Annotated in this window: 61 protein-coding genes (1 of these 61 cut by a window edge); 29 read left to right on the top strand and 32 right to left on the bottom strand. The window is 64.5% G+C overall.

All coding sequences use genetic code 11. The features are described from left to right. Positions 1 to 581, top strand: the end of a protein-coding gene (locus tag BEK68_RS05295; RefSeq protein WP_004631441.1) for a putative bifunctional diguanylate cyclase/phosphodiesterase. Its footprint begins 1156 nt before the window's first position; only the last 581 of its 1737 coding nucleotides appear in the window; its start codon lies beyond the left edge, outside the window; its stop codon occupies positions 579 to 581. 5 nt (positions 582 to 586) lie between these two features. Here the strand turns inward: BEK68_RS05295 and BEK68_RS05290 are convergent, their stop codons facing one another. Next, entirely contained in the window at positions 587 to 1222 is a 636-nt protein-coding gene (locus BEK68_RS05290) for a LuxR C-terminal-related transcriptional regulator (protein WP_004631442.1), read from the bottom strand. 406 nt (positions 1223 to 1628) lie between these two features. Between BEK68_RS05290 and BEK68_RS05285 the strand changes: the two genes are divergently transcribed. The 4 genes from BEK68_RS05285 (at position 1629) to BEK68_RS05270 (ending at position 5610) form a co-directional block, all read left to right on the top strand. Further along, on the top strand, positions 1629 to 2450 hold the full coding sequence (locus tag BEK68_RS05285) for a flagellin (protein ID WP_004631443.1): 822 nt from the start codon (positions 1629 to 1631) through the stop codon (positions 2448 to 2450). A gap of 198 nt (positions 2451 to 2648) precedes the next feature. Continuing rightward, a complete protein-coding gene (gene fliD / locus BEK68_RS05280) occupies positions 2649 to 4697 on the top strand; it encodes a flagellar filament capping protein FliD (RefSeq protein WP_024542097.1) in 2049 nt (682 codons plus the stop codon). Positions 4698 to 4757: 60 nt separating this feature from the next. Beyond that, positions 4758 to 5195 carry a flagellar export chaperone FliS gene (gene fliS / locus BEK68_RS05275; RefSeq protein WP_004631445.1) on the top strand — a complete coding sequence of 146 codons (438 nt, stop codon included), beginning with the start codon at positions 4758 to 4760 and terminating at the stop codon, positions 5193 to 5195. A gap of 58 nt (positions 5196 to 5253) precedes the next feature. After that, entirely contained in the window at positions 5254 to 5610 is a 357-nt protein-coding gene (locus BEK68_RS05270; protein WP_009239993.1) for a flagellar protein FliT, read from the top strand. Here the strand turns inward: BEK68_RS05270 and BEK68_RS05265 are convergent. From BEK68_RS05265 to fliE (BEK68_RS05190), 16 genes are all read right to left on the bottom strand, one after another. Next, on the bottom strand, positions 5604 to 6686 hold the full coding sequence (locus BEK68_RS05265; protein WP_024542096.1) for a glycosyltransferase family 2 protein: 1083 nt from the start codon (positions 6684 to 6686) through the stop codon (positions 5604 to 5606). The genes BEK68_RS05270 and BEK68_RS05265 overlap by 7 nt on opposite strands. Next, a complete protein-coding gene (locus BEK68_RS05260; RefSeq protein ID WP_024542095.1) occupies positions 6683 to 7126 on the bottom strand; it encodes a MarR family winged helix-turn-helix transcriptional regulator in 444 nt (147 codons plus the stop codon). Before BEK68_RS05260 ends, BEK68_RS05265 begins: the two co-directional genes overlap by 4 nt. Before the next feature lie 76 nt (positions 7127 to 7202). After that, positions 7203 to 7625: an organic hydroperoxide resistance protein gene (locus BEK68_RS05255; protein WP_004631449.1), complete on the bottom strand. Its 423-nt coding sequence runs from the start codon at positions 7623 to 7625 to the stop codon at positions 7203 to 7205. Positions 7626 to 7780: 155 nt separating this feature from the next. Beyond that, positions 7781 to 8110, bottom strand: a complete 330-nt coding sequence (gene fliE, locus BEK68_RS05250) for a flagellar hook-basal body complex protein FliE (RefSeq protein ID WP_024542094.1) — start codon at positions 8108 to 8110, stop codon at positions 7781 to 7783. Between the two features lie 18 nt (positions 8111 to 8128). Next, the gene (locus BEK68_RS05245; protein ID WP_004631451.1) at positions 8129 to 9361 is read right to left on the bottom strand and encodes a glycosyltransferase family 2 protein; all 1233 of its coding nucleotides are present in this window, start codon (positions 9359 to 9361) and stop codon (positions 8129 to 8131) included. A 42-nt stretch (positions 9362 to 9403) separates the two neighbouring features. Next, a complete protein-coding gene (locus BEK68_RS05240; protein ID WP_004631452.1) occupies positions 9404 to 10150 on the bottom strand; it encodes a cephalosporin hydroxylase family protein in 747 nt (248 codons plus the stop codon). Further along, positions 10143 to 10859: a WbqC family protein gene (locus BEK68_RS05235; RefSeq protein ID WP_024542093.1), complete on the bottom strand. Its 717-nt coding sequence runs from the start codon at positions 10857 to 10859 to the stop codon at positions 10143 to 10145. The genes BEK68_RS05240 and BEK68_RS05235 overlap by 8 nt, the downstream gene beginning before the upstream one ends. Continuing rightward, positions 10856 to 11371: a GNAT family N-acetyltransferase gene (locus BEK68_RS05230; RefSeq protein ID WP_024542092.1), complete on the bottom strand. Its 516-nt coding sequence runs from the start codon at positions 11369 to 11371 to the stop codon at positions 10856 to 10858. Before BEK68_RS05230 ends, BEK68_RS05235 begins: the two co-directional genes overlap by 4 nt. Then, positions 11368 to 12549, bottom strand: coding sequence for a class I SAM-dependent methyltransferase (locus BEK68_RS05225; RefSeq protein WP_024542091.1), 1182 nt, complete (start codon positions 12547 to 12549; stop codon positions 11368 to 11370). The genes BEK68_RS05230 and BEK68_RS05225 overlap by 4 nt, the downstream gene beginning before the upstream one ends. A 2-nt stretch (positions 12550 to 12551) precedes the next feature. Beyond that, entirely contained in the window at positions 12552 to 13394 is an 843-nt protein-coding gene (locus BEK68_RS05220) for a phytanoyl-CoA dioxygenase family protein (RefSeq protein ID WP_024542090.1), read from the bottom strand. Further along, a complete protein-coding gene (locus BEK68_RS05215) occupies positions 13379 to 14518 on the bottom strand; it encodes a DegT/DnrJ/EryC1/StrS family aminotransferase (RefSeq protein WP_004631457.1) in 1140 nt (379 codons plus the stop codon). Before BEK68_RS05215 ends, BEK68_RS05220 begins: the two co-directional genes overlap by 16 nt. Continuing rightward, complete coding sequence (gene rfbC, locus BEK68_RS05210; protein WP_024542089.1) at positions 14515 to 15108, bottom strand: dTDP-4-dehydrorhamnose 3,5-epimerase; 594 nt, start codon at positions 15106 to 15108, stop codon at positions 14515 to 14517. The genes BEK68_RS05215 and rfbC overlap by 4 nt, the downstream gene beginning before the upstream one ends. After that, complete coding sequence (gene rfbG / locus BEK68_RS05205; protein WP_024542088.1) at positions 15105 to 16211, bottom strand: CDP-glucose 4,6-dehydratase; 1107 nt, start codon at positions 16209 to 16211, stop codon at positions 15105 to 15107. Before rfbG ends, rfbC begins: the two co-directional genes overlap by 4 nt. Further along, positions 16196 to 16969 (bottom strand): glucose-1-phosphate cytidylyltransferase, encoded by a 774-nt coding sequence (rfbF, locus tag BEK68_RS05200; RefSeq protein WP_004631460.1) that lies wholly within the window; start codon positions 16967 to 16969, stop codon positions 16196 to 16198. The genes rfbG and rfbF overlap by 16 nt, the downstream gene beginning before the upstream one ends. 10 nt (positions 16970 to 16979) lie before the next feature. Next, positions 16980 to 18098 (bottom strand): glycosyltransferase family 2 protein, encoded by a 1119-nt coding sequence (locus BEK68_RS05195; protein ID WP_004631461.1) that lies wholly within the window; start codon positions 18096 to 18098, stop codon positions 16980 to 16982. Positions 18099 to 18133: 35 nt separating this feature from the next. Then, entirely contained in the window at positions 18134 to 18475 is a 342-nt protein-coding gene (gene fliE / locus BEK68_RS05190; protein WP_004631462.1) for a flagellar hook-basal body complex protein FliE, read from the bottom strand. 283 nt (positions 18476 to 18758) lie between these two features. Here fliE (BEK68_RS05190) and fliF point away from each other — a divergent pair, with 283 nt between their 5' ends. The 6 genes from fliF to BEK68_RS05160 all read left to right on the top strand — a co-directional run bounded on the left by fliF (position 18759) and on the right by BEK68_RS05160 (position 25998). Next, positions 18759 to 20591 carry a flagellar basal-body MS-ring/collar protein FliF gene (gene fliF, locus BEK68_RS05185; protein WP_024542087.1) on the top strand — a complete coding sequence of 611 codons (1833 nt, stop codon included), beginning with the start codon at positions 18759 to 18761 and terminating at the stop codon, positions 20589 to 20591. Continuing rightward, entirely contained in the window at positions 20588 to 21580 is a 993-nt protein-coding gene (fliG, locus tag BEK68_RS05180; RefSeq protein WP_004631464.1) for a flagellar motor switch protein FliG, read from the top strand. Before fliF ends, fliG begins: the two co-directional genes overlap by 4 nt. A gap of 35 nt (positions 21581 to 21615) precedes the next feature. Then, positions 21616 to 22362 carry a flagellar assembly protein FliH gene (fliH, locus tag BEK68_RS05175; protein ID WP_004631465.1) on the top strand — a complete coding sequence of 249 codons (747 nt, stop codon included), beginning with the start codon at positions 21616 to 21618 and terminating at the stop codon, positions 22360 to 22362. Then, positions 22352 to 23812 (top strand): flagellar protein export ATPase FliI, encoded by a 1461-nt coding sequence (gene fliI, locus BEK68_RS05170; RefSeq protein ID WP_004631466.1) that lies wholly within the window; start codon positions 22352 to 22354, stop codon positions 23810 to 23812. Before fliH ends, fliI begins: the two co-directional genes overlap by 11 nt. A gap of 108 nt (positions 23813 to 23920) precedes the next feature. Then, a complete protein-coding gene (gene fliJ / locus BEK68_RS05165) occupies positions 23921 to 24385 on the top strand; it encodes a flagellar export protein FliJ (RefSeq protein ID WP_004631467.1) in 465 nt (154 codons plus the stop codon). 38 nt (positions 24386 to 24423) lie between these two features. Next, positions 24424 to 25998, top strand: a complete 1575-nt coding sequence (locus tag BEK68_RS05160) for a flagellar hook-length control protein FliK (protein WP_024542086.1) — start codon at positions 24424 to 24426, stop codon at positions 25996 to 25998. A 374-nt stretch (positions 25999 to 26372) separates the two neighbouring features. Here BEK68_RS05160 and BEK68_RS05155 read toward each other — a convergent pair whose 3' ends face one another. Further along, a complete protein-coding gene (locus BEK68_RS05155; RefSeq protein WP_004631469.1) occupies positions 26373 to 27350 on the bottom strand; it encodes a DedA family protein/thiosulfate sulfurtransferase GlpE in 978 nt (325 codons plus the stop codon). A gap of 156 nt (positions 27351 to 27506) precedes the next feature. Here BEK68_RS05155 and BEK68_RS05150 point away from each other — a divergent pair, with 156 nt between their 5' ends. Next, the gene (locus BEK68_RS05150) at positions 27507 to 28055 is read left to right on the top strand and encodes a GNAT family N-acetyltransferase (RefSeq protein WP_024542085.1); all 549 of its coding nucleotides are present in this window, start codon (positions 27507 to 27509) and stop codon (positions 28053 to 28055) included. A gap of 97 nt (positions 28056 to 28152) precedes the next feature. On the opposite strand, the gene BEK68_RS25685 is transcribed toward BEK68_RS05150, so the two are convergent. Then, positions 28153 to 28320, bottom strand: coding sequence for a DUF6726 family protein (locus tag BEK68_RS25685; RefSeq protein ID WP_009277085.1), 168 nt, complete (start codon positions 28318 to 28320; stop codon positions 28153 to 28155). Between the two features lie 418 nt (positions 28321 to 28738). On the opposite strand from BEK68_RS25685, the gene BEK68_RS05145 reads away from it, so the two are divergent. The 5 genes from BEK68_RS05145 (at position 28739) to BEK68_RS05125 (ending at position 33247) form a co-directional block, all read left to right on the top strand. Further along, complete coding sequence (locus BEK68_RS05145) at positions 28739 to 29044, top strand: hypothetical protein (RefSeq protein ID WP_065851572.1); 306 nt, start codon at positions 28739 to 28741, stop codon at positions 29042 to 29044. 128 nt (positions 29045 to 29172) lie between these two features. Next, a complete protein-coding gene (locus BEK68_RS05140) occupies positions 29173 to 29475 on the top strand; it encodes a hypothetical protein (protein ID WP_024542082.1) in 303 nt (100 codons plus the stop codon). 84 nt (positions 29476 to 29559) lie between these two features. Continuing rightward, a complete protein-coding gene (locus BEK68_RS05135; protein WP_170816369.1) occupies positions 29560 to 30231 on the top strand; it encodes a DUF1345 domain-containing protein in 672 nt (223 codons plus the stop codon). After that, positions 30228 to 31265, top strand: a complete 1038-nt coding sequence (locus tag BEK68_RS05130; RefSeq protein ID WP_024542080.1) for an AI-2E family transporter — start codon at positions 30228 to 30230, stop codon at positions 31263 to 31265. The genes BEK68_RS05135 and BEK68_RS05130 overlap by 4 nt, the downstream gene beginning before the upstream one ends. 740 nt (positions 31266 to 32005) lie before the next feature. Then, positions 32006 to 33247: an MFS transporter gene (locus BEK68_RS05125; RefSeq protein WP_024542079.1), complete on the top strand. Its 1242-nt coding sequence runs from the start codon at positions 32006 to 32008 to the stop codon at positions 33245 to 33247. Positions 33248 to 33328: 81 nt separating this feature from the next. Here the strand turns inward: BEK68_RS05125 and BEK68_RS05120 are convergent, their stop codons facing one another. Next, positions 33329 to 34384, bottom strand: a complete 1056-nt coding sequence (locus BEK68_RS05120; RefSeq protein ID WP_024542078.1) for a hypothetical protein — start codon at positions 34382 to 34384, stop codon at positions 33329 to 33331. Positions 34385 to 34567: 183 nt separating this feature from the next. Continuing rightward, on the bottom strand, positions 34568 to 35194 hold the full coding sequence (locus BEK68_RS05115; RefSeq protein WP_024542077.1) for a LysE family translocator: 627 nt from the start codon (positions 35192 to 35194) through the stop codon (positions 34568 to 34570). Positions 35195 to 35295: 101 nt separating this feature from the next. On the opposite strand from BEK68_RS05115, the gene BEK68_RS05110 reads away from it, so the two are divergent. Further along, entirely contained in the window at positions 35296 to 36162 is an 867-nt protein-coding gene (locus BEK68_RS05110; RefSeq protein ID WP_004631480.1) for a LysR family transcriptional regulator, read from the top strand. A 12-nt stretch (positions 36163 to 36174) separates the two neighbouring features. Here BEK68_RS05110 and BEK68_RS05105 read toward each other — a convergent pair whose 3' ends face one another. The 3 genes from BEK68_RS05105 to BEK68_RS05095 form a co-directional block, all read right to left on the bottom strand. After that, complete coding sequence (locus tag BEK68_RS05105; protein WP_004631481.1) at positions 36175 to 36447, bottom strand: hypothetical protein; 273 nt, start codon at positions 36445 to 36447, stop codon at positions 36175 to 36177. Positions 36448 to 36571: 124 nt separating this feature from the next. Then, positions 36572 to 37336: an SDR family oxidoreductase gene (locus BEK68_RS05100; RefSeq protein ID WP_004631482.1), complete on the bottom strand. Its 765-nt coding sequence runs from the start codon at positions 37334 to 37336 to the stop codon at positions 36572 to 36574. A gap of 49 nt (positions 37337 to 37385) precedes the next feature. Continuing rightward, positions 37386 to 38060, bottom strand: a complete 675-nt coding sequence (locus BEK68_RS05095) for a histidine phosphatase family protein (RefSeq protein ID WP_004631483.1) — start codon at positions 38058 to 38060, stop codon at positions 37386 to 37388. 231 nt (positions 38061 to 38291) lie between these two features. Here BEK68_RS05095 and BEK68_RS05090 point away from each other — a divergent pair, with 231 nt between their 5' ends. Then, positions 38292 to 39515, top strand: coding sequence for a M20/M25/M40 family metallo-hydrolase (locus BEK68_RS05090; RefSeq protein WP_024542076.1), 1224 nt, complete (start codon positions 38292 to 38294; stop codon positions 39513 to 39515). An 82-nt stretch (positions 39516 to 39597) separates the two neighbouring features. Here the strand turns inward: BEK68_RS05090 and copD are convergent, their stop codons facing one another. Then, complete coding sequence (gene copD / locus BEK68_RS05085; RefSeq protein WP_024542075.1) at positions 39598 to 40527, bottom strand: copper homeostasis membrane protein CopD; 930 nt, start codon at positions 40525 to 40527, stop codon at positions 39598 to 39600. A 4-nt stretch (positions 40528 to 40531) separates the two neighbouring features. Next, positions 40532 to 40903, bottom strand: coding sequence for a copper homeostasis periplasmic binding protein CopC (gene copC / locus BEK68_RS05080; RefSeq protein ID WP_024542074.1), 372 nt, complete (start codon positions 40901 to 40903; stop codon positions 40532 to 40534). 192 nt (positions 40904 to 41095) lie between these two features. On the opposite strand from copC, the gene BEK68_RS05075 reads away from it, so the two are divergent. After that, positions 41096 to 42217 (top strand): beta-ketoacyl-ACP synthase III, encoded by a 1122-nt coding sequence (locus tag BEK68_RS05075; protein ID WP_004631488.1) that lies wholly within the window; start codon positions 41096 to 41098, stop codon positions 42215 to 42217. 28 nt (positions 42218 to 42245) lie between these two features. On the opposite strand, the gene BEK68_RS05070 is transcribed toward BEK68_RS05075, so the two are convergent. Then, positions 42246 to 42809, bottom strand: coding sequence for an alpha/beta hydrolase family protein (locus tag BEK68_RS05070; protein WP_024542073.1), 564 nt, complete (start codon positions 42807 to 42809; stop codon positions 42246 to 42248). A 130-nt stretch (positions 42810 to 42939) separates the two neighbouring features. Next, positions 42940 to 43794, bottom strand: a complete 855-nt coding sequence (locus tag BEK68_RS05065; protein ID WP_024542072.1) for a LysR family transcriptional regulator — start codon at positions 43792 to 43794, stop codon at positions 42940 to 42942. Between the two features lie 103 nt (positions 43795 to 43897). Here BEK68_RS05065 and BEK68_RS05060 point away from each other — a divergent pair, with 103 nt between their 5' ends. Then, on the top strand, positions 43898 to 44281 hold the full coding sequence (locus BEK68_RS05060) for a tautomerase family protein (protein WP_024542071.1): 384 nt from the start codon (positions 43898 to 43900) through the stop codon (positions 44279 to 44281). Beyond that, the gene (locus BEK68_RS26355) at positions 44278 to 44403 is read left to right on the top strand and encodes a hypothetical protein (RefSeq protein WP_004631492.1); all 126 of its coding nucleotides are present in this window, start codon (positions 44278 to 44280) and stop codon (positions 44401 to 44403) included. The genes BEK68_RS05060 and BEK68_RS26355 overlap by 4 nt, the downstream gene beginning before the upstream one ends. Here BEK68_RS26355 and BEK68_RS05055 read toward each other — a convergent pair. Next, the gene (locus BEK68_RS05055; RefSeq protein WP_004631493.1) at positions 44393 to 45352 is read right to left on the bottom strand and encodes an SRPBCC family protein; all 960 of its coding nucleotides are present in this window, start codon (positions 45350 to 45352) and stop codon (positions 44393 to 44395) included. The two genes, BEK68_RS26355 and BEK68_RS05055, sit on opposite strands and share 11 nt — an antisense overlap. Next, positions 45339 to 45692: an ArsR/SmtB family transcription factor gene (locus BEK68_RS05050; protein ID WP_024542070.1), complete on the bottom strand. Its 354-nt coding sequence runs from the start codon at positions 45690 to 45692 to the stop codon at positions 45339 to 45341. The genes BEK68_RS05055 and BEK68_RS05050 overlap by 14 nt, the downstream gene beginning before the upstream one ends. Positions 45693 to 45809: 117 nt before the next feature. On the opposite strand from BEK68_RS05050, the gene BEK68_RS05045 reads away from it, so the two are divergent. Genes BEK68_RS05045 through BEK68_RS05035 form a run of 3 tightly spaced genes read left to right on the top strand, consistent with a single transcriptional unit; the run spans position 45810 to position 47904 of the window. Then, the gene (locus BEK68_RS05045) at positions 45810 to 46697 is read left to right on the top strand and encodes an alpha/beta hydrolase family protein (RefSeq protein WP_024542069.1); all 888 of its coding nucleotides are present in this window, start codon (positions 45810 to 45812) and stop codon (positions 46695 to 46697) included. Next, on the top strand, positions 46694 to 47128 hold the full coding sequence (locus tag BEK68_RS05040) for a MarR family winged helix-turn-helix transcriptional regulator (protein ID WP_004631496.1): 435 nt from the start codon (positions 46694 to 46696) through the stop codon (positions 47126 to 47128). The genes BEK68_RS05045 and BEK68_RS05040 overlap by 4 nt, the downstream gene beginning before the upstream one ends. Then, on the top strand, positions 47125 to 47904 hold the full coding sequence (locus BEK68_RS05035; protein ID WP_024542068.1) for an enoyl-CoA hydratase: 780 nt from the start codon (positions 47125 to 47127) through the stop codon (positions 47902 to 47904). The genes BEK68_RS05040 and BEK68_RS05035 overlap by 4 nt, the downstream gene beginning before the upstream one ends. A 108-nt stretch (positions 47905 to 48012) precedes the next feature. On the opposite strand, the gene BEK68_RS05030 is transcribed toward BEK68_RS05035, so the two are convergent. Both BEK68_RS05030 and BEK68_RS05025 read right to left on the bottom strand, forming a co-directional pair. Beyond that, positions 48013 to 48468, bottom strand: a complete 456-nt coding sequence (locus BEK68_RS05030; protein ID WP_024542067.1) for a DUF3005 domain-containing protein — start codon at positions 48466 to 48468, stop codon at positions 48013 to 48015. Positions 48469 to 48541: 73 nt separating this feature from the next. Continuing rightward, positions 48542 to 49960 carry a PLP-dependent aminotransferase family protein gene (locus BEK68_RS05025; RefSeq protein ID WP_024542066.1) on the bottom strand — a complete coding sequence of 473 codons (1419 nt, stop codon included), beginning with the start codon at positions 49958 to 49960 and terminating at the stop codon, positions 48542 to 48544. A 245-nt stretch (positions 49961 to 50205) separates the two neighbouring features. Here BEK68_RS05025 and BEK68_RS05020 point away from each other — a divergent pair, with 245 nt between their 5' ends. The 4 genes from BEK68_RS05020 (at position 50206) to BEK68_RS05005 (ending at position 54661) form a co-directional block, all read left to right on the top strand. Further along, positions 50206 to 50724, top strand: coding sequence for a rhodanese-like domain-containing protein (locus tag BEK68_RS05020; protein WP_024542065.1), 519 nt, complete (start codon positions 50206 to 50208; stop codon positions 50722 to 50724). Positions 50725 to 50772: 48 nt separating this feature from the next. Continuing rightward, positions 50773 to 51786, top strand: a complete 1014-nt coding sequence (epsC, locus tag BEK68_RS05015; protein WP_024542064.1) for a serine O-acetyltransferase EpsC — start codon at positions 50773 to 50775, stop codon at positions 51784 to 51786. Between the two features lie 90 nt (positions 51787 to 51876). Then, complete coding sequence (locus BEK68_RS05010; RefSeq protein WP_024542063.1) at positions 51877 to 52815, top strand: family 2A encapsulin nanocompartment shell protein; 939 nt, start codon at positions 51877 to 51879, stop codon at positions 52813 to 52815. Beyond that, positions 52790 to 54661 carry a family 2A encapsulin nanocompartment cargo protein cysteine desulfurase gene (locus BEK68_RS05005; protein WP_027692992.1) on the top strand — a complete coding sequence of 624 codons (1872 nt, stop codon included), beginning with the start codon at positions 52790 to 52792 and terminating at the stop codon, positions 54659 to 54661. The genes BEK68_RS05010 and BEK68_RS05005 overlap by 26 nt, the downstream gene beginning before the upstream one ends. The last annotated feature ends 57 nt before the right edge of the window (positions 54662 to 54718 follow it).

Genomic DNA, 54718 nt, shown 5'->3' with positions numbered 1-54718 from the left:
CCGCCTGCGACCAGCTTGCACGCTGGCGCCGCATCGGGCTGCCGGACTTGCGCATGTCGATCAACCTCTCGGGCCAGGCATTCAGCTCCGGGCAGTTGAGCGGGATGGTGCGTGGCGCGCTGTCGACCAGTGGCTTGCCCGGCAACGCGGTGGAACTGGAGATGACCGAAGGCATTCTGATTCGCGACGATCCGTCATTGCATGCCCTGCTGACCGAGCTGCGCGCCATGGGCGTATCGCTGGCGCTGGACGATTTCGGTACCGGATACTCATCGCTGTCGTATCTGCACCGCTTCCCGATCGATACGTTGAAGATCGACCGTTCGTTCGTGCAAGACCTGCCGCACGTGGTCGAGCGCGCGGCCATCACGCGGGCCATCATCATGATGGCGCAAGCCATGGGCATGAAGACCGTGGCCGAAGGCGTGGAAACCATCGGCCAGCTTGAATTCCTGCGCGAAGTCGGCTGCGACGAGTTTCAGGGCTATTTGCTCACGCGGCCGTTGGAACCGGCTGCGGTACAGGATCTCGTGCGCGAGAACGCCCGCCGTTACGGCGAGCGTGTCCCGCGGTTCTCATAGCGCGCTCAGATCTGCAAGCTGTTGCTGACCACGTACATGGTGAGCTCGGCATTGTTGCGCAGCTTCATCTTCGAGAGCACGCGCCCCCGATACACGCTGACCGTCTTGACGCTGATCTGCAGCGCCTCGGCAATCTCGCCCAGCGTGCGGCCGGAGCCGAGCATGCGCAGCGTCTGGAATTCACGGTCGGAGAGGATGTCGTGGCGGGGCTTGTCCCAGTCGACATTCAGGTTGTCGGCCAGGACTTCCACGAGGTCCGAAGGCAGGTATTTCTTGCCTTTCGAGATGGCGTTGATGGCTGCCAGCAGTTGCGGCTGGCTGGCGTCCATCGGCAGGTAGCCGGCGGCGCCCGCCTTGAGCGCCCGTACGGCAAGCAGCGCTTCCGGGTGGCGGCCCAGCGCCAGCACGGCCAAACGCGCATGCTGCTGGCGCACGGTCTTGATGGTCTGGAATTCGTCTCCGGTGGCCGATTCCACCGAGAACAGCATGACGTCCCACTCGCGCTGTGCGAGCAGGTCGTTATTGGCATCGCGCAGGTCCGGCACGGCCTCGATCTGCCGGGCCAGGCGCGAATCCTTGAGGATCTGGCGCAGGCCGACACGGGCAATATCGTGCGGTTCGACGATCAGGACATTGAGCATGGTGGGTGTTGCGGGTCAAACGCGGGCTCGCATCGAGCTCTTCTTTCCGCCGGCAGGCCTTGGGCCGTCTGGCGGGCTTGCAACTCCCCATCTGTGCTGTATGTGGCGCTCTATATAGAAAGATGCAGGCGCCTATGAACTGGTCGAACGAGTATAGCCGAGGGCCCGAAGGCCAAGAAGCAGGCGCACCGCCTCTTTTGGAGGGGTGCCGAAAGTCAGGCGCCCGCAAGCCCAAACCGCCGCCGACGCACAAATTTGTCAAGGCGACCCTAAACTTTCCTCCGAGGCCACCGATAACCTGAGTACAACGCAGACCTGATCCCCTTCAAGTTGCAGGTCACGTTGCCCGGCCTAGCCGGAATCAGCAAACACGGGCAACAAACCATCGGGAAACTTAGGAGCCGTCATGTCCCTCAGCCTTAATACCAATATCTCGTCCCTGCAAACGCAGCAAGCACTGTCGGCATCGAAGGATGCGCTGCAGACCTCGCTGGAACGTCTGTCGACCGGCCTGCGCGTGAACAGCGCGAAGGATGACGCCGCCGCCTACGCTGTGGCCTCCAGCCTGACCACCACGCTGAACTCGCAGACGCAAGGTATCCAGAACTCCAACCAGGCGATGTCGTATCTGCAAACGGCCGACTCGTACCTGGGCCAGGTTGAAAACAACCTGCAACGTATGCGCCAACTGGCCGTGGAAGCCAACAACGGCGGTCTGTCGACCACCGACCAGGCCAACCTGGACAAGGAATACCAAAAGCTGGCCACCGCCAACAAGAACATCGAGACCAACGCGAACTACAACGGCAACAAGCTGTTCGACGGTTCGGTTACGGCCACGACGTTCCAGTACGGCCAGAATGCCGCGACCGATGTGACCTCGGTCTCCAACGCCAACCTGTCGACCTTCGGTACGCTGAGCGGCACGAGCGTGACCTCGACTGCCAACGCGACCGCCGCACAGGCGGCCATCGACACCGATCTGACCAACCTGAAGGCGGCTCGCGCCAACCTGGGTGCTCAGCAAAGTGGTCTGAACTCGACGATCAACACGCTGACGTCGAACAACACCGCGCTGTCGGCTGCCAAGTCGTCCTTGATCGATACGGACTATGCGTCGGAAACCTCGAACATGACCCGTCAGAACATCCTGCAGCAAGCGGGTACGGCGATGCTGGCGCAAGCCAACTCGGCACCGAACAGCATCCTGAGCCTGCTGAAGGGCTAATCAGTAAGCTGGATGCCACCCAGCCGTCTTGCGGCTGGGCCAAGGGCCGGCGCTCCTCGGGGGCGTCGGCCTTTTTCCTTTTGTCGGATACCCCTCTTCTGCGTGGGTGGCGCCTGCATAACCTGCCCTAAAGAAGCTGCGGCCCGTGCCGTTGTGTAGAGAGACTTCCGCTGGCGCAGATGCTTATCGGACCCGATCATGGCGACTACCACTACCTCCTCCTCGACCAGCAACTACGTACCGCCGATCTCCATTCCCGGTATCGGGACGAGCATCGACGTCAATTCGCTGGTGACCAGCCTCATGAAGGTGGAGAGCCAGCCGCTGACACAGTTGCAGACACAGCAAAGCTCGTACCAGACGCAGTTGTCGGCTGTGGGGTCGCTCAAGAGTGCGCTGTCGACCTTCCAGACCGCGCTGTCGAGCCTGACCAGCGCGTCGAACTACAGCGCCATGAAGGCCAGCGGCTACGACACCTCGATGCTGAGCGCGTCGGTGACGGGCTCGGCGCCTGCAGGTTCCTACGCGGTCAATGTCACGCAGCTTGCGCAATCGCAGGTGCTGGCGGCGCAGGGGCAAGCTTCCACCACCACCGCCATCGGCAGCGGCGCATCGACCACGATTTCGTTCTCGTTCGGCACGGTGTCGGGTGGCTCGCTTTCCGGCGGCAAGTACACCGGTTCGACGTTCACGCAAAACGGCAACCTGGCGGGGGGCTCGATCACGATCAACTCGTCCAACAACACGCTGGCGGGCATTCGCGATGCCATCAACTCGGCCAACCTGGGTGTCTCGGCCAGCATCGTGAACGACGGCAGCGGCAGCCCGTACCGTCTGGTGCTGACGTCCACTGCGGGCGGCTCAAGCTCGGAGATGAAGATCTCGGTGTCGGGCGACTCGACGCTGCAATCGCTGCTCTCGCAGGATCCGGCCGGCACGCAGAACATGACCGAGGTGACCACGGGCCAGAATGCCCTGGCCACCATCAACGGCATTGCCGTGCAAAGCCCGACCAACACGTTGTCAAACGTGGTGGATGGCACGTCGTTCACGCTGTCCAAGACGGGCAGCACCAACGTGACGGTGGCCAACGACCCGACCGCCACCACCACCGCCGTCACCAACTTCGTGAACGGCTACAACGCGCTGCGTACGCAACTGAACGGGCTCACCAACATCGACACCGCCAACAAGGCCAACAACGGCCCGCTGGCTGGCGACGTGAGTACCAAGACGCTCATCAACCAGATTACCGACGTGCTGGGCCAGGCGGTCGGCAACGGCAACTACCAGTCGCTCGGCAGCGTGGGCGTGACGATGAACTCCGACGGCACGCTGTCGGTCGACAACACGAAGCTGTCGGCGGCCATTGCAAAGTCGCCCAGCCAGGTTACCGGTTTGTTTGCCGGTACCGGCACGGCCACCGATTCGCTGGTCAGCGTGCCGACGTTCTCGGATTCCACACAGGCCGGCAGCTACGCCGTCAACGTGACGCAGTTGGCCACGCAGGGCACGCTCACGGGTTCGGCCGCCGCAAACACAACCATTACGGCGGGCGTGAACGACACGCTCGCGTTCAGCATCAGCGGCATGTCAGTCAACGTGACGTTGGCGGCCGGCAGCTACACCGCGACGACCCTGGCCGCGCAGATTCAAAGCCAGATCAACGCATCGGCCACGCTACAGAACGCCAAGGTCAACGCATCGGTGTCGGCCAATGCCAGCGGCGTGCTGAGCATTACCGATAGCCAGTTTGGTTCGGTGTCGGTGGTGTCGGTATCAGGCGCGGGGGCTTCGTCGCTCTTTGGGGCGAGCCCGACGGCCGCCAATGGTGTGGATGTGCAGGGCACCATCAACGGTGCGGCAGCGACCGGCTCGGGCCAGAACCTGTATGGGATTGCCGGTTCCGCCACCGACGGCTTGACCGTGCAAGTGGCCGGCGGCCCGCTGGGCGCCCGTGGCACGGTCACGGTGCAGCGCGGTTACGCCGCGCAGCTCAACACGGTGATGACCAACCTGCTGTCGTCCAGCGGCATGGTGCAGAACGAGACCGACTCGATCAACAGTTCGCTGACCTCGCTTGCCAGCCAGATCACCGCCATGCAGACGCGCCTGGATAACAAGCAGGCGCTGTACTACACGCAGTTCAACGCGCTGTCGGCCGCGGTGGCAAGCATGACGAACACCAGCAACTACCTGACGACGCAGCTCGCGGCCATTACCAAGCAAACTTCGAGCAGCAACTAAGCCGGGCTCAGGTTTAGAGCACAACCCATAACAAAACAGACACCAGCGAGGACCTTTTCCATGTACGCAGCACGCCGTGCCATCGGTGCCTATGCGCAAGTCGGCATCGAGACGTCCGTGGTAGACGCCAATCCGCATCGCCTGATCGCCATGTTGTTTGAAGGCGCGCGGGCCGCCATCAACCTGGCCAGTGCCGCCATGCAGCGCGGCGACGTGCTGGCCAAGGTGCGGGCGATCGACAAAGCCATCTCGATCATCGGCCAGGGGCTGCAGGCCAGCCTGGATCACCAGCGCGGCGGCGAGATTGCCGTGCAACTGAACAATCTGTACGACTACATGCTGCGCCGCCTGCTGTTGGCGAACGCCAACAACGATCTGACGATCCTCGCCGAGGTGGATGCTTTGCTGGTCCCGCTGCAGGATGCGTGGCTCGCCATCGGCCAGGCCGGCCAACCGGCTGCCGCTGCGGCAAACAGCCACCTGAGCGTTGTGAGCTGATGGCCCGCTGTTTGTAGTAAAGCGACCTTTGACTGAATTCGGCCCAACTGGAGCCAATATGCACCGCAACATCCCGATCAAGGACAGCGAAAGTCTGTTCGCCTGCTACGAAGCCATCGCAAGTCTGACCGCTGAAATGGTCAGCGCGGCCGAAGTGGGTAACTGGGAAGTCGTCAGTACGCTGGAACGCGAAAGCGCCGCCTATGTGGATGCGCTGCGCCGTTCCGAGCCGCATCCGCAGCTCTCGCGTGCCGATGTGGAGCGCAAGCGCACGCTGCTCGTGCGCATTCTGGAAGATGATGCACGCGTGCGCGCCATGGTGTACCCGCGCCTGGACCGCCTGCAGAAGCGCATCGACACGGCACGCCGTGCCACCAACGCCAGCAACGCTTACGGCAGCATGGCGCGTTATTGAGACGACGCGTCCTGCAGTTGTTTTGACAGCGTCAGGTAGTGCTCGGACTTGCGTGCGAGCGCGTGGCTCTGCATCTGGTACACGATCGCCAGTTGCTGGGCAGCGAGGAAGCTGCCCCGGCCGATGACGCTGCCGTCCATCTCTGGCTGATCGCCGATCTCAAGGCAGCGGTTGAAGACCTGTTCTGCCAGCGGTAGCCACCGGGCGCCTGCCTCATCAGGCTGCTTGGCAGCCGCATCCAGCAACACCAATCCCAGCGCAAAGCACAGATCAGGAAAGTCCGGCCACGTCTGGATGCCGACATCGCCTTGCGCCAGCGCTTCTTCAACGCGATCGGCCTTGCCCAGGCTATACACATATCGCAGCGCCAGGTTGCGGCGGTACGGCGCATCAGGAGGTGCCAGGCTGAAGGCGCGTGCGTAGTAGGTCACGGCCTTTGCGTAGTCTTCGTGATGCAGCTCGGTTTCCTTGCCGAGCTGATACAGCACGTACGGGTCGTCTGGCCGATGGGCGAGTTCATCGAGCAGCAGTTGCGTGTTGCGCTCGCCTTTCTTCTGCATCTTGGCGGCGGTGTAGCCATCGTGGCGGACTACGATCGGCACGCGCGCCGCAGGCAATGAAGACACCGGCTGCTCGTGAATGCGCCCCGTGTAGTGCACGCCACGCGGCAGCAGGCGGGGAATCCACGCAATCAGCTGGCTGGCGGATTCGGCCGCGTCGGTATCGTTCTTGACGCACACCACGCCAACGGACGGTGCTGCACCGCTGAGCGTGCGCAGATGCTCACCGCCGCTTTCCAGCCATTCGTCAGCGTCGAGGATGAGGTTCCAGTCGGCATTGGCTGCCTGCAGCGCGGTGTTGCGCGCGGCCGAGAAGTCGTTCGTCCAGGCCATGTGGCTGACAAGGGCGCCGCACGACTGGGCAATGGCCACGGTGTCGTCGATGGAGCCTGTGTCGAGCACCACCATGCGATCGACAAACGGTTTGGCACTGAGCAGGCAACGCGCAATGCTGGCGGCTTCATTGCGGGCGATGATAACTAGCGCCAGATCGGCGCAAGCGGAGGGTGCGCTCATTCGCGGTCGTCCGCTGTGGCCAGTGCGTCGAGCAGCTTGCGCAGCACGTCGCGCGTGGCGCCAATTTCGTCCAATTCCAGCGGAATCTTGCAGGCGAGGGCTTCGGGCACCTTGGCAGCGCGCTCGCGCAGTGCGCGGCCGGCATTGGTCAACTCGATGACGACGCGGCGCTGGTCATCGGGATCGCGCGTACGAGTGACGAGGCCCTGTTCTTCGAGTCGCTTGAGCAGCGGCGTAAGCGTGCCCGTATCGAGGTACAGCGTGCGACCGAGGTCGCCAACTGCGCATGGCGCCTGCTGCCAGCACGCCAGCATCACGAGGTACTGGGGATAGGTCAGGCCCAGTTCATCGAGCAGCGGGCGGTAGAGGCGCGTCAGCAAGTGGCCGGCGGCATACAAAGGAAAGCAAAGCTGCTGATCGAGCGCCAGCACGTCGTTCACGGAAAACTCCCGGGGGGAACGGCCTGGCGCTCGAGCGGCGAGTGCCGCATCGGCCCAACAGGGCTGAGCAAGAGGCTCAGCGCGTGACCGTGTTCAATTGGACGTCAATATTGCCACGGACGGCATGCGAATAGGGACATACGCCATGTGCCGCAGCCACAAGCGCTTCAGCGGTCGCCTGATCGACGCCGCCCAGGGTGGCCGCGAGCGACACCGTCAATGCAAAGCCGCCATCTTCGCGCGGGCCAATGCCCACCGTGGCCGTGACCGACGTCGACGCCAGCTTGATCTGCTTGCCACGTGCTACATGCAGCACAGCGTTTTCAAAGCAGGCGGCATAACCGGCGGCAAACAGTTGCTCGGGGTTCGTAGCTGCACCGCCTGCGCCGCCGAGTTCGCGCGGTAGCGAAAGGGGCAGATCCAGCGTGCCATCGGTGCTGCGAACATGGCCGGCACGGCCGCCTTCAGCAGTGACCTGGGTCTGGTAGAGCGTCTTCATGGTCGGGTCCTCTTGCGTGGGAAACCCGGTCGGCGACATGTCGGCCGGGAGATCGATCAAAAATCGATGACACAATTATATTGAGCGCAATATAAATGACAAGAGCGACCACAAGCCCTTCTTCATAGTGTGGAAAAGGGCCGGGCAGGGTGATCTCAGATCGACATGCTCATGATGCTTTGGTACGCCGAGACCAGCTTGTTGCGCACCTGTACGGCAGTCTGCATGTCGATGTTGGCCTTCTGCAGCGAGAGCATGACGTCGTGCAGGTCGACGTCGTTATTGCCCATTTCAAAGCTGCGCGAAACGGCTTCGGCCTTCTGCTGCGAGGCGTCGACGCGGTCCAGCGATGACTTGAGCACCGAGCCGAAGTCGACACTCGGTTTGCCGGTGTCGCCGCTGGCGGTACTGCCACCAACGGCGCTTGACGGTGCCAGCACGCTGTTCATCAGCGAGACCACGGAATGGGCGTTGGAAAGATCCATGTGGGCGTGACCAGTGACTCAGGGAAATTTGGCGAGTGTTTCGAGTTCCGACACGAAGCGGACTTCGCGGCCGGCCGGCACCGCAATGTCCATCGGAATCGGCGTGACGACGATGGTGTGATGCGGAATGGCGGCATCGTCGTCGAGCACCAGAAACTCGGTGTCGGCAAAGCCGTGCGCGTGGTGCAAGACCTGAAGCGGTGCGCGGCGCAGGGTGGCGTACCTGGGCGGCTCGGGCTTGAACGGGTCGAGCTTGGTCACGTATTCGAACGCGGCGTTGACGCGGTACAGGTCATAGGGCGCGGCCAGGTCGCCTACCTCGCCGAGCGCCTTGATGCGGTTGGCGATGTAGTAGTTGTCGATCCAGCTGCCGCCTTCATGCGTGCGCAGGCGCAGCGCCACCTTCATACGCGCGAGCACGAACTGGTTGATGGCATTCAGCCATTCCTGCCGCTCGTTCGGGGCCAACGTGTGTGAGAACTTGCTCAACACGTATTCCAGGCCGCCGCGATACCGGTCCCATGCGTATTTCACTTCCTCACTGCCTGCCTGGGCGCGGGTCTCGTCGTCAAAGTAGCGCGTAACCGAGCGATAAAACGGTGTCTTGCTGAAGTAGAGCGCGTACGACCCGAGCATTTCTGCGGCATGCGCGAATGCCCAGAACACATGTTCGGGCGCGGCGAAGTACAGCCGGTCGAGCACTTCGCGGCGCGCCAGGTAGATTTCCGGAAAGATGTGGTGTGACAGGATCAGCGCCAGCAGCTTGGCGTAATCGTGCTGCTCGATCAGGTAATTGTCGTCCTGGCGGTAGAAGGGCGTGATGTCCTGCCGGGTTGGCAAGTCGTGGATGAACCAGGGCGCGAAGATGACGCCCACGCCCGCATTGCGCTCGAAGATCTCGAGGTTCTTGTTGATCTCGTCGAGGATGGGCAGGTCGTCGTCGGCGTGGTAGAGCACGTATTTGCCCTGCGCGCTGCGGTAGAGCTGGTTCAGGTTTTCGGCCGAACCCAGGTTGGACGGGCGCCGGAAATACCGGATGTTCAGCCGGCCTTGATGGCGGGCCACGACCTGTTCGGTCGTGTCGCTCGAGCAGTTGTCGCCGATCAGGATCTCGTAGCTGAATCGTAGTCCATCAATCTGCGCGGCCAGTTCCCCGAGCAGGTTGTCCAGGTAGCGCGCCCGGTTGTAGGTCGGGATGCAGATGCTCAGCGTGACTGCATCGGTTTGGGGCGTCGTCTTCGCGGGTTCCATTTCAGCGGCCAATTTTTCGGATCAAGCGGTCGGTTCAAGCGCTCAGGCAACGCGCTTCAGGTAGCCGTCCGGTGCGACGGTAATGAGGAGTTTGTGGTGAATATCGGCGTCGATCACGAATTCCGGGTGGTCACGCAGGTAGGCGTGCACAGCGGTCTTCGGGTTATTCCCGACGCCCCACGGACGATCGTTGAACATCGCTTGCGGCATGTCTTCGACAGCGGTGTCGAACACCACGCAGTAGCTGCCCACGCTGGTCAGCGGCGCGTAGGCTTCCAGTTCGGCAAGCACGTGGTCGTGGGTGTGGTTGGAGTCCAGCGCCACCAGCACGCGCTGCTTGCCCGCGGCGATGCGCTTGACCTGCTCGATGATGTCCGGGTCGATGCTGGAGCCCTGCAGCATCTGGACGCGCCGCGCCATCGGGTGCGCCTCGATCGCTTCGCGGTTGTGCTGGCGGATGTCGATGTCGATGCCTAGGACCTTGCCTTCACCATGACCGCTCTGGGCCAGCAGCTCGAGCATCGAGGCATAGAAGATCAGCGAGCCGCCGCGCGCAATGCCGGTCTCGATAATCAGGTCCGGCTTGACCTCCCAGATCAGTTGCTGCATGGCCAGCACGTCTTGCGGGCACTGGATGATGGGCAAGCCCATCCAGGTGAAGTTGTAGTGGTACTTGTGCGCGGTCACTTCGCGCAGCCAGATGCGTGACAGCGATTGCAGGTCTTTGTCCTGCGCCAGGGATTGGATGTTCTGCTGGACTTCGCCTTGGAACTGTTCGATGTCATTCATGGGTGAATTGGCGCCAGTTGAGGGTTTGTGGGTTCAGGTACTGCTTGCTCGCCGGGCCGTGATTGGCAATGAGGTCCAGGCTGCTGACAAAGGGGGTGAACGCGCCGTGCAGTTGCCGGTAAGGCAGCATGGCGTAGTTCATGTATTCGACGGTGATGCCGTGCTGCTCGAATTCAGCATGCGCCAGATAGTTCTTGGCGCCATGCCCGGTGATGTATTTGCTGCCGTGCAGTTGCCGCACGATGGCCAGTACGCGCTCGCTGTTGCGCCCGGGCACGGCCAGTTCCACGGAGTCGCGCAGCTTCGCACTGAGCGGGATGTCCAGATAGCTGCAGACCGCCTGCATCGACGCCAACGCCAGCGCGCCCATGTTGGCGTAGTCGGCCTCGTACACCGTGCGCACGAGTGCCAGCATGTCCTGCGCATAGGGCGCTTCTTCGTAGGCCTGCTCTAGTTTGCGCAAGTGCTGGCCGCGCCAGTCGGTGCTGGCGCAGGGGCGGACCTGATCGATGCGCTCACCCAGGTGGAACTTCTCCAGCGGAACGGTCAGCCAGCGTGATCCGGTGCGGTCCTTGATCTGCACCCGGTTTGTGAAGCTGCCTTTGGAGAACTGCACGTCCGCATAGTTGACGAAGACGTCCGCCAGCACGATCTGCTCAAGCATGCCGACCCAGGGGAACAACATGGGTTGTGAAATGACGATGTTCATGGGCTCAGCATGCGTTCCATCAGCACGACGTCATGCCAGCGCTGATCCTGCAGATAGTGCTCGGCCAACTGGCCGATCTGGCGGAAGCCGAGCTTCTGATACAGCTGGATCGCGCGTTCATTGTCAGCCAGCACTTCCAGCGTGATCTTGCGCAGGTTCAGCGTCTGGCGAGCGTACGAGAACAGCGCCTCGCAGGCGGCTCGCCCGTGTCCTTGTCCCTGATCGGCCGGTGCCAGGCAGATGCCCAGCGCAGCGTGCCGGTTGACCAGGTCGATCTTCGTCAACTGGAGGTAGCCCAGAACGCGGTCGCCGGCCTGCTCGGCAATGATGAAGAGCACCGCGTCGCTTTGCGTTGACCTGCCGACCAGCCAGTCGCGCACACTCGCCGCGGAGTTGGGCCTGGGGCGCGTCATCAACTGCAGTTGCGTGTGTACATCGTTACGCAGTGGCAGCAGATGCGGGATGTCGTCTTCGCGCCATGCGCGCAGGCATACATTGCCGGTAGCGATCATGGCTCGAACTGGAAGTAGCGGAAACGGTTGGGGAACGCGGCTTCCACGGTGTGTTTGACCTCATCGGCAATGACCGGATTGACCGCCAGATACACCAATTCGACTTCCGCCGGAATCTCGGTCAGCGCAATCACCGGCTTGCCCGCTAGGGATGAGCCTTGCAGATACGGGTTCTGGTCCACAAAGGCCCGCAGCGCGTGCGGGTGCCGCAGATTGCTGGCGGTGTAGGTGCCATAGAAGCCCGCGCCGTAGATCACCGCAGGCGCGCCCTGGTGGCGCGTTTCAAAATCGCCCAGGTGGTTGGCCGCTTGCTGCCAGAAGCGCGCAAGGCGGTTGGCGGCGCCCACGGTGTCCGCCAGTTGCCGCGGATCAAGGGCAGGCGCAGCATGGTCCGGCGCCGTGCGTACAGCGGTGACGACGAATGCGCCGCGATGGCTGCGTTCGTCAAGTTCGAGCAGCTCGAAACCGTGGCTGGCGAGCAGTACCTGCAGGGACGTGCGCGTGAAATGGTTCACGTGATCCGCCACCAGAAAATCAGCCGTATTGGTGAACGTGTTGGGCACGATGGCATACAGCCGGCCGCCCTCGCGCAGCAACCCGTGGATGGCACGCAGCGTGGTGCTCAGGTCTGGAATGTGCTCAAGCGAGAAGAACGAACTGACGACATCGAATGAACGTTGCCATGCCGGCGGGATGGTGTACGTGGCCCATTGCCCGGCGCTGAGGAATTTCTCCCAGAAGCCGACGTAGCGGTCGCTGATGTCGAACAGGTGGACCTTCACGTCCGGGCGCTGCTGTTTGAGCAGTCGCATGGTCGCGCTTTTTGCGCAGCCGAAGTCGACCACGCGGGCGCCCTCGTGTAGCCCCCCCAGCAGTTGCAGCTTTTTCTGGAAGAGCGCGACCTGGTGATCGGCACGGAAGATCTTCTGGCCATTCTCGACCGCGTAGATCTGGTCTTCTTCCTCGCTGTTTACGAGGATGTCGTATTCGGTGTCGTAGAAGCTGCCGTTGTCACACAGCTCGACGGTCTGGATGTGGCCGCACGCGGCGCAGCAGAACACCTCGAGCGTGCCATCCATGGCGCGGCGCAGTGATGACAGCGCGCTTTGCGGGGCACGGTAGATCGGCTCTGGCAGCGGTTGCTGGCAAACATTGCACGGCAGTGCACCTGTCGTCATGGTCAGGCTTCCACAGAAAGTTCGGGATGGACGGTTCGGAAGTCGACGCCGTTGGCGTATGAACCTTTCCAGCCGTGCGAGCGCCCGGTCGGCTCGCAGAAATTGAAGTAGCGGAACTGCATCGACCAACGCGAGCGGCCGCTGGTGTTTTGGCCCGATGCGTGCAGCACCAGAAAATCAACCAGCACCAGATCACCGGGTTGGGTCAGCGGCTGCACGTGTGGATAGCGCGCGAGATAGGTGGCTTCATCCTTGAGCATGAGCGCGTAAGCGCCTTGCTTGCCGGCGTTGTCCGGGTCTGCGCTCACGACCGGCAGCGGCCCTTCCCGATGCGAACCGGGGCAGAACTCCACGGGCCCGATCTCGGGCGTGATCTCCACGAGCGGGCTCCAGAACACCACGCCGTCCAGGCTGCGCAACTGCGCCGGATATTCCTGATGCCAGTTGGCGCGAAATTTCTCTTCACGCGGGTTGTCGATGCGGATGCCATAACCGGCGCCGGCAATACCGGGCAGCGCGCCGGGGCGCAGCTCGGACACCACCTGCTCATGGCGCGGATCGCCCAGGAGCCGGACAAACGCCGGGATCTGCTTGACTGCGTCATACACCTCGGCGCCATATTTGCGATTGGCTTTGATCAGCGCCTGGTAGCCGTCGTCGAAGCGTTCCGGTGCAAACGGCGTACGCTCGATGTCGAGCCGGTACTTGTCGATGACCAGACCGATAATGTTGTAGATCGCACGTTGGATCGGCACCACCTGGTCCGGCGCATAAAAGTCACGCAGGATCAGCAGGCCGTCGCGCTGGAAGGTCTCGATCTGATCGGGGGTCAGGATGCCAGGCACGTCTGCTTCTCCTGATGTTCTTGCACGAGATCGAGCACCACTTGCGACACGGTGTCGATGTCTGCGCTCGACATGTCGTGATATGACGGCAGGTTGATGGCGCGCTCGGCAATTGCGTAGCTGTTGGGCGTGTTGCCTGGTGCGTCACCAAAGAGGCCCATCTGGCTCAGGGGATAGAAGAACACGCGTGCATCGATGCCGCGGCGCGAGAACGCGGCCAGCAATCCATCGCGCGTGATGCCCAGTGCCTCGTCAAACACGACGGTGGGCATCCAGTAGCTGTTGAGCGTGCCAGGTGACTCCGGGTTGAGCGCAAGGGCACCAACGTCACCCAGATGCTTCTGGTATGCCGCGAAGATCTCGCGCTTGCGTGCAACCAGCGCGTCGATGCGCTCAAGCTGCGCGCAGCCGATGGCGGCCTGCACGTTGGAAATGCGGTATTTGAAGCCGATGAAATCGGACCAGAACTGCTTGCCGCCCGGCACGCGGCCATGGTTGTTGAGCGTCATCACGCGGTCGTACAGCGCGCGGTCGTTGGTGACAAACATGCCGCCTTCGCCCGTCGTCATGGTCTTGGTGCCATGGAACGAGAACGTGCCGAAGATGCCTTGCGCCCCGGTTGCGTGGCCGTGCCAGCGCGAGCCAACAGCCTCGGCTGCGTCTTCGATGACGGGAATGCCGTGGCGCTTGCCGATGTCCAGCAGGCGGTCCATCTCGCATAGGTTGCCGTAGAGGTGCGTTGCGATGATCGCCTTCGTGCGCGGGGTGATGGCCGCTTCCACGAGCGCCGGGTCCAGGCACCACGTGTCCGGCAGAATGTCGACAAACACGGGCGTAGCGCCCACGTAGGTGATGGGCGACGCCGTGGCGATCCAGTTCGTGTCGGCCAGGATCACCTCATCGCCGGCGCCGATGCCGAGCGCGGCCAGCCCCATGTGCATGGCACCGGTGCAGCTCGACGTGGCAATGGCGTACTGCGTGCCGACAAATTCGGCAAACTGCTTTTCGAAGCGGTTGATGTAGGCGTAGCACTGGTCGCCCCAGCCGTTGCGTGCGGCGTCAGTGGCGTATTCGACTTCCAGCTCGGTGATCGACGGCTTGGAGTACAGAATCTTTTGGGTCATGGCTGTTCCTGCAGTTCAGGATTCAGGGCTCGCAACGTGATGCCTGCAAACGCGTCGGTCAGCGGCGGATGGTTGCGGTCCCGGTCGGAGCATTCGGAAATGGCGAGCGGCCAAGCGATGCCGATGCGGCCGTCGGTCGGGTTGAGGCCGTCTTCAGCGGCTTGCGCGTATGGCTTGGAGGTGAGATACAGCAGCTCGCAATCGTCTTCCAGCGCCTGGAAGCCGTGGGCAAACCCGCGCGGCACCAGCAGGCTGTTGTGGCGTTCGGCGGACAACTCCAACGCATGCCATTGCAGGAACGTCGGCGAGCCCGCACGCAGGTCAACGGCCACGTCGAACACACGGCCGCGCACGCAACTCACCAGCTTGATCTCGGCATGCGGCGGGTACTGAAAGTGCAGCCCGCGCACGGTGCCGCGCTTGGCGGAATAGGAGTGATTGATTTGCGCGATGGGGCTGTCAAAGCCGGCGGCGGCAAGTTCGTCTGCGCAGAAGAAGCGCGTGAAGTAGCCGCGATGGTCACCGATGACCTTGCGGCTGATCTCGACCAAGCCGGCTAGGGGTGTCGGTTGGATGGTGAAGCGGTTCATGCGGCGCTCCTGAAAGCGGCAGCAGACGCGGCGGCGGTGAAACGGTCGATCTGCTGGTCACAGAGAGAGCGCGCGCTCGCTGTTTTCTCATGCAGATGCCGATACCACGTGGCGGTCTGTTCCAGCGCGGTTTCAAACGGCCACGCTGTCTGCCAACCTAGATGCTGGCGCGCGCGGCTCGCGTCGAGATGCAACATGCCCGCTTCATGGCGGCCGGCGGCCGCATTGGCGTCCAGTTGCCAGATCAGCGTGGGCCAATGTTGCTGCAAGCCTTGCAAGACCTGTTCGACCGTGCGCGTGGCAGCGCTGTCCGGGCCGAAGTTCCAGGCGGTTGCGCACGAGGCGTCACCGGCCAGCAGCCGTTGCGCGAGCACCAGATACCCATGCAGGCAATCCAGAACGTGCTGCCACGGCCGCGTGGCGTGCGGTGAACGGATGACCAGCGGGGTACCGGCACGCATCGCGCGCTCGGCATCGGGAATGAGCCGATCTTCGGACCAGTCTCCGCCGCCGATCACGTTGCCGGCGCGGCCGGTAGCCAGCAGCGGGCCGTTGGCGAAGAAGGCGCGCCGGTAGCTTGCGGCCACCAGTTCGGCGCAGGCCTTGGATGCGCTGTACGGATCATGGCCGCCGAGCGCATCCGTCTCGCGGTAGCCCCACGCCCATTCGCGGTTGTCGTAGCACTTGTCGGTGGTGGCGACCACGATCGCCGACAGGCCGGCGCACGCGCGCGCGGCTTCCAGCACGTTCACGGTGCCCATCACGTTGGTGGCGTAAGTGCCGACCGGGTCCTGGTACGACGCACGCACCAGCGGTTGCGCCGCGAGGTGAAACACCACGTCAGGCCGCGCCGCCGTCATCGCGGCACGCAGGCCATCCGCGTCACGGATATCGCCCAGCGTGTGGCCAGCCATGGCGGATTCCACCTCGGCCAGCGTAAAGAGATTCGGGTTCGTTTGGGGCGCCAGGCTGTAGCCGTACACATCGGCGCCAAGCTGGCGCAGCCACAGCGCCAGCCAGCTTCCCTTGAAGCCCGTGTGCCCGGTCAAGAAGACGCGCTTGCCGGCCCAGGCAGCGGGGTGGAGCGTCACCACTTTTTCCACGGTGCACTCCCCGATTGCCACATGGCTTCGAGACTGTTCTTGTCGCGCAGCGTGTCCATCGGCTGCCAGAAGCCCTGGTGCTCGAACGTGTTCAACTCGCCCATCTCGGCCAGGCGATTCATCGGCTCGCCTTCCCAGTGGGTGTCTTCACCCGCGATGTATTCGATGACGGCCGGGTTCAGCACAAAGAAGCCGCCGTTGATCCAGGTGCCGCCGTCGCCGGGTGGTTTCTCCGTGAAACCGGTCACACGGTTGCCATCGCGCTGGAGCATGCCGTAGCGGCCCGGCGGCTGCACGGCCGTCACCGTGGCCATCTTGCCGTGGGCGCGGTGGAAGGCGATCTTGCGGGTGATATCGACGTCGGACACACCGTCGCCGTAGGTAAAGCAGAAGGGCTCGTTCGGATCGAGATACGCGGCAACACGCTTCAGGCGCCCGCCGGTCATGGACTGCTCGCCGGTATCCACCAGCGTGATGCGCCATGGCTCGGCATGGCGCTCATGCACCGTCACTTCGTTCTTCGACATATCGAACGTCACGTCCGACATGTGCAGGAAGTAGTTGGCGAAGTACTCCTTGATGACGTAGCCCTTGTAACCGAGGCAGATGATGAAATCGTTGATGCCGTGCGCGGCATAGATCTTCATGATGTGCCACAGGATGGGGCGGCCACCAATTTCGATCATCGGCTTGGGCCGCAGGTGCGATTCCTCACTGATGCGCGTGCCGAGGCCCCCGGCCAGGATGACTGTCTTCATGATTGCGTACTCATGCGGCGACGGCGGCGCTGCGCTCCTGCATCTGCCGCGCAATGTCGGAATATTGGTTCGACTTGATGGCCAGCGTGTCGGCCAGGGCCCGGTAGGTCAGCGCCAGGTACTTTGCGGCGGCAAAGCTGCCGCGCCCGAATACGGCGGCGTCCAGTTTGGGCTGCTCGCCAATTTCCAGGCACTTCAGGAAGGCGTTTTCTGCCATCGGCAGCCATTGCTTTTCGGCTTGTGCAGGGTCTTGCGCGGCGGCTTCGAACATCAGGTGTCCGAGCATGTAGAAGTAGTCTGGCGAGCCGGACCACTCCTCCATCCATTCACCCGCCAGCGTGATGGCCGCGTCGAGTTGCTTCGATTTGGAAAGACACGCCAGCAGGCAGATGCACAGGTCATGCCGATATGGCGCCACCTTGGGTGCCATTGCGAGCGCGCGCTGATAGTGCGCAGCGGCCTCGGCCGGGTCTTTCTGGTTGATCTCGAAGTCTTTGCCGAGCTGGTAAAGCACATACGGGTCATCCGGATGCGCTGCCAGCTCGAGTTGCAATAGCGTGTGGTTGCGCCCACGCTTGCGGTCCAGCTTGGCGTTCATGTAGCCGTCGTGACCAATCACGAGTGGCAGACGCACACGCTGCAGGTTGGCCGCGGTTGCCACCGGCTGCTCGTGGATACGGCCCTTGTAGCGCACGCCGCGAGGCAACAGGCGGGCGATCCAGCTGTTGGAATGCTCTACGTGGCCGGAAATGTCGTATTCACTGCGGATGCACACCACACCCAGCAACGGGCCGAACGTGCAGGCGTTGCGCAGCTCTTCCGTGCCGGCTTCGATCCATTCGTCGGCGTCCAGCACGAGGTTCCAGTCTGCATTGGCGGCGGCCAGCGCGGCATTGCGGGCGGCGGAAAAATCATCCACCCACGTGAAATGGTGCACCTGCGCGCCGCACGCCTTGGCGATCGCCACGGTGTCGTCAGTCGAGCCGGTGTCCAGCACGATCATGCGATCGACGTGCGGCTTGGCGCTCATCAGGCAGCGCTCGATGCAGGCGGCTTCGTCGCGGGCAATGACGACCAGCGCCAGACTGCCCTTGGCCGGCTTGGCGTGATGTTTGGCGTGCTTGGACATGCGGCGAAGAAAAAGAGGCGTAGAAAAAAGTGATTTCAGATCGACATACTCATGATGCTCTGGTATGCCGAGACGAACTTGTTGCGCACCTGCACGGCGGTCTGCATGTCGATGTTGGCTTTCTGGAGCGAGAGCATCACGTCGTGCAGATCCACGTCGTTGTTGCCCATTTCGAAGCTGCGCGAGATGGATTCGGCCTTCTGCTGCGACGCATCGACCCTGTCCAGCGACGACTTGAGCACCGCGCCAAAGTCGACGCTGACCTTGGCGCCGTCGCCCGAGGTCGAGCCGCCCGAGCCAATGCCACCCACCGTGCTGGACGGCGACAGCACGCTGTTCATCAGCGAGACCACTGAATGGGCGTTCGTAATATCCATGTGAAGGAAACTCCTCTTTTGCTCTGTCCTGCTTGCGGCGCCGCTGCTTGGCTGCCTGGGCCGGGTTTCCAGGGCGCTTTCCGCCCCGGCCGGTTGGTCGCTATGGCGCCACGGTGATGCAAAGGTAGCCGCCCGCCCGCCGTTCCCAAGCGCCCAAAAGAACGGGAAAAGGCCCTCTTCTTGCCGATTTGCTTGCGCACCCACTGCCGATAATGGCAACCACGGAGCCATGCCCGGACATTGGGTGAGCGCTCAAGCAACGTAGTCAGTCAGGAGATTTTGGATGCCAACGACAGCCGATTCGGTTGCTGTCGCCGACACGCTCGGTACGGTGGATATGCCGACGGTGGGCCAGGGCGCGATGACGCGCCAGAAAGCGGGAGGAGCAGGTGCGCTGGGCGCCCTGGGCCCGCTCGGCCGTCTGTCGCCGCGTCTGCTGATGATGATCGGCGGTGCCGCGCTGGTGGCCGTCATTGCCGCCGCGATGCTGTGGAGCCGGGCTCCGGACTACCGTGTCCTGTACAGCAATGTGTCCGACAGCGACGGCGGGGCGATCATCGCTGCGCTGCAGCAGATGAACGTGCCGTACCGCTTCGCCGAAGGCGGCACCGCCATCATGGTGCCCGAGACGAGCGTGCATGAAGCCCGTCTGAAGCTCGCTTCGCAAGGGCTGCCCAAGGGCGGCCAGGCCGGCTTCGAGCTGATGGAGAACCAGAAATTCGGCACCAGCCAGTTTGCCGAGCAAGTCAATTACCAGCGCGCCCTGGAAGGCGAGCTCGCCCGCACCATCCAGGCCATGCAAGAGGTGCAGTCCGCCCGCGTGCATCTGGCAATGACCAAGCCGTCGGTGTTCGTGCGCGAGCAGGCCAAGCCCAGCGCGTCGGTGCTGCTCAAGCTGTATCCGGGCCGCATGCTCGACCGCTCGCAGGTGCAGGCCATTGGCCACCTGGTGTCGAGCAGCGTGCCGAACCTGCCGCTGGCCAATGTGACGGTGGTCGACCAATCCGGCCGCCTGCTGTCGTCGTCGTTCCAGGACAACGCCTCGGGCCTCGACCCGACGCAACTGAGCTACGTGCGCGACGTCGAGCAGGGCTATATCAAGCGCATCGAAGCCATCCTCGGCCCCGTGGTGGGCGAAGACAACGTGCGTGCGCAGGTGACGGCCGACGTCGATCTGGACAACACCGAGCAGATGGCCGAGAGCTACCGTCCGAACCAGGACCCGGCCAACGCCGCCGTGCGCAGCACGCACACCGCTGAAGCCACGCAGAACAAGGCCGACGCCCAGGGTGGCGTGCCGGGCGCGCTGTCCAACCAGCCGCCGACCGCGCCGCGCATGCTGCCGACCGCACCGGCTCCGGCCTCGGCGTCGCAACCGGCTGCGACCGGCCCGAATGGCCAACCGCAACAGGCGGCGGCTGCCAACACGAGCGGCACCGCGGCCAACGGCAATTCGTCGAGCACCCGCGACACCACCACCAACTACGAAGTCGACAAGACCGTGCGCCGTACCCGCGCCGCAGTGGGTACCGTGCGCCGCCTGTCGGTGGCCGTGGTGGTCAACTACCGTGGCGACGGCAAGACCTGGAAGCCGCTGTCGGAAGCCGAGATGGTCAAGCTCAACGCGCTGGTCAAGGACGCCGTGGGCTTTGACGCCAAGCGCGGCGACTCCGTGAACGTGGTCAACAGCCAGTTCTCGGGCACGCTGCCGATGTCCAAGGACGACCTGCCGCTGTGGAAGCAGCCGGACATGATCCAGTACGCCATTCAGGCCGCCAAGTACCTGGCGCTGGCAATCGGCTTCCTGATCCTGGTGTTTGCGGTGATCCGTCCGGCGATCCGCTCGATGGGCAAGAAGGACGCGCCGGCCACGCCCACCTTCGTCGGCCGTGAAGGCGAAGATCCGAACGCCCCGATCATCACCGGTGCTGCGGCTTCGGCCGGGCCGGAGCTGGAAGGTCCGGCGGCGGGCGCCGATTCCGAAGAGCTGCCGGACGCGCTGCCGCAACTCAAGAACAACGACTTCGAGAAGAAGCTCGAGACCATGCGCCGCGTGGCGCAGAGCAACCCGCGCGCCGTCGCGGCCGTCATCAAACAATGGGTGAGTAACGAATGAGCGCCGAAGGACTCCAACGCAGCGCCATCCTCATGATGTCGCTGGGCGAAAGCGAAGCAGCTGAAGTGCTCAAGCACCTGGGCCCGCGCGAAGTGCAGAAGCTGGGCGCGACCATGGCCGCGCTGAAGAACGTCTCGCGCGAGCGTGTGCTCGACGCCTTTGACGCCTTCTTTGTCGAAGCCGAAGACCTGCCGCTGGACGTGGATTCGAACGAGTACATCCGCACCGTCTTCCGCAAGGCATTGGGCGACGACCGCGCCGCCAACATCATCGACCGCATCCTATCGGGCGGTGACACAAGCGGCATCGAAGGCCTGAAGTGGATGGATGCATCGTCGGTGGCGGAACTGATCCGCAACGAGCACCCGCAGATCATCGCCACGATCCTGGTGCACCTTGACCGCGACCAGGCTTCGGAAATCCTGACCTATTTCACCGAGCGCCTGCGCAACGACACCATCCTGCGTATCGCCACGCTCGACGGCATTCAGCCCAGCGCCCTGCGCGAGCTGAACGACGTGCTGACCAAGCTGCTGCAAGGCAACGACCACCGCAAGAAGAACGCGATGGGCGGCGTGCTCACGGCAGCGGAAATTCTCAACCTGGTGCCGAGCGCCGTGGAGAGCGCGGTCATCGAAGGCGTGCGTTCGCGCGATCCGGAACTGGCCGACGCCATCGTCGAGAAGATGTTCGTGTTCGACAACCTGATCGATCTGGACGGCCGTGCGCTGCAGACGCTGCTGCGAGAGATCAGTCAGGACGTTCTGGTGGTGGCGCTCAAGGGCGCCAAGCAGGAGTTCCGCGACAAGGTATTCGCCAACATGTCGCAGCGTGCCGGCACGATGCTCAAGGAAGAGCTGGAAGTGCTCGGCCCGGTCAAGGTGTCGGAAGTCGAAGCGCAGCAGAAGGAAATCCTGGTCGTTGCGCGCCGCCTGGCTGACGAGGGCGAGATCACCATCGGCCGCAAGGCGGAGGACGCCTATGTCTGACCGTGCTGGCCGCCTTGTTTTGACGGGGCGCTGAGATGCCGCGTCCGCCGATCATCCCGCGCGACACACTGCTCGAATACCAGGCGTGGGAGCCGACCGACTTCCGGCGGCAGGCCGCAGAGGCTGCTGCTGCAGCCGCGCCGCCGCCTCCGCCGCCTCCGCCGGCTGAGCCCGAAGAGCCGCCGATTTCCGAAGAGGAATGGCAGGCCGCGCTGGACGCCGAGCTTGCCACCGCCCGTGACGAAGGTCGCCGCGATGGTTTTGCGCAAGGTTTTCAGGATGGCTTTGAACAAGGCCGCCGCCAGGGCGAGGAAGATTCCAAGCACATCGCCACGCTCATGCAGTCCGTGCGCGAGGCGATCGACCAGTTGAACGGCAGCGTTGCCGAAGAGCTGGTTGATCTGGCGCTGCAACTGACGCAGCAGTTTCTGCACGGTGCGCTGCATGCGCAGCCCGAGCGTATCCTGCCGCTGATTCGCGAAGTGCTGGGCGACGCGCCCACCGCACCGGCACCTGCCATGCTGCGCGTCCATGCCGATGACGCAGAGCTGATTCGCCAGACGCTGGGCACGGAGCTGGCCGCTGCCGGTTGGACGCTCATCGTCGATGCCGCCATCGAGCGCGGCGGCTGCCGCGTGCAGACCCGCTTTGGCGAAACCGATGCCACGCTGCAAACCCGCTGGGCCGAACTGACCCGTGCGTTGGGCCGCGATACCGCATGGCTTGCCAGCGAGCGCGTGGAAGCCGAACGCGTGGCAGGAGGCGCACTCCATGTCGCCTGAGACCGTGCGGCTCGCCGCGGGGGTTGGCCACAACGCTGCCGCCAACAACCCCAACGTGCGCATGTGGCAAACCCACCTGCAGCAGACCGCGCAGCGTGCGCGTCTGGCGCGCCCGGTGGTGACGTGCGGCAAGCTCACGCGTGTGGCCGGCCTGGTCATGGAAGCCGTTGGTCTGAAGCTGCCGGTGGGCAGCGCCTGCCGCGTGGAACTGCCGCATGGGCGCCACGTGCTGGCCGAAGTGGTCGGCTTTGCCGAAGAGCGCGCCTTCCTGATGCCGCAAACGGATCTGGTGGGCGTGGTGCCCGGTGCGCGCGTGTTCCCGCTGGAGCCGCCACGCCTGCCGGTGTCGAGCGAAGACGGCGCCGACCCGACGATTTCGCACAGCAAATTCTTGCCCGTGGGTCCGCGCCTGCTGGGCCGCGTGGTCGATGCCAACGGCGAGCCGCTCGACGGCAAGGGGCCGCTGGGCGCGCACGAAGACCTCGCCTGGGGCACGTTGAACCCGGCACCGCTGAACCCGCTCAAGCGCAAGCCGATCGAGCATGTGCTCGACGTGGGCGTGCGCGCCATCAATGGTCTGCTGACCGTTGGCCAGGGCCAGCGTCTGGGCCTGTTCGCCGGCTCCGGCGTGGGCAAGAGCGTGTTGCTGGGCATGATGGCCCGCTACACGCAAGCCGACGTGGTGGTGGTGGGCCTGATCGGCGAGCGCGGCCGCGAAGTGAAGGAATTCATCGACGAGATTCTTGGCGACGAAGGCCTGGCGCGCTCGGCCGTGGTGGCCGCGCCGGCTGATACCTCGCCGCTGATGCGCCTGCAGGGCGCTGCTTACGCCCACACGATTGCCGAATACTTCCGCGATCGCGGTTGCAACGTGCTGCTGATCGTCGATTCGCTCACGCGTTATGCGATGGCGCAGCGCGAGATCGCCCTGGCCATCGGCGAGCCGCCGGCCACCAAGGGCTATCCGCCCTCGGCGTTTGCCAAGCTGCCGGCGCTGGTTGAGCGTGCCGGCAACGGCATGGTCGATGCCAACGGCCGCGGCGGCTCCATCACCGCGTTCTACACCGTGCTGGCTGAAGGCGACGACCAGCAGGACCCGATTGCCGATGCGGCCCGCGCCATTCTGGACGGCCACTTCGTGCTCTCGCGCAAGCTGGCGGAGCAGGGCCACTACCCGGCCATCGATATCGAACAGTCGATCAGCCGCGTGATGTCGGCCATCGTGCCGCGCGAGCAGCTCGACACCGCCCGCCGCTTCAAGCAGCTCTACGCCCGATACCAGCGCAACCGCGACCTGATTGCCGTGGGCGCCTACGCGCGTGGCAGCGACCCGGTGACCGACCAGGCCATCGCGCGCTACCCCGACATGGAAGCGTTCCTGCAGCAGGGCATGTTCGAAAACGAAAGCCGCGAACACACGCTGGAGAAGATGCACGGAGTGCTGGCGTGATGTGCCCGCTTGACACTGTGAAGCCGCAAGCGTTGCGCAAGCCGGAGGCTAAAGCCGCCGGGTTTGCGTCCGATGGGTTGATGTAACGGGAAGCTGGAGGGTCTACCGATGACCACCATGAACAAGCCGTTCCGCCTCGAAACCGTGCTGGAACTGGCTCAGAAGGACACAGAAAAAGCCACGCAGGAAGTCGGCCGCCTGATGAACACGCGCGAGGCCGCCACGCAAAAGCTCGCACTGCTGTCCGACTACCGCAACAACTACCACCAGCAAATGCTGAGCACGGCCGAAGGCGGCATGGATGTCACGCGCCTGCGCAACTACGCGGCCTTTATCGACCGACTGGGCAATGCCGTGCACCAGCAGAAGGGCACCATCAACGCGTTGGAGCAGCAGCTCGCGATGAGCCGTGCCAACTGGCTGGAAAAACAGCGTCGCGAGCAGTCGTTCGACATCCTGCGCCAGCGCCACATTGAAGAGCAGCGCCTGGACGAAGAACGCCGAGCCCAGCGCGACAACGACGAACACGCCGCCAAGGTGATCCGCATGCGTGCGGCCCAGGGCGGCAATTGAAGACCAACGCGAACACGCAGTCGCAAGATGGAGTCAACGTGGGCTTGAGTGCCACCCCCAACCCCGCTGCCAACGATCTGGGCGCCATGCTGTCGGCCGGCAATGCTGCCGCAGCCGACAAGGCGCAGGCCCCGTCGTCAGGTACCGATACCTTCGGCAACCTGTTGTCGGACCGCATGGCCCAGGACGCTGCACGCCGTCGCGCCGATGCACAATCCGCCGCCGACGATGCCAGCCGCCGCGCCGATATCGCCCGCAAGGACGTCGCACGCACCGACGCCGCGCGCAACGACCAAGACGCCCAACCGGCAGACGGCAACACTCGGGAGCAGGCCGTCACAACGCCTGCTGGCAGCACCGCCGATACGGCCAGCGCTAAGCCGGCCCAGCCTGCCAGCGCCAAGGATCTCGATACCGCCGCGAAACAGGCCGCGGTCGATCCGGCTGCACAACTGGCCGCCCAGATCGAGGCTGCACGCCAGGCCGCGCAGCAGGCCGCAGCCGCGCAACTGCCGGTTGCCTTGCACGCCGCCCGATCGAATACCAACACCGATACCGATGCGACGTCGTCGGCTGCGGGCAGACCGTCCGCCAATGACCCCGCCGCACTGGCCGCCGCAAGTGCAGCTGCCAACGGGGCGCAGGGTGCCGCTGACCCGGCCACGACGGCACACGCAGGCCTGGCCGGACTGCCTGCTGCGAAGGACACGAAGGCAAACGCCGCAAACACGCCGACGTCGCCCGCCACTGCGTTGCCCGACAGCGGCACGCTGGCGCAGGCCATGGCTCGCACACGCGCCGTTGCTGACAACACGCCGGCTGCCGTGCGCCAGCTCGGCAGCGCGTCGTCCGGGCAGGGTGCCAATGCCGATCGCGGCCTGCCGCGCCGCGATCTGAGCGCACACAACGCCCCCGCGCAACCGGCCGCCGCCGCCGTAACCGATGCCACCAGCCACGCCAGCAATGGTGGCAACACCGGCAACACCGATAACTCTGGCACGCAATCCAACGCGCAGGGCAACGGCATGCAGTTCCAGGGCGTGCTGTCGCGCGCCACTGGCGACGCGGGCATGGCCGCGCCTACCTTTGCGGTGGGCGGTGCCAACGCAGGCGCAGCGGCTGGGGCATCGATCACGCCGCAACAAGTCCACACGCTGCCCACCTTTGGCGATGCCGCGTGGCCGCAGAGCATGGCCAGCCAGCTCGCCTTCATGCAAGTACATCGCCAATCGTCGGCCGAACTGCAGTTGAATCCGGCCGAACTGGGCGGCATGCACGTCAAGCTGGAAGTGGACAACGGCGCCGTCAACGCGAGCTTTGTCTGCCAGCACCAGGCCGTGGCCGAACTCGTGCAGGACGCCATGCCGCGCCTGCGCGACGCCATGCAGCAAGGCGGGATGCAGCTTGCGCAAACGTCAGTCAGCACGGGCGACTTCAGCCAGCAGCAGAACGCATCGCAGGGCTCGTCGGCGCAAAACCAAGGTAGCGGTTCGGGCAACGGGGGGAGTGGCAGTCGTTATGGCAGCAGCGGCTCGCAAGACCGCCCCGATACGGTGACGGCGGCACCGCGCCGTGTTTCCAGCCACGAAGGTGCGATCGATACATTTGCCTGACGATTGGGGCGGCGCCTAAAGTTCGACGCGACGCTGCCGTTAGTACGCAGGAGTACCACGCAAAAATGGCCAGCCGCAAGGCCACAAAAGAAGGACGGGAAATCACAACGCGAGCTCGCCGCGCATACGTTTGATGCGGCAGCGTTGCAAATGAATAACAAGGGGGTCAAGTCCGACTGGCGAAGAAGGGATCAAACGGGGATCATTTCGCCACATCCGTCCTTGGGCGGATGCACACGGACCGATGCGGGGTGTCCGAGCCGGGGGGCTGGCGCACCGCATGTTTGCCGTACTTACGGGAGAGCGCACCGCGAGGTGCGCTTTTTGTTTTTGTGCGCCAGCTTCGTGGTTGCGGCGCACCTGCGTGCGGAGTCTCAGGCGCCCGCTTCCGCCGTTGCGAGTGTGGCGGGCGTGACCGATATCACGTGCTCCACGCCATAGCCGCGCTCCACCCATGCATCGATACCGCCATGCAACGGACGCACGCGCTTGAAGCCGCGTCCCATCAGCGTGCGCGCCAGCATGACGGCAGACGCCTCGTTGGGACAGGCGCAGTAGATGATGATCTCTCGGTCGGGGCCGTCGATCTCGATCGCGCGTTTGCTGCTGGACATGTCATACAACATGGCTCCCGGAATGCGTTGCGGCTGCAGCATGCGCGAGCTGTCGGCGCGCACATCGATGATGACGGGTGCCGCGCCCGATTCGATCAGCGCGTGCAGCTCATCGGGCGAGATGCGCGCCATCTCCAGCATCTTGCGAAAGCGCCAGCGCTGCAGCCAGCGCGCCGCCACATACACCGCCGCCAGCAACGCGACCAGCAGCACGGCACGCGTGCCCAGCATGTCGAGCCGGCGCAGCGCCTGGTCGATGCTGTCATGCGCCACGCGGCCCAGCAGCAGCCAAAGCGTGGCCCACACCGCCGAGCCCACCAGGTTGTACAGCGCAAACGTGCTGAACGGCGTGCGCATGGTGCCCAGCAACGCCGACGACACGGTCGACAAGCCCGGAATGAACTTCGCGATCAGCAGCATCGGCGCGCCCCAGCGCTCGAACTGCGTGCGCGTGCGCCGCACGCAGGAATCGGGCGACAACGACACGCGACACAGCAGTGCCATGACGTGCCTGCCGTAGCGCTTGCCTGCGAAGTACCACAGGCCGTCGCCCAGCAGCGCGCCGGACACCGCAGCGGGCGCAAGCTCCATGAAGTAGAGCGGCCCCTGGAATGTGAGCGCGCCGGCCACCAGCAGCGTCGGCACGGCCGGCAGCGGTGCACCAGCTTGCGTCAGCAGCACATTGAGGAACACGGCAAACGCGCCGTATTCGGCGATCAGGGGAAACAGGTCATGCATGGCAGGAAGGGCGCGGCGGGGGCAAATGCGTCTGCCAAATTACCGCATTCCGGCGCCGCCCGATAGCCATGTCACCGGAATGCACTCGGCGATACGCGGTTCGTGTTGAATTGGCGTGACAATGAACGCTTCACATCGCTTCCCATTCCCACAGCCATGTCTTCCGCAATGCCCATCGACGCTTCCGCTCCCGTGCATGAAACCGGCGCCGTTACCATTCGTGCGGTGACCGAGGCGGATCTGCCGACCATCGTCGGCATCTATGCACATCATGTGCGTACCGGCACCGCCAGCTTTGAGATCGATGCCCCCGATCTGGCCGAGATGACGCGCCGCTTTCACGCATTGCAGGATGCCGGCATGCCCTACGTGGTGGCCGAAGCAGGCGGTGCGCTGCTCGGTTATGCGTATGCCGGCCCGCATCGTGCGCGGCCTGCGTATCGCCATACGGTGGAAGACTCCATTTATCTTGACGGCGCCGCGCAGGGGCGGGGCGTTGGGACGTTGCTGCTGGAGGCGCTCATCCGCGAATGCCAGGCGCGCGATTTCAAGCAGATGGTGGCGGTAGTAGGGGGCGGTCGCGAGAACCCGGGGTCAGCCAAGCTGCACGCCCGTTGTGGGTTTCGCGAGGTGGGCGTGCTGGAGGCGGTGGGCTACAAAGTTGGGCGCTGGCTGGATTGTCTGCTGATGCAGCGGGCCCTGTGAGGCAGCGGCACTGGTTAAGGTTCAGTGAAGAACGGTAGACACTTTCCTGAGTGGCTCAAACTTCTAAGCTCAATTCACAGCGCTTTGATTACTACGCTCAATCGATGATGTCGGCGCAGGCGTCGGTGGGCGCGGCCGCCACATGCCCCACCAGCGGCACCATCTTCAGGCCCGCCGATGCCACGCGGCACGGCGCGGCCACCACGCCGCACCCGGAAAGGAGTGCAGCAACGAGCAGGGACACAGCGAGGAGAAGGCGTTTCATCGTGGGAGCGATTGAAAGCGAATGCCGGGCAGTGTGACACAGAGTCATTCGCCAACCTGTGCGCGTGTGTATCGGGAAATGACAATCTGTGCGCGTCACAACCATGATGCGATGCGTCAGAACCCAACAATAAAACCCGTTCGAAAGCCGTACAACGCTGACTTTGGGTGAAAAAGTCACATTCTGCGTTTGCGCAAATTAACCCGCAAGCCTTTGTTGCAGGCCGCAAAACCACTGGTGATGCGGGTTTTCCCGTAATTTCACATATCGCAACAATAAATTGTCTGTCGCGACATTTATTGTCTGAACAGGCTCGCCTACGATGACTCCATCGAATGCGGCGCCGCAGCGAAAAAGAAGATCCTGGAAATGTCCGGATCACCTGCCCGACGCGCTGCGCCCATCTGGAGAAGACATCATGAAAGCCCAACGTACCCTGATTGCTGCCCTGATCGCCTTGGCAAGTGTGCCGGCCCTGGCCGCAGCCAAGTTTGACGTGTACACGCAAGGTGCTGCGCAAGTCAGCCAACGCTTCGATGTGTACTCGGAGGGCGCCAAGGCTGGCGACAGGTTCGATCCGTACACGCAAGGCGCCAAGGCTGGCAGCAAGTTTGATCCGTACACCGAAGGCGCTCTTGCCCGTGCCGGCAAGTTCGACACCTATACCGAAGGCGCCAAGGCTGGCAGCAAGTTTGATCCGTACACCGAAGGCGCCGTCGCCTGAGCCTGGTTCCTGCCCCAAAAACGCCCGCACATTGCGGGCGTTTTTGTTTGCGTCACCGGGCAAGCGCGATGATTGCGAACCGAGTCGCCGTTGCCGCGTCTCACTCTCATCGCAACCTGGAAGCCATGATGATTCGTTCTCGTCGTCCGACCCGCTCCCTCCTGTGCCTTACGCTGGCCGCGGCCGGCATGCTCGCCGGTTGCGCGACCGTCACCCCGGGCCCGTTCCTGATCACCGTGCGTGATGCCGATGACACGGTGCTGGAGCAGTTCCAGTTCCAGGCCGGATCGCAGGGGGCGCTTGAGACCGCCATGATCGGCATGTGCCGCGTGTATCCGGAAGCCACCGTCATCGCAGAACAGCTCTCAACGCACGAACGCCTGCAGGAGCGCTGCAGGCGCTCGTTCGCTTCAATGCTCTCAGCGTCCTGATGCGCTGAAGCGGCTACCATGTCGCCTCATCGGCTGGCGTTGCCGGCCTTGTGTGAACACCCCGAGTACGCACCCGAGGCCCATGTGAACCCGCAAGACAAGTCCTCCGAAATTTCCCAGCTTTCCCGCTTTGCAGCGACTCGGCCGCGCCTGTTGTCGGCGTTTGCGCTGGGCGCCATTGCTGTGGCCGTTGTGCCGGCGCACGGGTGGCTTGCGCGCCTGCTGCTCGGCTGGGACATCGCCGTGTGGGCGTATCTGATTCTGATCACGGTGATGATGTTGCGCGCAGACCCACACCGCATCCGCGCCGTCGCCCGCCGTGAAGACGCACGCGCATCTGCCGTGCTGGCGGTAGTCTGCCTCGGTGTGGTGGCCAGCATGGTGGCCATTGCGTTTGAGCTGGCGACGGCCAAGTCGGCTGGGCATGCACAGACGTCGCACTACGTGTTCACCGGCATCACAGTGCTCGGCGCCTGGCTCATGGTGCCGATGATGTTCGCGGTGCACTACGCGCATCTGTATTACCGCGCGCCCCACGAGCCGCCGCTGCGGTTTCCCGACGAGCAGCTTGAGCCCGATTACTGGGATTTCCTCTACTTCTCCTTTACGATCGCGGTCGCCAGCCAGACGGCCGATGTCAGCATCCGTTCGCGCGCAATGCGGCGGGCGGTGCTGGGGCAATCACTGCTGTCGTTCTTCTTCAATACGAGCATCCTCGCGCTCTCCATCAACATTGCTGCCGGCCTGTTCTCATGACGATGCTGCCCCCCGAGCTTCCTCCCAACGCGCACACCCGCGCCATCAACGCTGTCAGCTACGTACTGGTGGCGGCGATGATTGCGTCAGTGCTGTGGCTGCACCTGTTGCCGGCCGCCATAGCCGGTTTCCTCGTCTACGCGTTGGCGCGCAAGCTGGAGGCGCGCCTGCGCCGGCGCCGCACGCTGTCCCAGCGCGCAAAGGCGATTGCCGTGATCTGCGTGTTCGTGATCGCGGCGCTCATTCTTGCGGCGCTGGGCATCGGGATCGGCCGCTTGGTCGAACATGGGCATGGGCTCGAAGGCATGCTCACGCGCATTGCCGACGTGCTCGACAACCTGCGTGAATCGTTGCCGGCAGCGGTAGTCAATTACGTTCCGCAGTCGGTGACGGAGCTGCGTGTGCAGCTTGTACAGATGATCAAGGAGCACGGCCATCAGGTGTCGACCCTCGGCATCGACGGGTTGCGAGCCAGCGCATTGATGCTGGTTGGGCTGATCCTGGGGGCGATGGTGGCTTGGTCGGAAACACCTGATTCCGAGCACCACAAGCCGCTGGCCGCAGCATTGGTGAGCCGTCTGAGCCGGTTGACCGATGCATTCGAGGCGGTGGTGTTTGCGCAGGTGAAGATCTCCGCGCTCAACACGGCGCTCGCTGCGGTCTACCTGCTGGGCGCGCTGCCGCTGTTCGGGCAGCACGTGCCGTATTCCAAATCGCTGATCCTGTTGACCTTTGTGGCGGGGCTGATTCCGGTGGCGGGCAACCTCATCTCCAATACAGCGATCGTGGTGATGAGCGTGACCGCCTCATTGGAACTGGCGGTGGCTTCACTCATCTTCCTCGTGGTGGTGCACAAGCTGGAGTACTTCGTGAACGCGCGCATCATCGGCAGCCGCATCGATGCGCGCGCGTGGGAACTGATTCTCGCGCTGATCGTGATGGAGGCGCTGTTTGGTGTGGGCGGGGTAATTGCCGCGCCAGTGCTGTACGCCTATATGAAACGCGAGCTGACGGACGCCGGGCTGATCGGCTGACGCGTTTCTCGTTGATGCGCGGGGTGACCCGCCAGCGCCCCCGCGCTGACGGCATCGGCAGAAAAGAGCGCGCCCTACGGGACGAGGGGCGCGCAATAACTCGCTGACCGAGAGACGTCAGCGAGCCGAGGGTCGGTACACGGGGACGAAGCGGGCGGCGGGCGCGTGGCGTTGCCGGTGACATCCACGGCTTCGGAGGTGACGAAGCAGCAGACGACCCGGTCGTCGAGCAGAGCCTGATAGAAAAGGTCTCCCATCGCGCGGCATAGCGTTCCCGTTAGCAGGATCATCATGGCTTCCCCTCCCATGTTGGCCGATGTGCGGCATCGTCGATGCTGGTCATCGGTTCGGGTTGCGGATCGTCGTGCGTGTGAAGTTGCTCACGCATCGGGTTCCGTCAGGCCGTCGGCACTGGCACCTGGCTGGTGGCCGGGCGCCGTGCTGCAGTCCATGCTGGCGAGTATAGAAAGCGTCTCCTGAGCGGCCATGCTCCGAACGGAGTAGCCCCGCGCGAGAAAATGGCTAACACGTTAGCTGCCTGCCAGGGCAAGCTGGGCGCGGGTTTGCGGGAAGATGCCCCGAGTTTTGTTGAACCCGGCGCGGCGTGGGGTGACGCTTCTGCCTCGACAATAAATTGTCCGGTTTGCGCTAATCGTTGTCGAATTTGCGGTAACACGCCTGCACCGTTTAGGCGCAACATTGAGCGCTTCCTCGCCTCAATATCGTGACCTCAACCCATCATGCAAACCACCGCAAACGGCACGGCCGCTGCATCGGCAGCCGCTGCCGCGCAGGCCGACAAGACCGGCTTTGGCGTGATCGGCGCCATCAGCTTCGCGCACTTCCTCAACGACATGATGCAGTCGTTGATCCTGGCGATCTATCCGCTGCTCAAGGGCAATTTTCATCTCGACTTCTCACAGATCGGGCTGATCACGCTCACGTATCAGATCACCGCCTCGCTGCTGCAACCGATGGTCGGGCTGTATACCGACAAGCACCCGAAGCCGTATTCGCTGTCGGTGAGCATGGGCTTCACGCTGGTGGGGCTGGTGCTGCTGTCGGTGGCGCCCAACTTTGGCACGGTGCTGCTGGCAGCCGCGCTGGTGGGCACGGGCTCGTCGATCTTCCATCCGGAATCGTCGCGCGTGGCGCGTATGGCGTCGGGCGGCCGTCATGGGCTGGCGCAGTCGCTGTTCCAGGTGGGCGGCAATGCGGGCAGCGCGATGGGTCCGTTGCTCGCGGCAATCATCATCATGCCGTATGGGCAGCACAGCCTGGCGTGGTTTTCGATTGCTGCGCTGATCGCCATCTTCGTGCTGTACCACGTGGGCGGCTGGTACAAGCGTGAACGTGCCGCGGGCCATGGCAGCAAGGCGGGTGGCCGTGCACATGCCGCGATCAAGCTGTCGGGCGGGCAGGTCGCGTTTGCAATGACGCTGCTGGTCGTGCTGCTGTTCTCGAAGTACTTTTATCTGGCGAGCCTGAACAGCTATTACACGTTTTTCCTGATCACCAAGTTCCACCTGTCGGCACAGACGTCGCAGCTGTTCCTGTTCCTCTTCCTGTTCTCGGTGGCGGTGGGCACGATCGTGGGTGGTCCGATTGGGGATCGCGTGGGCCGCAAGGTCGTAATCTGGGTGTCGATCCTCGGGGTGGCGCCGTTCACGTTGCTGTTGCCGTACGCCAACATGTTCTGGACGGCCGTGCTGACGGTGATCATCGGGCTGGTGCTGGCCTCGGCGTTCTCGGCCATCCTCGTGTATGCGCAGGAGCTGATTCCCGGCAAGGTCGGGATGGTGTCGGGCCTGTTCTTCGGGTTTGCGTTCGGGCTGGGCGGCATTGGCGCCGCGGTGCTCGGCAAGCTGGCCGATGCAACTGACATCTACAACGTCTATCACCTCTGCTCGTTCCTGCCGCTCATCGGCCTGCTGACGGTCTTCCTGCCGGATATCGAACGCAAGCGCCAACAGGCGGCGTAACGCGACACACCCCGCACACGGATGCAGCGCGGCGGACGTCCCCTCCCGGACGATCCGCCGCTTTGCTTTTGCTTTTTGGCGTTACTTCTCGACGGCGTGCGTCGGGCCCGGCCACACGCCGGTCATCTCGATCTCGCGCCGGCCGGTCAGCCATTGGCCGAGCGGGCTGGGCCAGCGGAACGAATAGTTGTCGCTGTTCACGACGCCCTGGAACTTCACGTCGACCTGGATATCGGTGGCGTTGAGCGGGATGTTCGCGACCGTCTTGGAGATGCCGCCGCTGAGCGAAAACTCATCGCTGCGCGGGCCTTGCGGCGTGTTGAACCGCAGCTTGATGTGCGTGACGTAAGTGCTGCCCGGCTTGTTATTGAAGTAAATCTCGAAGCCGCCCAGACGCGTGATCCAGTTCGGGATCAGCAGGTTGCCGTCGAACGACGCAAAGGTGTAGGCCACCGGAATGGGCGCGGGCGCCTGCTTGCCGGGCTCGAACGGCCACAGATGCTGGTCGACGCTCTTGGTCTGGTTGACCGACGCGAACGACCCCTTGCCCGTCGCGCTGCCGAGCATGTCATGCACGGCACCGGCCGAGCCCGTGATCGAGAACGACGCGTTGTTGTCTTGCGAGCCCACGTTCAGCCCGCTGTTGGCCAGGATCACGCTGGTCACCACGCCGAAGCCCTGCGCGATGTTCCCGCCCGAACCCATGCTGACAGACTGCGCCTGCTCGGCGAGCCACTTGATCGTCTCGGGCCGCGTGAGCTGTGTCAGGTCGCTGATGTATGACTCCGAGGCAATGCCGAATTCCGAGGCGATCGACCCGACCGCCGAGAACTCCCATTTCACTTCTACGCCGGCGTTGATCTTGGTGCCGCTTTCAGGATCAGTGGCCGAGCCATCGAGCTTGACGTTGGTTTCGGTGCGGTGGACGTTGTTGGTCGACAACTTCCATTGGTTCGGGACGGTGCGCGTGTTGATCGCCACGCCCGGTGTTTCGGGCTTGACGGGCGTGAAGTCGCCGGTGTCGGGCGACACAAAACCGACGGCGCCGGGTCTGATGGTGGGGGCGAGCGTCCAGTTGCCCCAGTAAGCTGCGCGGCCGTTGCGGATGAGGTCGGTGAAGGCGCGATTCCATTGCATGGTTGCACTCCAGGCGTGAGGTTGTGCTGCGAGTCAGCGGGTTTGCGCGGTGGTCTCCATCGCCACGTAGCGACGGGTAGGGCGCGAGGGCACTGTCTCAAACAGGCTGGCGCCTGTTAATGCAGCAGAAGACCTGGGACAGACGGCATGGATACCGGCATGGGGAGGTTGCCGTGCGCGGCCTCACGCAAGCCGCGCGAGCCCCAGCGCCAATCCCAATCCGATCAGGAGCACGCCAATCACGCCGTCCACGATGCGTTGCCGTGCCAGCAGCGAACGCCGTAACGCGCCTGACGCAAACACTGCGGCCACCAACGCAAACCACACCGCGTGCGCCGCCGACATGAACACGCCATAGCCGAACTGCGCGGCCGGCGGCGTGCCCGGGTGAACGACCTGCGTGTACGTGCTGACTACGAACAGCGTCGTTTTGGGATTGAGCGCATTGGTGAGAAAGCCCATGCGCAGGGCTGCGAAGGTCGATAGCGTTGGCGCGTCGACGCTGTTACCGGCAGTCTCGCCGCTGGGCAACGGCTTGGCCGACAGCGTCTTCCAGCCAATCCACACCAGGTACGCCGCGCCTACCAGCTTGATGCCCTGCAGAAGGGTTGGCGCATGCGCAATCAGCAGCCCTACGCCGAACATCGTGTAGAACACGTGCACCTGTACGCCCAGCGCAATGCCCAGCGCGCACAGCACGCCGGCGCGCCGCCCATGCAGCAGGCTGTTGCGCGTGACCATGGCAAAGTCCGCGCCTGGGCTGATGACGGCGAGGATGGTGATGACGGCAACAGCAAGGAGTTCGGTCATGTCGGGCGCAATCGCAAAGTGGGGGTGCGCCAATTCTGGATGCACCCGTCATCGCTGCAAATCGATTTATGATGCCGTTTTTAGGTGAGAAAAACTGACAGATGGCGCTGCCTCCACTGAATACCCTGCGTGTGTTTGAAGCTGCGGCACGGCACGGCAGCTTCGTGCGTGCGGCGCAGGAGCTTCACGTAACGCATGGCGCTGTCAGCCGGCAGATACGACAGTTGGAAGCGTCGTTAGGGGTGGATCTGTTCGAGCGGCGCAATCGGGCCGTCTTCCTGACGCCAGCGGGCGACCAGTTGCATGCGGCTGCCACCGATGCGTTTGAAATTCTCACAGATAGCATCGACCGGATTGCCCGCCGGGCAATGTCTTCAACGCTGGTGGTGTCATGCGAACCGACGCTGGCGATGCGGTGGCTGATCCCGAGACTGTCGCGCTTCCAGGCGCGGCATCCGGCCATCCAGGTGCATCTGTTTGCGGCGGGCGGGCCGATCGATTTCGCGCGCACCGGGGTGGACGTCGCATTGCGCCGTGATGACTTTGCGTGGCCCGCGCACGTGCATGCGGCGCCCATTTGCGACGAGTGGATCGGCCCGGTACACGCCCGCCAAGCGGATATTGCCGCGCGCCGACGGCTGCTGCACACCGCCACGCGCCCCGATGCATGGCAGGCATGGTGGCGCGCCAGCAGTACAGCACGGCCGCGAGGGCGGCTGCCCGAAGCGCGCTACGAACATTTCTATCTGAGTTTGCAGGCGGCCCTGGCGGGGCAGGGCACCGCCATCGCGTCAAAGCTGATGGCCGGTGATGACCTGAAAGATGGGCGGCTGATTGCGCCCGAAGGGTTCCGACGTGACGGCTCCAGCTACAACCTGCTGGCCGATGCGCCTATCGCGCCCGACAGCCCGGCCGGCGCGTGGCTTGACTGGTTGCGCGAAGAGGCGGCCGCCACGCTGGCGGATTAACGTCAGCCGGGCTTATGCCGTCGCTTGCCGGCCGCCCAGGATGCCGCGAATGGTGGCCAGATATGCTTCGCCCACGGCCCGGTTGAACGGTCGGGCACGCGGTGCCGCCCGTCTGCGCGGCGGGGGCGTCAGGCCCAGCGTGCGGCAGACTTCCGACACATACGGCCGCCCGCGCACATCCATGCGCAACACGACTTCGTTCAGAGCCTGTTCACCCAGGCGCTCGCGCAGCCAAAGCACCGTCTGGCGGTCGTACTCGTTTTCGATGCGGATCAGGTCGTCCATGACAAGGGCTGTATAAATTTACAGTTACTGTAAATATATACAGGTATCCACAGATTTCAAGGACGATGTTGCGGCCGCGCCGCAATAGCGCGGCGGCTCGGTCGATGCGGTAAGCGCCCCGTTGTCAGACCGTCATGCCGCCATCGACGACGATGCATTCGCCGTTGGTGTAGCTCGCTGCGTCAGACACCAGGTAGAGCACCGTGCCGGCCATCTCGCGCGGCTCGGCGTGGCGGCGCAGCGGGATCTCGCTGATCCAGCGGTCGTACGTGGCCTTGTCTTCAAAGAGGGCGCCTGCGAACTTGGTCTTCGTCAGCCCCGGCAGCAGCGCGTTCACGCGAATGCCGAAAGGCCCGCATTCCTTGGCGAACGCGCGCGTCATGTGGGCCACGGCCGCCTTGGTGATGGAGTAGATGCCCTGCTTGTCGCCCGGGTGCAGCGCGTTGACCGACGCGGTGTTGACGATCGCGCCACCGCCCTGCGCCTTCATCATCTTGCCGGCTTCAACCGACATGAAAAAGTAGCCGCGGATGTTCACTTCCACGGTCTTCTCATAGGCCGCCAAGTCCGTCTCAAGGATGTGCCCAAAGTGCGGGTTGGCCGCCGCGTTATTGATGAGGATGTCGAGCCGGCCGTGCCTGCTGCGGATGGTGTCGAACGCCGCCGTAATGTCTTCCATGCGGCCGACGTGGCAGGCAAGCGCTTCGGCCTTGCCGCCTGCCGCGCGGATGCGTTCCGCCACGACTTCGCAGTCGGCCAGCTTGCGGCTGGACACGATCACGTGCGCGCCTTGTTCTGCCAGCAGCTTGGCAATCTCTTCGCCAATGCCACGGCTTGCGCCCGTTACCAGGGCGATCTTTCCGGTCAGGTCGAACAGGTTGGTGCTCATGGTATGCTCCTCCAATGGTTATGTGTTGTGGGCGTGTCCGCGTGGGCGTTCAGCCGTATGTCTGGAATGCGCGCCGCGCCGGGTCGTCCAGATGCGGGATGCCGTTGAAGGTGGCCAACTGGAACGCTTCGGCGTTGAAGAAATACTGCGAGACGCTGCTGTTGCGGATCTGCAGGTTCAGCGCGATGGCGCTCGTTGGCGGTGCGGCCAGCACCTGCTGCGCCGTCACAGCGATGGGACCGCCGGAACTGATCGCCAGTACACGCTGCCCGCCGCCGGCCTGGATGGCCGCGCGCGCATCGGCCACGCGCTGCTGGAAGGCGGCCCACGTTTCGGGCAGCGGCCCGCGGATCTTGTCGTCCGACCACAGATGCAGCACCTGCTTGAGCGCCCGGTAGTGGTCGCGCATCGAGCCCGAAGCGAGTTGCGTCAGCTCCGGAAAATCCTCGCCGAGCGCGGCAAACAGCCCTTGGAAGTCGTATTCGTTCAGCCCGGCATGCTGCTCATACGCCGTGCCCGACATGCCCATGCCGCGCAGGATGCCGTCGACGGTCTGCTCATGGCGGCGCAATGTGCCGCAGATGACGCGATCAAAAACGATGTCCTGCCGCGCGAAGTATTCCCCAAGCCAGACGCTCTGCTGCTCGCCGCGCTCAGAGAGCCGATCGTAATCCGCCGCGCCAAACGAGGCTTGTCCGTGCCGTACGAGATAAAGCTCCGCCATCGTCTGCTCGCCAAATCAAAGGGGAAACCAGATTAGCGGCGCGTGCATTATTTGTGAAATTTATTCTTTGAATGACCGGTAATGCATGCAATGAATAGTTGTGCCACTGCATGACGGCTTGCCAAGAGCAAGCTGCGGGTGAAGACCGTGCGCCTGGCGCAACATGGCTGCCCGGCCAGCACTGATGTTGTGTGTAATGGCTGTTTTGCCACTTCGCTACAAAGGTCCCGCATGAAACCGTCCCGCCTTGCCGTTGCTGCGCTGCTGCTGTGTGCCTCAGGCCTGTCCTGCGCTGCCGATGCCAATCCCAAGGTGCTCTCCGCCGCCGAGGGCTACCGTGGCGACGCGCTGCACCTGCTCGAGCGCTTGGTAAACATCGATTCGGGGACGGGCAACGAAGCGGGGCTCAGCCAGATTGGCACCATCGTCACTGACGAACTGCGCAAGGCTGGCGCCCAGGTGGAAACAGTGTCCGCCGCGCCGGCGGTGGGCAACAACATCCTCGCGACCTGGAAGGGCACGGGCAAAACGCGCATTCTGCTGATGGCGCATATGGACACCGTCTTCAAGGACGGCACCGCACGCGCCAAGCCTTTTTACATCAAGGACAAGCGCGCCTACGGCCCCGGCGTGATGGATGACAAGGGCGGTGTGGTGGCGGGTTTGTATGCGATGAAGATCCTGCAGCAGCTCGACTTCAAGCAATACGGGCAAGTCACGCTGCTGCTCAACACGAACGAGGAAACCGGCTCCAAGGGCACGCGCGCGTTGATCGAGCGCGAGGCCAGGCAGCATGACGTGACGCTCAACCTGGAGCCCGGCCGGCCCGCCGATGGGTTGGTCGTGTGGCGCAAGGGCAGCGGCACGGCGGAGATCGACGTCAAAGGCAAGGCCGCGCACGCCGGTGTGGCGCCAGAAACTGGTCGTAACGCCGCCAACGAACTGGCGCACCAGGTGCTGCAAGTCGGCAAGCTGGGTGACAGCGCCAAGCAGACGACGTTCAACGTGACGGTGCTCAAGGCGGGTGATGCGACCAACGTCATCCCCGACCATGCAACGGCTTACGCAGACGTGCGCGTGGCAGTGCCGGAAGAATTCGACCGCGTGGAGCGCGATCTGACGCGCGTGTCGGCCAACAAGCTGATCGCCGAGACGGAAGTGAAGACCTCGCTGGTGCGCAGCTTCCCCCCGATGCCGCGTAACGCAGCGTCGGACCAGCTCGCCGCCAAGGCACAGGCTATCTACGGCGAGATCGGCCGAATGCTCACGCTCGAGGGTAGCGGCGGCGCCGCCGATTCCAGCCTGTCGGCGGGTGTCGGCACGCCCACGCTCGACGGCTTCGGGATTGTCGGGGGCGGCATCCACACGCCGGAGGAATACGCGGAAGTGGAGAGCGTCGTGCCGCGTCTCTATCTGCTGTCGCGCATGATCATGGAGCTTGCTGTGGGCAAGTAAGATCTGCGCCGGCGGTACGCAACAAAGAGCGGGTGACAGAGCGGTGCTGTCACCCGTTTTTTTTTTGCTGCCTGCGCCGGCACTAAGAAGGCAGCGGCGACAGCATGCCGAGCCATGCCACCAGCGCCAGGATCAGCATGGCAAGACCGGCTTCCGCCCGCAGGCTGTTGTGCAGCGCCCTGGCCGCGCTTGCGCAATCGCCAGCGCGGATTGCAGTCGCGAGCCGGGGGCTCAATCGATAGCGATTGCCCGCAGCCAGCGCGAGCATCAACACAAACAGCGTGAGCTTGCCGAGCAGCAACCACCCATACGGCATCGTGAAGAGTGCATCGAGCGTCAGGCCGGCAACGAGCACATAGTTGACGACGCCCGTGGCGATCAACACTCCCACGATGCGTGTGCCGATGGTCGCGAAGCCGCTGGCGGCACGGCTGAGCGTTTGCACAGTATCGGGCGTGTCTGCATGTCGGGCAGACGACAGCAGCATGAATGCGACCAGGGCACCCACCCACATGCCAGCGGCCAGCAGATGCGTAATGTCGGCGGCAAGATGGAGTGCGCCGCGCAAGGCGTCGTCCATGGCACCGTGCCCGGCCCATGCAAGCGTGGCCAGCGCGATGGCGCCCGACGCCGCAAGCACGGCCCGCTGGCGGAGCGGATCTCGGCGCCATGGGATTCCCACGAGAAGACCGGCCGCAAGCACCGCCATGCGTACCAGCCATGCCGCGCCGACTGCGGTGCCGGTCAGGATCATGTCGAAGACACGGCTGCTCAGCTGGCTGTAGCGGGAGGCGCCGGTCATCGACTCGGCCATCGCCACCACGTCCCAGATCGACAGCACGATGCCGGCCAATGCCGATGCTGCGGCCACCGTGCCGTACAACCGCGGGATGGCCGGCGATTTGCCGCTTGGCCCAAGCGCGTAAAGGCTGAAAAGCGGCACGCCAAAGAGCACCATCAAATCCAGGTACAGCGCAAAGCGCAGGATGACCGCCAGCCAGTCCTCGGGCATCGCGTTACTTCACCTGGAACGTCAGGTTGCGGGTCACGCGGTGCGTGTCTGCGGCCACGACATGCCAGTCAACGCGGTACGCCCCAGGCGCGAGCTGCTGCGTGGGCGATACCGTCAGTGTCCGCCCATCGCTGCTCGTGGCGACCTTGGCAGCGACATTCGTCGAGCCGGAGGCTGCGTTCATGATCAGCGTGGCGTCGCAGAACTGGGCAACCAGTTTTTCCGAGAAATGGAGCGCAATCTGGGCCGGTGCGGGGCCAACGGACTTGTCGGCGGGATTGGCCGAGAGCAGTTTCGGATGGGCCAGCGCCAGCGAGGTAGTGAGGGCGGCGCCAACGGCCACACACGCTTGGGCAATTCGGAAAGGGCTGAGCATAGGTGTGCGGGTTTCCTGCGAAGTTCGGGGATGGCGACTAGCGTAACGCATTGTTTTTCGCTCAAGGGTGCGCCTGCCCATGTGCGCTGCAGCGCAAGGCCCAACTAGATGTAAACGATCACATCCTGCAACCCGCATTTGGCCGGCCGATGTGCTATCGTCGCCGCCACGAAAAATTCATAAATTCCGGGTATGCACGACGTCGTCATCAGCGGCACGGGCCTGTGGGTCGCGCCCGAGGTCATCACCAACGAGGAGCTGGTCGCCTCCTACAACGCCTACACCCAGCGCTACAACGCGCAGCACGCCGCAGCGATTGCGGCGGGCGAGCTGACGCCGCTGGCGGAGTCGTCGGCCGAGTTCATTGAGAAGGCTTCGGGTATTCGACAGCGCTACGTGATCGACAAGGCCGGCGTGCTGGACCCGACGCGCATGCGCCCGCACCTGACGCCGCGCCCCGACGATGTGCTGTCGCTGCAAGCCGAGATTGGCGTGGCCGCCGCGCGCGACGCATTGGTCGCTGCCGGACGCGACGCCGCCGACGTCGACATGCTGCTCTGTGCGACGTCCAACTTCCAGCGCCCGTATCCGGCGTTGGGCGTGGAAATTCAGAACGGCATTGGCGCGGGCGGTTACGCGTTCGACATGAACGTCGCGTGCTCGTCGGCCACTTTTGGGCTGGAGCAGGCCATCAATGCCGTGCGCAGCGGCACGGCGCGCGCCGCGCTGGTGGTGAGCCCGGAAATCACCTCCGGCCACCTCGATTGGAAAGACCGCGATTGCCACTTCATCTTCGGCGACGTGTGCACGGCCGTGCTGGTCGAGCGCGCGGAAGACACGCGCTCTGCGGACGCCTGGCGTGTGCTCGGCACCAAATGCGCGACGAGCTTTTCCAACAACATCCGCAACAACGCCGGCTACCTCTCGCGCAGCGAAGACCGCAACCCGGACGACCGCGATCAGCTCTTCCGCCAGGAAGGCCGCAAGGTCTTCAAGGAAGTCTGCCCGATGGCCGCCGAGCACATTGCCGGCCATCTGCAGCAACTGGGCCATGCCCCGGCCGACGTGCGCCGCTTCTGGCTGCATCAGGCCAACCTGGCGATGAACCAGCTGATCGGCAAGCGCCTGCTTGGGCACGATGCATCGGCCGACGAGGCGCCGGTCATTCTGGACGAGTTCGCCAACACGGCATCGGCGGGTTCCATCATTGCGTTCCACCGCCACCGTGCCGACCTGAAGTCGGGTGACCTGGGCATGATCTGCTCGTTTGGCGCGGGCTATTCGATCGGCAGCGTGGCGGTGCAGAAGCAGTAATCGATCTGCATCGAATCGCGGGCGACGCTCAGGTCTGACCGGGCAGCGTCGCCGCGAAAAAGTCCACCGCCCGGCGCACGGCCTGGGCATGCACCGCATCGCGATCGACGCCGGGGTTGTCCTTGCACAGCAGCGGCACATGGGGTGCGGCACCTGGCAGGCACGTATCCATGAACGTGTAGTGCGTCGCGCCCGGCGCCAGCAGCAGATCCCCCTTGGGCAACAGCCTGGCGACACGTCGCACGTTGGTGTCGACGGGCACGGTGATATCCGCGTCTCCGGCCATCAGCGAGACCGGGATGCTGATGTTGCCAAGCGACGTGGCGTCCATCGCCATGCCGACTGCAGGCGCCATGGCAAAGACGGCCTGGATGCGGGCATCGCGGTAGGACGCACTGGAGCGGGCCAGCGACGCTTCCGTTTGCGGTGACCGCGTTGTGTCAACTGCCGGGTCGATCTGCGCGCGGGCCATCTCGGGTGGATGGCAGATCGCATCGGCCTGCGGCGAGCCGCAGAACGCCATGAAGGCTGCGACATCCGTGCGTGCGCCGGCCAGTTCCAGCACGGTGTAGCCGCCCAACGAGAAGCCCACGGCGCCGATGGGCGATGCGGCGGTGGTAATCGTGTTCAGTGCGCGGCTTCATGCGGCAAAGCATAGTCGCCCCGCAGGCGTCGCGCGGTGCAGCGATTGCGCAAAATGCGCGTGCGGCAGGGGCGTCCCGCTATCGTCCGCCCGTGGCCCGCAAGGTGGTGGCAAACGTCCGCAGCGCCTTCTTCGCGACCGGATCGGCGAGCCGCGAGTGCAGCACCACGCTGCGCGGCGGCAGCGGCGGCAGGCCGAGCACTTCGCCCACGTCGATGGTGCCGGCCGGTGCCACGCGTCGGCTGAGTGCCGCCACCGCAAGGCCAGCCGCCACCGCTGCGCCAATGGTGGCCACGCCGCCCCCCACGAACACCTCTTGCCAGGCGATGCCGGCGGCGTCCAATGCTGTCGTTGCCATCTGTCGTATGCGGCACGTTTCGGTCTGATTGGCCAGGCGGACGGGTTCGCCCGCGCGGTGCTCGAAGTCGGGTGCGGCCATCCAGCCAAAGGGTTCGTCCATCAGCACTTCGCCGTCGGTGCGCCGGTTGTCGTGGCGCAGCACGATGGCGGCATCCAACGCGCCGCTTTCAAACATCTCCAGGATTTCCCAGGAACTGGCTATGCGGATCTCCAGCGTCAGGGCGGGCTCGGCGCGACCCATCTGCCGCAGCAGCCGTGGCAGTTCCGCGCCGACGATGTGGTGGCTCATCCCGACCGACAAGCGCCGCCGTTCCACGCCAAACGCGCCCAGCGCCCCTTCGTGCGCGGCCACCAGTTCGCGCGCCGCCGCAAGGAACGCCGCCCCGTCCTGAGACAACCGCACCAGGCGCGGCGTGCGTTCCAGAAGCCGGCGGCCCAGCGCATCTTCCAGCCGCTTGATCTTCAGGCTCACGGCAGATTGCGTGGAGTCCATGGCCTCTGCCGCGCGCGTGAAGCTCTTCAGATCGGCGGTCAGCACAAAGGCCTGGACGGCCTCCAGATCGAGCATCCTCATGGTCAAATCATTTTGAAATCGAATGATTGAAATATCTTAGGATGTCTTTTTTCAATGATCAACGTGAGGCATTCTGTCGTGACTGCAAATCACGGAGTCCGCCATGCCTCTCGTTCAAGTGTCGCTGCGGCGCGGCAAGCCTGCCGCTTATCACCAGGCCATTTTCGACGGCGTCTATCGCGCCATGCGCGAGACGTTCAACGTGCCGGAAGACGATCGCTTCATGACGCTCACCGAGCACGACGCCAGCACCTTCAGCGTCAGCCCGACGTACTTCGGCCTTGCGCGTAGCGACGACGTGGTGATCATCCAGATCACCGCCAACAACACGCGCAACCTTGAGCAGAAGCAGGCGCTCTATCGCCGTATCGTCGAGTTGCTGGGCGACAAGCCCGGCGTACGGCCCGAAGACGTATTCATCAACTTGGTGGAGGTGCTGCCCGAGAACTGGTCGTTCGGAAACGGTCTCGCGCAGTACGCGCAATGACGCCGCGCCAGGCGCTTCTGGCGCACCTGGGCGGCGTGCTGTGGGCGGCAGTGTTGATCGTCGGCGCGGCGGTCACGTTGGCGGTCGTCGCGCGCGACGTCTTGCAAAGGCTCAGTCCTTGAGCGAATTGCCCAGCATGTCGAGCAGGAACTGCGTGCCGCGCTCGCGCGATCCGGAGTCGTCGTAGCCATCCAGGAAGGCGCCTTGCTCGGTCATGACGAGGTGCGTGCCGCCGGAGCCGTCCTTGGGCTCGCGCAATTCCAGCGTGGCGAGCGAGGCGGAGATCTTGCGGTCGTCCAGGTGCATCACATACGAATAGACGACGCGTTCGTTCGGGATGACGTCGTGATACAGCGCTTCAAAGCTGGACACGACACCGCTGTCCCACCGGCCCTTGACGACTTCGCGGCCGCCGGGCGTGGCGTCCATTTCGCGCACGAGCAAGGTATAGCCATTGCCGCCGGCAAACCACTTCGCCTTGGCGGCCGGGTCGGTCAGCGCCTTGAACACGCGCGAGCGCGGTGCGTCGTACGTGCGTTCCACCGTAAAGGTGGCATGCACGACGGAGCGCTGAATGCCTTCGGCCAGCGGCATGCTTGCGGCTTCGCGCTCCAGTTTGTCCAGCGTCTGCTTCCAGCCTTCGGGCGCGCCCTTGATCATCATCTCGGCAATCGGCGCGAGCGGTGTGTGGGTCTGGGTGACTTCCATGCGCGTGCCGCCGCCTGTTTCCTCGGCAAAGGTGACGACGGTGTGGGCGTTCATCAGCGGGCGGTTGTCGCCATCCACTACGTTCATGTCGATGACGAGGCGCGCGTTGGGCACGATCTCCAGAAAGTGGCCGCGCGACCAGTGGTCTTGCCCCTCGGGCGAGCGCATGCACACATCGAACTTGCCGCCCACGCGAAACTCCACCGTCGCGTCGGGCACCGTGTAGTGCGTCGGGCAGAACCAGCGCTTGATGTGGTCGGCGGTGCTCCAGGCCTTGAAGACCCAGTCGCGCGAAACGGGAAACGTGCGCGAGATCACGAGGGGGCGCAGGGTCGTGCCGGCGGGGCTGTCAATGGTCGTCATGCAAGTCTCCTTGGGTCTTGAGTGTTTCCAGATAGGCGCCGAGGCGGTCGAAGTGCTGTTCCCACTCCAGGCGTCGTTGGTTGATCCACTGCTCTGCGAGGCTCAGCGCCCCGGGTTCGATACGGCAAGTCCGCACGCGGCCCACTTTTTCCGATCGCACGAGACCGGAGTTCTCCAGCACCGACAGGTGCTGCATCACCGCAGGCAGCGAGATATCGAGGGGTTGGGCAAGTTCGCTCACCGACGCCGGCCCGCGCACGAGCTGCACCAGCATCGCGCGCCGGTTGCCGTCGGCCAGTGCCTGGAAGGCGAGATCGAGAGAGGTGTCATGGTTAAGCATGTGGTTAACTATAGCGACTCTGAATAGTTAAGCAAGTACTTTATCTTTCTGTCGTTGACAGGCCAATTTACTTCGCATACAAAGTAAAAAACTTCGCATGCGAACTAAATCGCCGCAATGAACAGCACACCGCACACCATTCCCGCCACCGACGGTTACCCGCTGGGCGCCATGCTCTGGACGGCCGCCGGCACGCCGCAGGGCGTGGTGGTCATGCACCCGGCCACGGGCGTGCCGCAGCGCATCTATCAAGCCTTTGCCAAATTTCTGGCCGAACGCGGTTTCCACACCATCACGTACGACTACCGTGGCATCGGCGCATCCCGGCCCAAGAGCCTGCGCCGCTTTGCTGCCCGCATGCGCGACTGGGCGCTGCTCGACGCCGAAGGTGTGATGCGGTGGGCAAGGGCGCGCTATCCGGAGTTGCCGCACCTGGCGGTCGGGCACTCGGTGGGCGGCCACGCCATCGGCCTGTGCTGCGCAGACTGGGATGTCGCGGGCGTTGTGCAAGTGGCCTGCCACACGGGCAACTCGCGCTTCATCCGCCAACGCGGCGAACGCTTGCGCGTGGAGCTGATCCTGCGCGGCGTTGGCCCCTTGATGGCGCGGCTGATCGGCTACGTGCCCGGCAAGCGGATGGGCCTGGGCGAAGACCTGCCGGGCGGCGTTGCCATCGAATGGGGCGCGTGGGCCGGCATGCAGCGCTACTTCTTCGATGATCCGACGCTCGGCGCCATCGAGCGCTTCAACCGTGTGACGCATCCGGTGCTCGTCTATGGCTTTGACGACGACCCGTGGGCCACGCCCGCCGCCATCAATGCGTTGACGATGCACTTCACGAACACGTGGGTCGAGCGCCGGCAGATCGCGCCTGCGCAGGCCGGCGGCGCGGTGGGGCACCTGGGCTTCTTCCGCTCGCAGTTCGCCACCACGCTGTGGCCAGGTCTGGTGGATTGGCTGCGCGAGCGTGCCGCCGCCCCACGCAACGAAGCGGAGGCTGCATGACTGCGCCCGACCGCCGCCTTGTGTATCTGATCAGCGTTGGGCAACGCCGCTTGCAGCGCTGGATTCAATCGCGTACCGGCGAGGGCGTGACCGCCGCGCAGTCCGGCCTGCTGTTCTTCCTGGAGAAGAACGACGGCGCGTTGATGCGCGAAGCTGGCGCCGCGCTGGACCTCGGCCCCTCCGCCATGAGCGGCCTGGTCGATCGAACCACCGACGCCGGCCTCATCGAGCGCCGCGCTGACGCCAAGGATGGCCGCGCCTGGCAACTCTGGATCACGCCCGCCGGCCGCGAAGCCTTGGCAGCAACACGCAACGGCCTGGCCGAACTGAACGCGCGGCTGACCGAAGGTTTTACCGACGCCGAAATTGACGTTGTCGCACGCTGGCTGGCCAGCCTGCAAACCAAGTTCCCCAACGGAGACGAGCAATGAGTGAACACATCCAGAGCCACAACGCCGACGGCGTGCTGACGCTCACCCTGGCGCGCGCCGACAAGAAGAACGCCATGACCGATGCGATGTACGGCGCGCTGGCCGATGCGCTGACCGCCGCCGAGCGCGACAACACTGTGCGCGTGGTGTTGCTGCGCGCAGAAGGCGACATGTTCTCCGCCGGCAACGACATCGGCGAATTCGCATCGATCGCCATGACGGGCGACAAGGGCGATGGCGAGCGCAACGTCATCCGCTTCCTGCATGCGCTCGCGCGTGCCACGCGCCCGCTGGTGGCGGCCGTGCAAGGCCGCGCGGTCGGCATTGGCACGACCATGCTCCTGCATTGCGATTTCGTGCTGTTGGCCGACAACGCGCAGCTTTCCACGCCGTTCGTCAATCTGGCGCTGGTGCCGGAAGCGGCATCGAGCCTGCTGATGCCCGCGCGCCTGGGTCACGTGCGCGCGTTCGAGATGTTCGCGCTGGGCGATGCGGTAAGCGCCGAATCGGCGCTCGCGTGGGGGTTGGCGAATCGCGTGGTGCCGCTGTACCAGCTCGGCACGGAGGCGCAAGCCGTTGCTGCCCGACTGGCGCGCCAGCCGCTCGGCGCCCTGACCGAAACCAAGCGCCTGATGCGCGACGCCGAACTGCTCAAACAGCAGATGGATGCGGAGAGCGCCTGCTTTGCGCAGCGGCTGAAGTCTCCGGAGGCGCATGAAGCCTTCCGGGCGTTCGTCGATCGACGGCCGCCCAATTTCAACGCCGTGGCGCACTGAGCGCGCCGGTGGCCTTCCCGCGCACCTTCAGCCCGCGCGGTGGCGATTCAACTACCTGAGCGCGGGTTGGGCTACCTCTCCGAGGGAAGGGCGGGTCAACGCGCCATGCTACGGCTGCTCATCCTCTTCCACGGAAAACCGCTGCGCAGCGCGCGTACCGTTGCGTGCCGTTTCGTCTACCACGCCCCGCATGACGACGCGCTGGCCAGGCTGCACAGCGATGGTGGGGCGCCCTTGGCTTGGCCGGCTGTCTACCCCGGCGATGGGTGCTGCCGGATCGGGCTCGGGGCGGCTGTTGTCGAGCGAGGCGTTGGAGTAGATCACGTTGTCTTGCCACTGTGATGGGCTCTTCGCAGCCTCCAGGCCCTTCCCGTCTGTGTCGACGGTGTTGTCAGTCGCCTCGGCACCCGCCGCGTCGACGGAGCGGATGCGGTGGGAGGCGCGCGCAAGCGGGTCGTTGCGGGGCGAGTCGGGCGGCGGTTTCGTCAGCTTGGCGCCTTCGGGTTGGCGGGTGACGGGCTCTTCGGGCTGAGGCTGCGCTTGGTTGTGCTCGGCGTTGTGCATGATCGGGCTCCTGCGCCGCTGCATGCGGCATTAACCTCAACAGCGCCGCAACGCGCGTGCCCGGCCTCGTGCGTCAGGCGCGCTTGCGGCCCGGCCGGCGCCCGGCTTCTTGCAGGAAGGCCACCGCACGCGGCTCCGTCGCATAGGCGCTATTGATGCGCACCCACGGCGATACCTCCAGGTTCGGGCGGAAGTAATGCCCGGGCGCCAGCGTCACACCATGCTTTTCTGCGGTGGCCGCCAGATCGCGCGAATCCTCCACATGCGGCACACGCGCCCACAGGAAGTTGCCGCCTGACGGATGGTGAAACACCTCCCAGCCCGCATCGGCCAGCACATCGAGCGACGCGATGACGGAGTCACCCGCGCGCTGGCGCAGCCGCTCCACATATTTGCGATAGGCGCCGCGCTCCAGCAGCGTACTCACCACGGCCTCGGCAAAGCGCGAGCCCCCCACGCTGGTGAGCATCTTCACGTTGGTCAGGTCATGCACCAGCTCGCGCTTGGCAATTAGGTAACCCACCGGCAGCGACGCCGACACCGTCTTGGAAAATCCGCCCACGTAGATCACGTGATCGAGTTGATCCAGCGTCGCCAGGCGCGCGGTCGGATCGGTCTGCAGGTCGGCAAAGATGTCGTCTTCCAGAAACGTGAAACCGTGGCGCCGCGCCAGTTCAAGCAGCCGGAACGCGACCGGTGGCGACACGACCGAGCCGGTGGGGTTCTGCAGCACGCTATTGATGAAGAACAGCTTGGGCCGGTGCTCGCGCAGCATCGCTTCCGTCACTTCCACGTCAGGCCCGTCGCTGCGGCGCGGAATACCGACCAGCTTCACGCCGTGCAACCGCAGCAGCCCAAACACGGTGTAATAGCCCGGGTCTTCCACAAAGACCGTGTCGCCGGGTTTCAGCAGGTGCCGCATCACCAGGTCGATTGCCTGGCTCGTGCCGGCGGTGATGAGCACATTGGGCTGTTCGGCCTGGATGCCGAGCTGCCGCGCACGCATCATGACCTGATGCCGTAGCGCGGTGTTGCCAAGTGGCGAGGAATAGTCGATCACCGCGTGCGTGTCGGTGCGCGACACCTGGCGGATGGCCTGCGTCAGGCCGTCGACATCGCGCCAGTCGGCCGGCACGAACCCGCCGCCGAGCTTGAGCATGCCGTCGGGGTAGCTGAACTGCTCGAAGATGTGTTTGGACTCGGCCTCGGCCCGGCGCGGGTCTGACCAGCCGCGTCCGTCGCGCCCGGTCAGGTTGCTCTCGGCCACGTAGAAGCCCGAGCCGTGGCGCGAGTCCAGCAGCCCCAGCGAGACCAGCCGGTCATATGCCTCGATCACGGGGAAGCGGCTGATGCCGTAGTCGGCCGCCAGTTGCCGGATAGACGGCAGCTTGGCGCCGGGGCGCACGTCATTGCCGCCGATCCACGCCTGCACGCCGGCCACGATCTGGTCGGAGATGGGGACGCGGGTGGCGGGATCGATCTGGAGTTTCATGGGCGGTAGCCCTCCGGGCAGATGATTCGGAACAGTCACGTACAACTGTTCGGGACTGTTCGCATTGTAATGACCCGGCGCACCAACGGACGCGCTTCGGTACGGCGCGTCATGCAGGCCGGCGTTATGCGATGACCGTGGATCGAAGGGCGGTTTTATTCGTTTTATCGAATATCACCCACGGCTAGAGTGGGCTTGTCCGTCACCCATTGCGCGCTCGTTGCGATCACTAAGTCGGAGGTTCGATGTCTGCCACCACCGTTCAAACTGCGCCACGCGATCCGGCTGTGCAGGCCGTGCTCGACAGCGTGCTGTCTACACCCTCGTCAACGCTGCTGGAGCGCGCACGCAGCCACGCCAGCGCGCAGGGACTGCGCTATGCGGGCGGGCTGACACCGGCCGAAGTCTGGGCGCTGGTCAGCCGTGGCGACGCCGTACTCGTGGACGTGCGTACCGCAGAAGAACGGAAGTTCGTGGGTCGTGTGCCGGATACCCCGCACGCGGCGTGGCAGACCGGGCCCGCCATGATCAAGAACCCGCGCTTCCTGCGCGAGCTGGAGAAAGCCGCGCCCAAGAGCGCCGTGGTGCTGCTGCTGTGCCGCAGTGGCAAACGCTCTGCAGCCGCAGCGGAAGCCGCCGCCGCTGCCGGATTCCAGAACGTGTTCAACGTGCTGGAAGGCTTTGAGGGCGATCTGGACGAACAGCAGCAGCGCGGCGAAGCCGGCGGCTGGCGCCGCTGGGGCCTGCCCTGGCAGCAGGACTGAGCGCCGCCGCACCGCTAACAACCAAACCAACAGAACAGGGGAGCGACGATGAGCGATAGCGTCATCGCGGGCAGGCCTGCGCCCGCGCACGACCCAGGCTGGCAACTGGACCGCATCGTCAGCGAGCTGCGTGCGGCCCGGGCTGATTGGCGCGCCCGCAACGGCCGTACCGAAGTCACGGGCCGCGAGTTGCCCTCGCGCGAGGCGGTGCGGCAGATCCTGGAGGCGCTGCGCGGGGCCCTCTTCCCCATGCGGCTCGGCCCCACAGACTTGCGTGAGGAAAGCGAAGACTTCTATGTCGGCCATACGCTCGATTCGGCACTCAATGCGCTGGTGGCGCAGGTGCGGCTGGAGCTGCGTCACACGGTGCGCCAGGCGCGCGCCGTGGATCGCGATCCCGATGCCGAGGCGGTGCAACTCGTGCGCGACTTCGCGGCGGCACTCCCCGCGCTGCGTCGCCTACTCGATACCGACGTGCTGGCCGCCTACCACGGTGATCCGGCAGCGCGCAGCGTCGACGAGGTGCTGCTGTGCTACCCCGGCATCCTCGCCGTCATCCATCACCGCATTGCGCATCACCTGTACCGCGCCGGGTTGCCTCTGCTTGCGCGCATGGTGGCCGAGACCGCGCATGCCGACACCGGCATCGACATCCACCCCGGCGCCCAGATCGGCAGCGGCTTCTTCATCGACCACGGTACGGGCGTGGTGATTGGTGAGACCGCCGTGATTGGCGAGCGCGTTCGGATCTACCAGGCGGTGACGCTCGGTGCCAAGCGCTTTTCTGCCGATGCCGATGGCCATCTTGAGAAGGGCGTTGCGCGCCACCCAGTGGTGGAAGACGACGTCGTCATCTACGCCGGCGCGACCATCCTCGGGCGTATCACCATCGGACGCGGCTCGTCCATTGGCGGCAACGTGTGGCTCACGCGCAGCGTGCCGCCCGGCAGCAGCGTCACCCAGGCAAACGTGCAGAGCGGCGTGCAGGACGGAATTCGGGACGCCGTTCAGGACCCTCCGCCTTATATGCACAGCGACAGCGAGGCACACCCCGCGCGCTGATTCGCCCGACGTGCCTTTCCCACCGGTTTTATCCACCGCACCCGCCAGAGAAACGGGGGCATTTTTTCAAATGAAGTTGGGAGTCATTGCATGGCAGAAGCAGATACCCAGGACGTGCGCACCGCGCTAGGCGACAGTGCCGCACGCCAATTGGCGAACGCGACCAAGACTGTTCCGCAGTTGTCCACCCTCAGCCCGCGCTGGCTGGTGCACCTGCTGCAGTGGCAGCCGGTGGAGGCCGGCATCTTCCGCCTGAACCGCGTGAAGAATCCGCGCGATGTGCGTGTTGCCTGCTCGCAGCGCGACGAGGCAGAGCTGCCGCAGACCTTTGTCGACTACGACGAACATCCGCGCGAGTACTTCCTCAACGCGGTGACGACGGTGCTGGACGTGCATACGCGTGTCTCGGATCTGTACAGCAGCCCGCACGACCAGATCCAGCAGCAGCTGCGCCTGACCATCGAGACCATCAAGGAGCGTCAGGAAAGCGAGCTGATCAACAACCCCGACTACGGCCTGCTGGCCAACGTGGATGAAACGCAGCGCATCTCCACGCTCACCGGCGCGCCCACGCCCGACGATCTGGACGAGCTGATCACCAAGGTCTGGAAAGAGCCGGCGTTCTTCCTTGCGCATCCGCTAGCGATTGCCGCGTTTGGCCGCGAATGCACACGCCGTGGCGTGCCGCCGCCCACCGTTAGCCTGTTCGGCTCGCAGTTCCTGACATGGCGCGGCCTGCCGCTGATTCCGTCGGACAAGGTGCCCATTGACGAAAACGGCCGCACGAAGATTCTGCTGCTGCGCGTGGGCGACAAGCGCCAGGGCGTGGTGGGTCTGTATCAGCCGGGCGTGGCGGGCGAGCAGAGTCCGGGTCTGTCGGTGCGCTTCATGGGCATCAACCGGAACGCCATCGCTTCATATCTGATTTCGCTGTATTGCTCGCTGGCCGTGCTGACCGAAGACGCGCTGGCGGTGCTCGAAGACGTGGAGATTGGCAAGTACCATGACTACCCCGACACCTACAAGTAATGCGCCCGGCGTGAGCGGCCTGGCGCCGGCGGTGGGCGATGTGCCGGCAGGTTTGCCGGACGTGGCCGCGCTGGCGCAACTTGCCAACGCGTTCTTCACAGCACTGCCCGGTCATGAGCCGGAGCCCTCTATCGATCTGGCGCCGGCGGGTACGTCGCCGCAACTCAGTGCGTTGCCCGTTGCGGATGCCGCACCGATTGCTCCGCAGGTGCCTGTGCTGGGCGTGCCGACGCAGTATGCGGCGGCGTTGCCGCAGGCTGCATCCGGTCATGGCCAACCTGTACCGGCGCATTCCGTCTCGGCACCGAGTTCGCCGTACTACTTCCTGGGTGAGGCGAGCGGCTATCAGTCCGCTGTGCCGCATGCGGGTGTGGCGGCGTCGGAGGCGGGTGTGCCGGAGGATCGTGTTTCGGCGCAGCCGTTTCAGCTGCCGGGCACCGATGCGCTGGCACGGTTGATCGATGGCGCATCCGGCACGCCGCCTGCGGGGCCGGATGCATTGCGGCAGCCGGGTGGGGCTGCGCAGGCGGGGCAGTTCTACTTCCTCGCGCCAGCCGGCGGCGCAGCCGCACCCACGCTGGAGGCACCGCGCAATACGCGGGACGAGCAGAGCCACCAGCCGCATCGCGTTGGCGCCTTCGATGTGCATGCCGTGCGGCGGGATTTTCCGATCCTGGCCGAGCGCGTCAATGGCCGGCCGCTGATCTGGCTGGACAACGCTGCCACCACGCACAAGCCGCAAGCGGTGATCGATCGGCTGGCGTATTTCTACGCGCACGAGAACTCCAACATCCACCGCGCGGCGCATGAGCTGGCCGCGCGTGCGACGGACGCGTACGAGGGTGCCCGCAACAAGGTTGCGCGGTTCCTCGGTGCACGGTCGGCAAGCGAGATCATCTTCGTGCGCGGTGCCACCGAGGCGATCAACCTCGTTGCCCAGACGTTTGGCCGTCAGCACATCGGCGCGGGGGACGAGATCATCGTCTCGCACCTGGAGCACCACGCCAACATCGTGCCGTGGCAGCAGCTGGCCGCGCAGGTGGGTGCGCGCATCCGCGTGATTCCGGTGGACGACAGCGGGCAGGTTCTGCTGGACGAATACCGCAAGCTGCTCAATCCACGGACGAAGCTGGTGTCCGTCACGCAGGTGTCGAATGCGCTGGGGACGGTGACGCCCGTGCAGGAGATCATCGCACTGGCGCATGCGGCCGGCGCGCGCGTGCTGGTGGACGGCGCGCAGGCGGTCTCACACTTGCGTGTGAACGTGCAGGCGCTGGACGCGGACTTTTACGTGTTCTCCGGCCACAAGGTCTTCGGGCCGACGGGCATTGGCGTGGTCTACGGCAAGCAGGATCTGCTCGACACGCTGCCGCCGTGGCAGGGCGGCGGCAACATGATTGCCGACGTCACGTTCGAAAAGACGCTGTACCAGCCCGCGCCCGCGCGCTTCGAGGCCGGCACCGGCAACATTGCCGACGCGGTGGGGCTGGGCGCTGCGCTTGATTACGTCGAGCGTATCGGCCTGGAGCACATCGCGCGCTACGAGCACGACCTGCTGGTGTATGCCACGCATGGGCTGTCGCGCATTCCCGGTTTGCGGCTGATCGGTACGGCTGCCAACAAGGCGAGCGTGCTGTCGTTCACGCTGGCTGGGTACCGCACCGAAGAAGTGGGCGCGGCGCTCAACCGCGAAGGTATTGCCGTGCGCTCCGGCCATCACTGTGCGCAGCCCATCCTGCGGCGCTTTGGGGTGGAGGCCACGGTGCGGCCATCCCTGGCGTTTTACAACACGTGCGAGGAGGTGGATGAACTCGTGCGCGTGGTGGGGGCGCTGGCCCGGCGGTAAGGCATTTTGGGCTGTTGAAGAAAGACGCCCTGTTGGTCCGATGCACGGGCTGGCGGG

It is taken from the genome of Ralstonia pickettii (assembly GCF_001699815.1).
GTDB lineage: Bacteria > Pseudomonadota > Gammaproteobacteria > Burkholderiales > Burkholderiaceae > Ralstonia > Ralstonia thomasii.
This window is presented reverse-complemented; position numbering and strand designations above follow the sequence as displayed.

Coding starts and splice junctions, on each gene's coding strand:
- BEK68_RS05215 (WP_004631457.1), bottom strand. CDS start 14,518: ATGACCCAAAAGATTCTGTACTCCAAGCCGTCGATCACCGAGCTGGAA.
- BEK68_RS05240 (WP_004631452.1), bottom strand. CDS start 10,150: ATGAATGACATCGAACAGTTCCAAGGCGAAGTCCAGCAGAACATCCAA.
- fliI (WP_004631466.1), top strand. CDS start 22,352: ATGTCGCCTGAGACCGTGCGGCTCGCCGCGGGGGTTGGCCACAACGCT.
- BEK68_RS05195 (WP_004631461.1), bottom strand. CDS start 18,098: ATGTCCAAGCACGCCAAACATCACGCCAAGCCGGCCAAGGGCAGTCTG.
- BEK68_RS05075 (WP_004631488.1), top strand. CDS start 41,096: ATGCACGACGTCGTCATCAGCGGCACGGGCCTGTGGGTCGCGCCCGAG.
- BEK68_RS05290 (WP_004631442.1), bottom strand. CDS start 1,222: ATGCTCAATGTCCTGATCGTCGAACCGCACGATATTGCCCGTGTCGGC.
- rfbF (WP_004631460.1), bottom strand. CDS start 16,969: ATGAAGACAGTCATCCTGGCCGGGGGCCTCGGCACGCGCATCAGTGAG.
- fliE (WP_024542094.1), bottom strand. CDS start 8,110: ATGGATCTTTCCAACGCCCATTCCGTGGTCTCGCTGATGAACAGCGTG.
- BEK68_RS05105 (WP_004631481.1), bottom strand. CDS start 36,447: ATGGACGACCTGATCCGCATCGAAAACGAGTACGACCGCCAGACGGTG.
- BEK68_RS05265 (WP_024542096.1), bottom strand. CDS start 6,686: ATGAGCGCACCCTCCGCTTGCGCCGATCTGGCGCTAGTTATCATCGCC.
- BEK68_RS05145 (WP_065851572.1), top strand. CDS start 28,739: ATGAAAGCCCAACGTACCCTGATTGCTGCCCTGATCGCCTTGGCAAGT.
- BEK68_RS05035 (WP_024542068.1), top strand. CDS start 47,125: ATGAGTGAACACATCCAGAGCCACAACGCCGACGGCGTGCTGACGCTC.
- BEK68_RS05115 (WP_024542077.1), bottom strand. CDS start 35,194: ATGACCGAACTCCTTGCTGTTGCCGTCATCACCATCCTCGCCGTCATC.
- BEK68_RS05045 (WP_024542069.1), top strand. CDS start 45,810: ATGAACAGCACACCGCACACCATTCCCGCCACCGACGGTTACCCGCTG.
- BEK68_RS05090 (WP_024542076.1), top strand. CDS start 38,292: ATGAAACCGTCCCGCCTTGCCGTTGCTGCGCTGCTGCTGTGTGCCTCA.
- fliD (WP_024542097.1), top strand. CDS start 2,649: ATGGCGACTACCACTACCTCCTCCTCGACCAGCAACTACGTACCGCCG.
- BEK68_RS05030 (WP_024542067.1), bottom strand. CDS start 48,468: ATGCACAACGCCGAGCACAACCAAGCGCAGCCTCAGCCCGAAGAGCCC.
- rfbC (WP_024542089.1), bottom strand. CDS start 15,108: ATGAACCGCTTCACCATCCAACCGACACCCCTAGCCGGCTTGGTCGAG.
- copD (WP_024542075.1), bottom strand. CDS start 40,527: ATGCCCGAGGACTGGCTGGCGGTCATCCTGCGCTTTGCGCTGTACCTG.
- BEK68_RS05010 (WP_024542063.1), top strand. CDS start 51,877: ATGGCAGAAGCAGATACCCAGGACGTGCGCACCGCGCTAGGCGACAGT.
- BEK68_RS05050 (WP_024542070.1), bottom strand. CDS start 45,692: ATGCTTAACCATGACACCTCTCTCGATCTCGCCTTCCAGGCACTGGCC.
- epsC (WP_024542064.1), top strand. CDS start 50,773: ATGAGCGATAGCGTCATCGCGGGCAGGCCTGCGCCCGCGCACGACCCA.
- BEK68_RS05270 (WP_009239993.1), top strand. CDS start 5,254: ATGCACCGCAACATCCCGATCAAGGACAGCGAAAGTCTGTTCGCCTGC.
- BEK68_RS25685 (WP_009277085.1), bottom strand. CDS start 28,320: ATGAAACGCCTTCTCCTCGCTGTGTCCCTGCTCGTTGCTGCACTCCTT.
- BEK68_RS05230 (WP_024542092.1), bottom strand. CDS start 11,371: ATGATCGCTACCGGCAATGTATGCCTGCGCGCATGGCGCGAAGACGAC.
- BEK68_RS05155 (WP_004631469.1), bottom strand. CDS start 27,350: ATGCATGACCTGTTTCCCCTGATCGCCGAATACGGCGCGTTTGCCGTG.
- BEK68_RS05285 (WP_004631443.1), top strand. CDS start 1,629: ATGTCCCTCAGCCTTAATACCAATATCTCGTCCCTGCAAACGCAGCAA.
- BEK68_RS05065 (WP_024542072.1), bottom strand. CDS start 43,794: ATGAGGATGCTCGATCTGGAGGCCGTCCAGGCCTTTGTGCTGACCGCC.
- BEK68_RS05040 (WP_004631496.1), top strand. CDS start 46,694: ATGACTGCGCCCGACCGCCGCCTTGTGTATCTGATCAGCGTTGGGCAA.
- BEK68_RS05110 (WP_004631480.1), top strand. CDS start 35,296: ATGGCGCTGCCTCCACTGAATACCCTGCGTGTGTTTGAAGCTGCGGCA.
- fliF (WP_024542087.1), top strand. CDS start 18,759: ATGCCAACGACAGCCGATTCGGTTGCTGTCGCCGACACGCTCGGTACG.
- fliE (WP_004631462.1), bottom strand. CDS start 18,475: ATGGATATTACGAACGCCCATTCAGTGGTCTCGCTGATGAACAGCGTG.
- BEK68_RS05020 (WP_024542065.1), top strand. CDS start 50,206: ATGTCTGCCACCACCGTTCAAACTGCGCCACGCGATCCGGCTGTGCAG.
- BEK68_RS05125 (WP_024542079.1), top strand. CDS start 32,006: ATGCAAACCACCGCAAACGGCACGGCCGCTGCATCGGCAGCCGCTGCC.
- BEK68_RS05060 (WP_024542071.1), top strand. CDS start 43,898: ATGCCTCTCGTTCAAGTGTCGCTGCGGCGCGGCAAGCCTGCCGCTTAT.
- BEK68_RS26355 (WP_004631492.1), top strand. CDS start 44,278: ATGACGCCGCGCCAGGCGCTTCTGGCGCACCTGGGCGGCGTGCTGTGG.
- BEK68_RS05025 (WP_024542066.1), bottom strand. CDS start 49,960: ATGAAACTCCAGATCGATCCCGCCACCCGCGTCCCCATCTCCGACCAG.
- BEK68_RS05245 (WP_004631451.1), bottom strand. CDS start 9,361: ATGGAACCCGCGAAGACGACGCCCCAAACCGATGCAGTCACGCTGAGC.
- BEK68_RS05130 (WP_024542080.1), top strand. CDS start 30,228: ATGACGATGCTGCCCCCCGAGCTTCCTCCCAACGCGCACACCCGCGCC.
- BEK68_RS05095 (WP_004631483.1), bottom strand. CDS start 38,060: ATGGCGGAGCTTTATCTCGTACGGCACGGACAAGCCTCGTTTGGCGCG.
- copC (WP_024542074.1), bottom strand. CDS start 40,903: ATGCTCAGCCCTTTCCGAATTGCCCAAGCGTGTGTGGCCGTTGGCGCC.
- BEK68_RS05055 (WP_004631493.1), bottom strand. CDS start 45,352: ATGACGACCATTGACAGCCCCGCCGGCACGACCCTGCGCCCCCTCGTG.
- fliJ (WP_004631467.1), top strand. CDS start 23,921: ATGACCACCATGAACAAGCCGTTCCGCCTCGAAACCGTGCTGGAACTG.
- BEK68_RS05120 (WP_024542078.1), bottom strand. CDS start 34,384: ATGCAATGGAATCGCGCCTTCACCGACCTCATCCGCAACGGCCGCGCA.
- BEK68_RS05100 (WP_004631482.1), bottom strand. CDS start 37,336: ATGAGCACCAACCTGTTCGACCTGACCGGAAAGATCGCCCTGGTAACG.
- BEK68_RS05255 (WP_004631449.1), bottom strand. CDS start 7,625: ATGAAGACGCTCTACCAGACCCAGGTCACTGCTGAAGGCGGCCGTGCC.
- BEK68_RS05235 (WP_024542093.1), bottom strand. CDS start 10,859: ATGAACATCGTCATTTCACAACCCATGTTGTTCCCCTGGGTCGGCATG.
- BEK68_RS05225 (WP_024542091.1), bottom strand. CDS start 12,549: ATGACGACAGGTGCACTGCCGTGCAATGTTTGCCAGCAACCGCTGCCA.
- BEK68_RS05005 (WP_027692992.1), top strand. CDS start 52,790: ATGACTACCCCGACACCTACAAGTAATGCGCCCGGCGTGAGCGGCCTG.
- BEK68_RS05140 (WP_024542082.1), top strand. CDS start 29,173: ATGATTCGTTCTCGTCGTCCGACCCGCTCCCTCCTGTGCCTTACGCTG.
- BEK68_RS05150 (WP_024542085.1), top strand. CDS start 27,507: ATGTCTTCCGCAATGCCCATCGACGCTTCCGCTCCCGTGCATGAAACC.
- fliG (WP_004631464.1), top strand. CDS start 20,588: ATGAGCGCCGAAGGACTCCAACGCAGCGCCATCCTCATGATGTCGCTG.
- fliS (WP_004631445.1), top strand. CDS start 4,758: ATGTACGCAGCACGCCGTGCCATCGGTGCCTATGCGCAAGTCGGCATC.
- fliH (WP_004631465.1), top strand. CDS start 21,616: ATGCCGCGTCCGCCGATCATCCCGCGCGACACACTGCTCGAATACCAG.